Consider the following 57,671-nt stretch of genomic DNA (forward strand, 5'->3'; position numbering starts at 1 on the left):
TTTACCGCCGCTAGCGGGAGCCGCTTTTTTGGGCTGCGCCGGTTTTTCTGCTTTTAAGGCAGGCGCAACCGGCTTGCCAGCCTCGCGAATTTGTTCAATGGCAATACGCTTGAGGGCAACTTTTCGCGCAGTTCTTTCAGCGGCACGGGAGGCGTTGCGCTTGCCCGCTTTTGCCTGGGCTGCCGGCTTAACCGCCGCTGCTTTTCCGCCCGCCGTTTTGGCGGTCGACTTGTCAGGTTTTGCAGCGCCCTTGTTACGGCGATTACCCAATACCGATTCCAGTTCAAAATCGATTTTGCGGTTTTCCAGATCAACGCGAACCACTTTCACCACCAGCCCGTCACCCAGCCCGAAGACTTTGCGCGTGCGCTCGCCAACCAGACGATGCTGCGCCGGTTCAAAGCGGTAGTAGTCATGAGGCAGCGCAGAAATATGCACCAGGCCATCCACGTACAAGTCTTTCAGCTCTACAAACAAACCGAAGCCGGTTACCGCACTGATAACACCTTCGAATACTTCGCCCACCTGATCACGCAAGTATTCGCATTTCAGCCAGCTCACCACATCGCGGGTGGCTTCGTCGGCACGGCGTTCAGTGAGGGAGCATTGCTCACCGAGCACCAGAATATCGTTAATTGAATAGGGGTAAATCTGACGGGTTGGCAGCGCCTTGGCTCCCTCTACCCGGCGAACATGGGACGAGGCAACATTACTGCGAATCACCGAACGAATGGCGCGGTGCACCAGCAAGTCCGGGTAGCGGCGAATCGGTGACGTGAAATGGGCATAGGCATCGTAACCCAGACCAAAGTGACCCTGGTTATCCGGTTGGTACATCGCCTGGCGCAAGCTGCGCAACATAACCGTTTGAATCATGTTGGCATCGGCACGCCCCTGAATGGCCTGCATCAATTGCTGGTAATCACCGGAGTCTGGGGTGGCGCCACCGGACAAGCCCAGCCCCAACTCACCGAGGAATTCGCGCAGATTGGTCAGCTTTTGTTCGGTAGGGCCTTCGTGAACGCGATAGAGAGAAGGAATGCCATGCTTTTCGAGGAAGCGAGCGGCCGATACGTTGGCGCACAACATACATTCTTCAATCAGCTTGTGCGCGTCATTCCGTTTGACCGGAACAATGCGTTCAATTTTTCGATCTTCGTTAAACAGAATACGGGTTTCTACCGTATCAAAATCAATTGCGCCGCGCTCATCACGCGCGGCACGCAAGCAACTGTACAAGCGGTGCAATAACTCTACCTGCGGCAGCACATGCGCGTAGGTTTCGCGCAGCTCCGCGTCCGGCGCATCGGCGTCGAGCATCGCGGCAACTTTGGTATAGGTGAGTCGCGCATGGGAATGCATGACCGCTTCATAAAATTGATAGCCGGTAATGCGCCCGGCATCGCTGACGGTCATTTCGCACACGAGGCAAAGACGATCTACCGCAGGGTTCAATGAACAAAGGCCGTTGGAAAGCGCCTCAGGCAACATCGGCACCACAAAATCGGGAAAGTACACCGAGTTACCGCGCAACCGCGCTTCACGATCCAGCTCACTGTTAACCGCCACGTAGTGCGACACGTCGGCAATGGCAACGAACAAACGCCAGCCACCGCGACGGCGCTCACACAGCACCGCGTCATCGAAGTCGCGGGCATCTTCGCCATCAATAGTGACAAAAGGCAGATCGCGCAGATCGACCCGGTTAAGTTTGTCAGCTTCCTGCACGTCTACCGGAATGGCCGCCGCTTCGGTTAACACCACATCGGGCCACACATTGGGAATGCTGTGCGACTGGATCGCCAGCTCGATTTCCATGCCCGGGGCCATGTGATCGCCCAGCACCTGAATAACACGACCCATCGGCGGGCGGTTTTTATCCGGCTGGCGGGTAATTTCAACCACAACAATTTGCCCGGGCACCGCAGCACCGGCATCCTCGTGGGTGAGCATGATGTCCTGGGTTACTTTGGCATTCTCCGGACGAACGAATAACACACCGTCTTCGTTATAGAAGCGGCCTGCCAGCTGGCGGGTATTGCGCACGAGAACTTCGACGATAGCGCCTTCATCCTTGCCGCGGTAGCTTTCCCCGGACAAGCGCACCAGCACTTCATCGCCGTCGAATACTTTGCGCATCTGGCGCCCGTGCAGCCAGATGTCTTCACCACCACCTTCGGTGCGAATCACAAAGCCGTAACCGTCGCGGTGCCCCTGTACACGGCCACGAATCAGGTCAACTTTATTAATAGGTATAAAGGCATCGCGGCGATTACTGATCAGCTGGCCATCTCTGGCCATGGCGATCAGCCGCCGGCGAACGGCTTCGACGCGCTCTTCGTCATCAATGCCCAGCAGTTGGCAGAGTTCAGGATGGCCCACCGGGCGAGCAGCGCGTTCGAGTGTTTCGATAATGAACTCCCGACTGGGAACCGGGTTGTCATATTTTTCTGCTTCGCGATGGGCATAAGGATCGACATTAACAGATTTACGTTTGCTCAAAATATAGCCTCTGGTGGACCAGCTCGTTGATTATCGCCTGTAATTGCAGGCGCCATAGGGGGAAGTATAGGGTAGACACGACAACAAACCCACCGGCAGAAGCCCGCTCCGGTGAAAGTTTTTAAAAATATTTTCATCCAGCTGTTGACATGGGCAGGCCGTAAACTTATAGTGCGCGCCACTCGCAGCAGACATTGCTTGCGACTCTGCCCAGATGGTGAAATTGGTAGACACGCCAGCTTCAGGTGTTGGTGGCCTTACGGCCGTGGAGGTTCAAGTCCTCTTCTGGGCACCATATTTAAAAAGCCCCGATAGCGATATCGGGGCTTTTTTATTGCGCGACTGCTGCGCTCGCCAGCGACACAATTCCTTTCAAATAAAAATTAACTCCACCGCGTTTTCCTTCAACATTCATGTTGCACATTTTATGATGTGTGGCCGTGCTGAATAGTGCATCGCTGATAAAAAATTGGCGCCAATTAAACAGCAATAATTTTTATTTTCTTCATCCGCTTTTTTTGCTGCACCGCCCTTCTATTATTTTTTATTTCAGAAAAAAATTTTGTGCTTTAAAAAACACATTAAAAAGCGTGCGCTATTTTTTTAAAAAAATTAATAACCAAACTGGCAAAAATGTGTCGAGTTATTTTCCACTTTTAAAAAATTTATTCAGCTTTTGTTAAGCAAAGTACTGTTACTTTTTCTGGCGCATTAAACACCAAAACAAACCCGGTTCGCATTAAGCTCAGGCGCACTTCACGTTTTCATAACAGACTTGCGGCTGTCGTTAATATTCTCCACGCTCGAACCGTAACTTCCATGTCAATTGCTAACGGAACAGGTATACTGCGCCACTGATGTCGCACACACAGGCATCATCAAACAGCAAGATCAAGAATTATTGAATTGGGGAATCTCAAGGAGACACTCATGGCTATTTCCAGGAAAGTGCTTTTAATGTCGGCTTTGATTGCCGCGTCTGCAGTTGCCGATGCTCGCGATCATGTTGCCGAAGTGCATGTTGGCGTTGGTCGCACCTTGATGGGTGCAGAATTGGATGATGCTACCAACTACAACCTCGGCATCGGTTATGTGCTGAGCAATCGTTGGACATTGGAATTGATTGCCAGCGAATACGAATCCAACCTGCCAGGATCTTCTGTTGATGTCCGTGGCACCCAGTACCGTCTGGATGCGTTGTACCATTTCGGTGAAGGCAAATGGCGTCCTTACGCTTCCTTCGGTGCTGGCAACCAGCGTCTGAGCCCGGATGGCGGCACCCCGCACCCAAGCCACCAGGATATGGTGAACTTTGGTCTGGGTCTGAAAGGCCGTCTGGCAAAAAGCCTGGAGTGGCGTACCGAAGTTCGCGCTTTCAACAGCGTTGACGAACACTTCACTGACGTAGTGTTTGGTACCGGCGTCAGCTTCCTGTTCGGTCATCAGGAAAGCAAACCGGCAGCGGCTCCAAAACCGGCTCCGGCTCCTGCAGTAGACCCGGATAGCGATGGCGACGGCGTACCGGATTCCCGTGACAAGTGCCCGGACACTCCGCGTCAGTACAAAGTAGACGCTGATGGCTGCCCGATGGAACTGACTCAGGCAGTATCTATTGACCTGGCGGTTACCTTCGATTCTGACAGCGCCGTTGTTAAAGATGCGTTCCTGCCGGAAGTGAAGAAAGTTGCCGAGTTCATGAACCAATACCTGAACACTCAGGTTACTGTTGAAGGTCACACCGACAGCACCGGTTCTGCAGCACACAACAAAGCACTGTCCCAGCGTCGCGCTGACTCGGTACGTGAAACGCTGATCAAGCGTTTCAATATTGCGCCAGAGCGTGTAAAAGCAGTTGGTTACGGTCAGGACAAACCAGTTGCCAGCAATGCAACTGTTGAAGGCCGTGGAAAAAACCGTCGTGTAGTTGCTGAAATCAGCACCGACGTTACTCGTAAAGTGACTCGTTAATAAAATAACGCGTCGTTACGACAATAAAAAAGGGCGCCTCGTGCGCCCTTTTTTATTGCCTGGATTTTTTTTATAAAAACAACTGAAATCCATATTACTGAATAAAAATTTCCCGAATAAAAAGTTGCTGAACAAAACGCTATTTAATAAAAAAAGTTTCTACAGCACCGCGATCCTGCAGGGTGACAAAAACCTGTTTATTATTTTTTCCACCAAACGCCAGGTTGGTCGGTAACTTTCCTTTCAAGGGAATTTCTCTCAACAATTTTCCCGCTGGCGATACCACGGCAATCACACCGGCACCGTAACGGGCGATGTATAAATTGCCGGCATCATCGCAACGCATTCCGTCCATGCCGTGATCAGAAAATTGAATGAGCAAACGTTTGTTACTGATGCTGCCATCGGCACTCAGGTCGTATACCCAGACATTACGCTGAACACTTTCGTTAACGTACAAACGTTTTTGATTAGGGCTGACGGCCACACCATTGGTAGTACCCATACCGCTTTCCAGCAATACCGTTTTGCCGTCGGTGTCGATGCGCCACAATTGGCCGGCTTCATTTTTCCAATCCGGGTCACTGGCAAATAAAATACCGCTTTGGGTAATCGCAATGTCGTTGGGCTGATGCATCGCCGGGTTATGCGCCCACACGCTGATTTGACGCGCGGGCGGTGAAATTTTCAAAATATTGTGGCCGGTATAATCCGCGACGTACATATCACCGGCAGTATCAAAGCGGATGCCGTTGCCCGTGCTGCCTTCCGGCAAGTTCACAAACAATTCCGCCTTGCCGTCAGCGCTAACGCGCCCGATGGTGCCTTCCTTTTGAAAGTTCACTACATATAAATAGCCATCCGGCCCCACCGCCGGGCCTTCTATCCCGGCGGTAAACACACCGTCTGCCACCAGATCGCGTGCAGCGTAAACCTCCTGCGGTGGCACCGCCTGACAGGCGACCAATCCCGTCAGCATGATTATCAGAATCCCGTTCTTCATACGCCTGACTGCCCTTGTTATGCGAAAGCGATGATTATGAGCACAATTGGCCGCAAAAGACAACGTTGTCCAATATGCACTGACTTCTTAATTTATGTGGAATTGATTATCATCCGCTTTTGTCATGCCACCTCGTATGGATTGCCCTTCTATCGTTAAGGATTTGCGAATGAATCTGCGCCACCGGAAGTTACTGCTCCTGCCCCTGTTACTCAGTGCCGGGCTGGTGATGCTCTTTATCAGTGCTGAAGAACCTGTAGCACCCACCGTTGCGCCGGGCAGTGTGGAAGCGTCAGCTGGCCACCCCACAGAGACGCTGAAAGCAAAACCGGCCATTACCGCGATGCCCGTAGCGACAAGCCCCGAAATACCCGCCGACACGCCGGATCACCGGCATGCGCTCGACCAGCTTTACGACACCGCATTTAACAATATCCGGCTGGAAGTCTCGGTGCCGCCGCCCGGCACCGGGAATATTCACCCGCTGAAACCGGAAGACTTGTATCTGGCGAATATCGAAAGAGCCCGCGAGGGTGACGTGGAGAGCCAATATCAGGTATCACGAGCGTTGAATGAATGCCGACGGGCACCACCACCGGAGGCGATGTCGCAAATTCGTGATCGGGTAGGTGCCGCGCTGGCAACCCAGGTGGAAACCGTGATTGAGTTCTGCAAACCGCTATGGGAATTGGTGCCGCACGCCCGCATCCGCGATGAGTATCAAAACTGGTTTGACCAGGCGCTGCTACAGGAGCACCCGGTGGCCCAATCGCTCTACTGGCGTCAGCATCCAGATGCATTTGACCAGGCTCAGGTAAAAGGTTTTCTTGAGCGCGCCCTGATGCACAATGATCCGGAAATTTATTTGCTGGTGGGAGGTTACTATTCGCAGTTCGAGCAGGATCGTCATCAAGCGATCAGTTGGCATTATGTGAACTGCATTCTGGGCGACTTTTGTAACCGGGACATTTTTACCGAGAATCTGGAATCTTTTCTTTCTGCAAGGGACATTGAAGACGCGCTACGCGAGGGCCAAACGCTGATTGAAAAAATCAAAAACAAACAAGCTATCGAACTGTCCGGCAGCAATTTGTAAATTTTCATTGCGCCTGTTTTATGAACGTCATCACTCCCTTTAAAAATAATCCCTTTATTTTTAAGCAATATTTCTGATAACGCCGCCGGCTCGTGACCTGTCACGCCACCACTGAGCCGGCACCCGGCGCTACCCATGCCCGGTAAAAATCCCCTCATTATTCTGATCTATACTCAAAAGACCGTGTTTGGTTATGCAGCCTCGCGCTGTGCCATAAGAAATCAGATCAGAGGCCCCCATGACAACGTCGTTACAATCGGTTGAAACCCTGACAGTTGCCGGAAAATCCTGGCGCATTTATCCATTCAACAAGGTGGCAGAAAGTTTCGATCTTGATCGCCTGCCCTATTCCCTGAAAATTCTGCTGGAAAATTTGCTGCGCCACGCGCAATCCAACTTTGTTTCCGATGAAGACATTCGCGCACTCGCCGGCTGGAATCCGCAGGCAGAACCGGATCGCGAAATTGCGTTTGTACCGGCGCGGGTGGTACTGCAGGATTTTACCGGTGTGCCCGCGATTGTTGACCTCGCCGCCATGCGCGATGCGGTGGTGGCGCTGGGCGGCAATGCAGAGCGCATCAATCCGCTATCGCCGGTGGAGCTGGTGATTGACCACTCGGTCATGGTGGACTTTTTTGGCGATGACAGCGCCTTGCAAAAAAATACAGCCATTGAAATTGAGCGCAACCGCGAGCGCTATCAATTTTTACGCTGGGGGCAAAAAGCCTTTTCCAATTTCAAAGTGGTGCCGCCCGGCACCGGTATCGTCCACCAGGTTAACCTGGAATATCTCGCCCGAGGCGTATTTACGCGCGAAGAAAACGACCTGCGGGAAATCTACCCGGACACGCTGGTAGGCACCGATTCGCACACCACCATGATCAACGGCCTCGGTGTGCTCGGCTGGGGCGTGGGCGGCATTGAAGCCGAAGCCGCCATGCTCGGCCAGCCAATATCCATGCTGATCCCTCAAGTAGTTGGGTTTCGCCTCACCGGCAAGTTACCCGAAGGCACCACCGCCACTGATCTGGTATTAACCGTGACGCAAATGCTGCGCTCCCTGGGAGTGGTCGGCAAGTTCGTTGAATTTTTCGGCCCCGGTTTGAAAAATCTGACGCTGGCCGACCGCGCCACCATCGGCAATATGGCACCGGAATACGGCGCTACCTGCGGAATATTTCCGGTTGATCAGCAAACCCTGGATTACCTGCGCTTTACCGGCCGCAGCGAAGCCCAGCTGGAGCTGACGGAAACCTATATGAAAGCCATGGGGCTGTGGCACGATGACAACACACCCGAAGCGAACTACAGCCATACGCTGACGCTGGATTTACGCGATGTGGTGCCATCCATTGCCGGGCCGCGTCGCCCGCAGGATAAAATTCCGCTCACCGACGCCAAAGCACGTTTTGAACGGTCGCTGTCGGATTATCAGGCAAGCCGTCGCAATGTCATCCACTCCACGGCTGAAGGCAATTTCGCCAGTGAGGGCGGCGGTACTGCAACCGGGCAGCAACAATCCCGGGAAGGCGAAGTCGCGGTGGACTATCGCGATAAACACTTTTCACTCAAGCACGGCGCCGTGGTAATCGCCGCTATCACCAGCTGCACCAACACCTCCAACCCGGCAGTACTGATTGCCGCCGGCCTGGTGGCCAGAAAAGCGAGAAGCCTGGGGCTTAACAGCAAACCCTGGGTAAAAACCAGCCTGGCACCCGGCTCGCAAGTGGTGACCGAATACTTGCAAAAAGCCGGGCTGATGGAAGACCTGGAAGCGCTGGGTTTTTATCTGGTCGGTTACGGCTGTACAACCTGCATCGGCAACTCCGGGCCGCTGCCCGCCGAAATTTCCGATGCCATTCGTCAAGGCGATTTGCTGGCGAGTGCGGTGCTATCCGGCAACCGCAACTTTGAAGGCAGAATCCACGCCGAAGTGCGCAACAATTACCTCGCATCACCACCGCTGGTGGTCGCTTACGCCATTGCCGGTACGCTGCAAATCGACCTGACCACTGACCCCATTGGCTACCGTGATGATGCCAGCCCGGTTTACCTGAAAGACATCTGGCCCAGCAATGAAGAAATCCAGCAGACCATTCAAACCGCGCTGGAACCGGACATGTTCACCCGCACTTACGCCGACGTTTACCGGGGCGATGAGCACTGGAACGCGCTACCTGTCACCGAAAGCCAGCGTTACGCCTGGCCGGAATCCGACTACGTGCGCAAGCCGCCCTTCTTTGATGACATGCCCGCTCAGCCACAGCCGCTGCAAGCAGTCGCATCAGCGCGTTGCCTGGTGATGGTGGGTGACAGCATCACTACTGACCACATTTCCCCGGCGGGCAGCATCATGCCCAACAGCCCGGCCGGTTTGTATTTGCAGCAGCGCGGCGTAACCCCGGCAGACTTCAACTCTTACGGTTCGCGCCGCGGCAACCACGAAGTGATGATGCGCGGCACCTTCGCCAACGTGCGCCTGAAAAACCGCATGGCACCGGATACCGAAGGCAGCTGGACGACCTGGCTACCCGGCAATGAAGTGATGAGCATTTACGATGCGTCAGAGCGCTACCGCGCCGATGGCACACCGCTGATTGTATTGGCGGGCAAGGAATACGGTTCCGGCTCGTCGCGCGACTGGGCAGCCAAAGGGCCAGCGTTGCTCGGTGTTAAAGCGGTGATTGCGGAAAGTTACGAACGGATTCACCGTTCGAATCTGGTGGGCATGGGTATTTTGCCGCTGCAGTTTGAAGCCGGTGAATCGGCGGAGTCATTGCATTTAAGCGGGCGGGAAATATTTGATATTCCAGCGATCACCGCCGACACCGACAAGCTCACCATCACCGCCCGCTCACCCGAAGGTAATGGTGCAATTGTGTTTAATGTGAAGGTTCGTATTGATACGGCTAACGAATTTAATTACTTCCTCCATGGCGGTATTTTGCATTACGTACTGCGCAATCTGGCGGAAAATAAAAGCTGATATTTCGCGAATAAATAACTCGAACCGTGTGAAAGTTTCAGCGCAGCACCATGCGAGTTCGTTGTCAGGATCTTTGTTTCAAAACCGTCGAGTCAGGGATGACTCGTCGGAGCTACACGGACGTATTCATGCGTTTTTGAAACAAAGATCCTGACAACGAACGGACAGAGTTGCACTCATCAAAATTTAAAAACCTCTCTCGAAATACCGCCCATAAAAAAGGCCGACCCGATATTCAAGATACCGGACCGGCCCAGGCGATGCTTCGCGAGCGTTACATTAACGGATGTAACGGTTCACGATGTTTTCGTACAGCTCTTGCTGACCACTGGTAGAAGCCGGTTCGCCGTTAGCGTTACCCAAGCCTGCCAGTTGTTCCAGCGTCAATTTACCTTGTTCAAACAGCGCACCATTGCCGCTATCGAAAGTGGCATAACGCTCTTTACGCAGCTTTTCCAGCGGCGACTTCTGAATCAAATCATCAGCAATCAACAGCGCGCGCGCAAACGTATCCATACCGCCAATGTGACCGTGGAACAAATCAGCCAGGTCGGTAGAGTTACGACGGGTTTTCGCGTCGAAGTTTACGCCGCCACCTTGCAGGCCGCCGTTACGCAGCAATACCAGCATGATGTCTACAGTTTCGTTGATGTTGATCGGGAACTGGTCGGTATCCCACTGGTTCTGGTAGTCACCACGGTTGGCGTCGATGCTGCCCAGCATGCCGGCATCAGCAGCAGTTTGCAGTTCGTGATCCATAGTGTGACCAGCCAGGGTGGCATGGTTGGTTTCGATGTTCAGTTTGAAATCTTTTTCCAGACCGTGGGCTTTCAGGAAGCCGATAACGGTGGCGCTGTCGAAATCGTACTGGTGCTTGGTCGGCTCCATTGGCTTCGGCTCAATGAAGAAAGTACCTTTGAAGCCTTGGCCACGAGCGTAGTCACGAGCGATGGTCAGGAAGCGCGCCAGGTGTTCCTGTTCGCGTTTCATTTCGGTGTTGATCAGGCTCATGTAACCTTCACGGCCGCCCCAGAACACATAGTTTTCACCGTTCAGAGCGATAGTCGCGTCGATGGCATCTTTCAATTGCGCACCGGCGTAAGCAACCACGTTGAAATCCGGGTTGGTAGAAGCACCGTTCATGTAACGCGGATGCGAGAACAGGTTGGAAGTACCCCACAGCAGCTTCACACCGGATTCGGTTTGTTTTTGCTTGGCGTAATCAACAATGGCTTGCAGACGCTTGGTAGATTCAGCGCGGTCGCTGGCCAGGTCAACCAGGTCAACGTCGTGGAAACAGTAGTAAGGAGTGCCCAGCTTGGTGATGAATTCAAAAGCGGCATCCATTTTGTCGCGTGCACGACCTACTGCATCGCTGTTGGCATCCCACGGGAAAACTTTGGTGCCCGGACCGAACGGATCAGCACCGGTGCCGCAGAAAGAGTGCCAGTAAGACACAGCAAATTTGAAATGATCTTTCATGGTTTTGCCAGCAACTACGCGATTCTCGTCGTAGTATTTAAAGGACAACGGATTGTCTGAATCCGCACCTTCAAAGGCGATTTTGCCGATACCAGGAAAATATTCCTTGCTGCCCAATACAATTGCCATAACAACCTCGTGAATAAATTGAGTCAATCAACACAGAGACAAACGTCAACCCGCAACGCCTGCATTTATTTAAACCGGTAACAGTGCAACCCACTGTTGATAAGCATCCCGATAACGCGCAACGGCTTCCGCTTCGGGTTCTACTACCGCAACACGCGTCAAACCGCCAAACGCTTCTTTGGCCGATGCGTAATAACCGCTACCCAATGCTGCACCCCGTGCAGCACCTTCAGCGCCGTCGGTTTCAAACATTTCTACCGCCGCTTCGGTGGTATTGGCAAACGCGCGCGCAAACACATCACTCAGGAACATATTGCCTTTGGCAACACGTACCACATCGCAACTGCCGCCCAGAGACTTGAGTACATCAAAGCCCTGGTTCAGGGAGAACACGATACCTTCCTGAGCAGCACGTACCATATGGCCAAGGCCATGACGGTTGAAATCAAGGTTGCGCAGTTGCGCGCCCGGATTGCGATTCTGGAAAATCCGCTCGGCACCGTTGCCAAACGGATGAAAAATCAAACCTTCACTGCCAATGGCCACTTTTTCAGCCAGACCATTCAGCAATGCATAAGACGGTGTTTGGCCGGCAGCGGCCAGTGTCTGGCGCAACCAGCTGTAACAACGCCCGGCACCGTTTACACAAACCAGCACACCATTACGCGGTTGTTCCGGCGTATCGGTAATGTGCAAGAAGGTATTCACACGCGACTGGCGATCTGCCGCCGGCTGATCGGTAACACCGTAAATAACCGCCGAGGTACCGGCAGTCGCCGCCACTTCGCCGTTTTCCAATACATTCAGACTGAACGCGTTATTCGGCTGATCGCCAGCGCGGTAGCTCACCTTGACACCCGGGCGAATGCCCAGTTCCGCCGCTGCCGCTGCACTGACTTCGCCTTGTGCACCGATACCCGGTACCAGCGTGGCAATAAAGCGCTCATCAATGTTCCAGTGTTTTAACAGGTCGCTGGCAACTTGCTGACGCGGGAAATCCCACAGCGTGCCTTCGGACAAACCGGATGCCGTAGTGGTGGTTTCACCGGTCAATTTCAGGGCGATGTAGTCGCCTGGCAGCAAAATTTTGTCGATGCGGGAGAAAAGCTCCGGCTGGTTCTGCTGAACCCAACGCAGCTTGGCGGCGGTAAAGTTGCCCGGCGAGTTCAACAGGTGAGAGAAGCAGTAATCTGCCCCCAAACCATTAAAGGCTTCTTCGCCATAAGGCACCGCACGGCTGTCGCACCAGATAATGGCCGGGCGCAGGACTTGCTGGTCGGCATCGACCAGTACCAGGCCGTGCATTTGATAAGAAATGCCAATCGCTTCGATCTGCTTGGGATCGAAGGCTTTGGTAGCGAACAGGCGCGCACAGGCCTGACGGGTGCAATCCCACCAGGTGTCCGGATGCTGTTCGGCAAAGCCCGGCTCGGGGCTGAGAATTTCCAGCTCCGAGTCCGGGTACTGGGCAGAGCCCAGCGACTTTCCGGTTTGACCGTCAATAACCGACACTTTGGTAGACGAACTGCCAATATCAATACCCAAAAACAGCATCTTTTTATTCTCTACGTAACTGATCAAAGATAAACAGGTAAAACCCGGCAAGCGAAAGACAACCGCTGTTAAAGCACTGCCGGGTGGATGGAGCGCAGTATAATCTTATTGTCGGACTGACCACAAGAAGCCGTTAAGCGGATTTGCATTACTTGATTTTTCCTTTACCGGCATTAGTACACTTGCACACAAGTTTATGCAACCATCAGACAAATGCTCGACCACAAGGGTTACGCCTTATACAATGTGCCGTTATTCGATAATAAAGCCGATATCGTGCAAACAGAGAATGCGGCCAAAGCACCCTTTGCACACTGTTAGCCCTCATGAGGATTGATCACTTGTCGAAGCAACAACCGGCTCACCCCGGCATCATTCACGTAGAGCCCCTGTTTTTACCTGAGAACGTTATTAAAGCGCTCACTATCGATAACCTGATTTTCGGTCTCGATAACGATGAACTGAAAGTGCTGCTGGTGAAGCGCCATGAACCCGGCCATGACAACCTCTGGGCGCTACCCGGCGGCTGGATTCGTTACGACGAAAACCTGCGCGATGCCGCTGCCCGCCTGCTGGAAGAATGGACCGGGGTGAAAAACCTCTACCTGGAACAGCTGAAAGCCTTCGGTCGCATTGATCGTTTCCCCAATGAGCGGGTAGTAACCATTGCTTACTACGCCCTGGTTAGCGCCGAAAACTATCAGGATGTTATTGCCTTAAGCGCCGGTGATGTGCACTGGGCCAGCGTTAATAACCTGCCCGAATTGATTTACGACCACGCTGAAATTCTCTCTTACGGTATTAAATTCCTGCGCCACCAGGTTTGTCATCAGCCGATCGGCTTTAACCTGTTGCCGGAAAAATTTACCCTGCTGCAACTGCAAGCGCTGTATGAGGCGATCCTTAACACCACTCTCGACAAGCCGAACTTCCGCCGCAAAATCATGAAGATGGACTTGCTGACGCCTTGCAACGAAAAGCAGCAAGGGGTGCCTCACCGCGCCGCCAACCTCTACCGGTTTGATCCGGAAGTGTATAAACAGCTGAGTGAATCCGGCTTTTCTTTCGAAATTTAAGCGGTTTTTTCCTCACCAACGGGATTTCTCATGGCTAAAGTTTTTTAGCATGACCGGAATCCCGATTTTCATATAGTCACTAAAACCATATTCAGCTAAGATGCTGGTCACCTGAAAACAACCGGCTTACCTCCCGGCAAGTCGGCTGGCAGATGTCTGATAACAGACGCACCAACCTTGTCAGAGAAAATCCCGTTACCGGCAAGCCGGTGGTCGGCACACTGCTCTGGCACTGAATAATTTCAATAAGCAGGTACCCGAATGAATCAACTATCCAAACCCGATCAGGGCAATACATCCTTTATTATTCTTATCAGCTGTATCGCCACTATCGGCGGTTTTTTGTTTGGCTTTGACAGCGGTGTAATTAACGGCACGGTCGACGGTTTGAAAATCGCGTTTCAATCCGACACGGCAGGCACCGGCTTTAACGTTGCCTCCATGCTACTGGGCTGTGCCATCGGTGCATTCTTCGCCGGGCGCATGGCTGACATTTATGGCCGCCGCACCATTTTGCTGCTGTCTGCCATCATTTACCTGATCACTTCATGGGGGGCCGGTATCGCCGATTCCTCATTTGAATTTGTGGCCTATCGCCTGGTTGGCGGTCTTGCTGTGGGCGCGGCCAGCGTTATGGCCCCGGCGTATATCAGTGAAGTGGCGCCCGCTCATTACCGTGGTCGCCTTGCCACCATTCAGCAAATCGCCATTATCACCGGTCTGTTCGTTGCCTTCCTGAGTAACTATTTGCTGGCCCAGGCTGCCGGCTCTGCCTCGGCAGAATTCTGGCTGGGCTTTGAAGCCTGGCGGTGGATGTTCTGGGTAGAGATTGTGCCTTCCGCCATTTTCTTTTTGTCCTTGCTGTTGATTCCGGAAAGCCCGCGCTACCTGGTAGCCCAGGGCAGAAAGGACGATGCGCTGGACGTGTTGACCCGTTTGTACGGTACTGAACAAGGCAACCGGAAATACCATGAAATCAAAGACTCTCTGTCCGAGAACCGCCCTCGCCTTTCCGACCTGTTCGACAAGGTTGCGCAGCGTATTCGCCCGATTGTCTGGGTAGGCATTGGCCTGGCCGTATTTCAACAGTTGGTGGGCATCAACGTGGTGTTTTATTACGGCGCCGTGTTGTGGCAGGCGGTTGGTTTCTCTGAAGGCGATGCGCTACTGATTAACGTGATCTCCGGTGGGCTGAGTATTGGTGCCTGTATTATCTCTTTGTTGCTGGTTGATAAAATTGGCCGCCGCCCGCTGCTGTGGGTTGGCTCGGTTGGTATGGCAGTTACCCTCGCGCTGCTGGTTGGTGCTTTCTCCTCTGCCACCCAGGATGCCACCGGTCAGTTGCGTCTTTCCGACAACATGGGCGTGCTGGCGCTGGTTGCCGCCAACCTTTACGTCGTATTTTTTAACGCGTCCTGGGGCCCGGTGATGTGGGTAATGCTCGGCGAAATGTTCCCCAACCAGATTCGCGGTTCCGGCCTGGCGGTGGCAGGGCTGGCGCAATGGGGCTCCAATTTTATTGTTATCCTCACCTTCCCGCTGCTACTGGCATCCATCGGGCTGGCCGGTGCTTACGGTATTTATACCTTCTGTGCGCTGGTGTCGGTGTTCTTTGTTATCAAGTATGTGAAGGAAACCAAACAGAAAGAACTGGAGCAAATGGAGGGGTAACCCGCCAGGTTGTTGCCGCTAAAAAACCACCTTCGGGTGGTTTTTTTATGCCTGTGAACCGACAATAAGAAAACCATTTTTAAGAGAGGAGTTTCCATGAGCGAGGCGTTTAGCGAATTACGCATTGAAGATCTGCAACCGGGCACCGGCAAAGCTGCAGTAAAAGGCGCACTGATTACCGCCCATTACACCGGTTGGCTGGAAGATGGCACCGAGTTTGACTCGTCACACAAGCGCGGCCAGCCTTTTCAATGCGTTATCGGCACCGGTCGCGTTATTAAGGGATGGGACCAGGGCATGATCGGCATGCAAACCGGTGGCAAACGTAAACTCTATGTACCGGCGCAACTGGCCTATGGCGAGCGGCAAATGGGTGCGCTGATCAAGCCCAACTCCAACCTGATTTTTGAAATTGAATTGCTGGAAGTGCTCACCCGCGACGAGTAAAAGCCACCTGCCACCCTCATGCCCGGTAGCAACATTCGCCGGGCGCGATTACGCCCCGTTAGCCGCCTCAACTGGTATACAAGCACCAAGTCATATGGTTTAATTGACCACAAGATTAACCGAGCTGCACTCTTCCAATAACAACCGGCTCGGGCGGGAAGGACTTTTCCGAAAGCGGTCAGCAGGGTAAGACTAAAGGAACTGCGAATCTCATCCTTCACAAACGATTTTCAAACAGCACAACCCTGATCAAAAACGCCATCTTCTGATTAACACAGTTTTACAAAAACTTATTTCTCCTGGCTGTCACATTCATTTCCAACCCGGTAAAACGAGCAGACATATTCAAGAAGGAAGCACCAATGCGTTTTAAAAAATGGCAACGCTACGCCCCGCTTTACGCCGCCCTGCTCGGCACACTCGCCGGTTGCAGCGATAGGGTGGAAGAAGCAACGGTATCTTCCGCCGCCAGCAAAGATGCCGTCGCACATTTTTCGTGGTTTGAATATCAGGGCCGCGACCCGGTGTTTGATGCGCCGCTGTCTGACGATGAATTTCAAAATCCGATTCTGGCCGGGTTTTACCCCGACCCCAGCATTACCCGCGCCGGTGATTATTACTACCTCGCCAATTCCTCTTTTGCGTTCTCTCCCGGCGTGCCGATTTTTCGCAGCACCGACATGGTGAATTGGGAATCGCTCGGCCATGCGCTGACCAGCCCGGCACAACTGCCCCTGGCAGAGCAGCAAACCTCACGTGGTATTTATGCACCCACCATTCGCCACCACGACGGCGTGTTCTATTTGATTACTACTCTGGTGGATATTCGCGGCAATTTCATCGTGACCGCCACCGACCCGGCTGGCCCCTGGTCAGAACCGGTTCTGCTGCCGGAAATTGGCGGCATTGACCCTGACATCTTTTTTGACGATGACGGCCGCGTTTACATTACGCACCACCACGACCCGGCAGGCGGTTCGCAATACGAGGGCCATAAGGCTATCTGGTTATGGGAATACGATCTGGCTAATAACAAGGTGATTGCCGATTCCGGCCGCATGGTGGTGGACGGCGGCGCTGATCCGTCAAGCAAACCCGTCTGGATTGAAGCACCGCATATTTTCAAAAAAGATGGCTGGTATTATCTGACCTGCGCCGAAGGTGGCACCGAATACAATCACTCGCAAGTTATTTTCCGCACCCGCAATTTGGCCGAACCTTTTGTGCCATTTGCAGGCAACCCCATTCTCACCCAGCGCGACCTGAACAGAGAAAGGCCCAACCCGATTACCAACACAGGCCATGCCGATTTTATCGAAACACCCAATGGCGAATGGTGGGCGGTGTTTCTCGCATCACGCTCGTATAACGGCAGCCTGTTTAACACTGGCCGCGAAACTTTTTTGCTGCCGGTACGCTGGGAAGATGGCTGGCCGATAATTCTTGACCCGCAAACCGAAGTCGCCTGGCGGCCGAAGAAACCGGCCGGCCTGAAACCCATGCCAGCCAGCGAACCTTTTACCGGCAACTTCACCTGGCGCGATGCGTTTAGCGGCGATGCGCTGCAACACCACTGGAACCAGCTGCGTCAGCCGGATCACAGCTGGTACACCCTTGGCGGAGAAAAAGGCGGCATCACCCTCAACGTTCGCCCCGCGTCTCTCGCAGAGTTAACCCAGGTGTCGTTTATTGGCCGCCGTCAGCAGCACATGCATTTCAGCAGCAGCACTGAAGTTACCGCACCGGAAAACCACGCGGTTATTGCCGGCCTCACGGTATTCCAAAATGAGAAACACCATTTCTTTGCCGGCGTCAGCCAGGCGTCTGGCAAATACGAGCTGGTACTGGAGCAGGCCAACAACAGTGAGCCACAGGTGATACAACGCTTGCCGCTGGAAAAACTCACCGCCGGCCAACCGCTAATTATTGGTAGCGAAGGCAATGCCGGGTTGATCAGCTTTTATTATCAGCTGCCCGGCGAAGCCAAAGTTATGATTGCCGAGGGGCTGGACGCCAGTATGCTAAGCAGTGAAATTGCCGGTGGTTTTATCGGCACACACATAGGTTTACATGCGAGAATTAACCGTCACTGATGCCACTAAAAAGCGGCAGCGGGACTGCCACTTTTTGCCCATTAAACCCGACCCTTGTTATCTGCCAGGATTGTTTGCCATGAATTGCTTGCACAGAAATACAACGGGAGCTTTATGCCTTGCGCTTGCAACGCTGCTTCTGCTTGTAACTGCCCTGCCCGTTTTCGCGCTGGGAGATCCTTCCTATATCGAAACCCGTTTTAAAAAAGGCAGCCTGCCAATTGTTGGTGACAAATCCAATGCAACGCTCTACGTGGATACGCAGGATTTTTCCGGCGTACAAAAAACCGTAGCGCTGTTACAGGAAGATATTTTCAAGGTGACCGAAACCCGCCTGTCGCTGGTGCACTCGCTTAACAACCTTGGCAAAACCGCGGTGATCATCGGCACCATTGGCCAGAGCGAATTGATTGATGCGCTGATTGAACGAGGCAAGATTGATGTTTCCGCCATCGAAAATGCCTGGGATGGTTACCACATTGAACTGGTCAACAAGCCTTTTCCGGGTATGACCCAGGCACTGGTAATCGCCGGCAGCAACAAACGGGGCACCATGTATGGCACCTTTGACCTGTCAGAAAAAATAGGCGTATCGCCCTGGCATTGGTGGGCGGACGTGCCGGTAAAACGCAAGCAACGGGTATACGCCGTGCGTAACACCCGCGTTCAGGATGCCCCGGTCGTGAAATACCGCGGCATTTTTTTGAATGATGAAGCCCCGGCATTAACCGGTTGGGTAAAAGAAAACTACGGTGATTACAACAGCCAGTTTTACGAAAAAGTGTTTGAATTGTTACTGCGTTTAAAAGCCAACTTTCTCTGGCCGGCGATGTGGAACAATGCCTTCAATGATGACGACCCGAAAAATATGGTGCTCGCCGACGAGATGGGCATTGTGATGAGCACCTCGCACCATGAACCCATGATGCGAGCCGACAAAGAATGGAATCGCTATGGCGAAGGCGATTGGGAATATTCCACCAACGCACAAAACCTCTACAAATTCTGGGAAGACGGCGCAAAGCGCAACAAGCCCTACGAAAGCGTATTCACCCTCGGCATGCGCGGTCAGGAAGACACGCCGATGAGCGAAGGCGAAAACATCGGTTTACTGGAACGCATCGTGCGCGACCAGCGCAAAATTATTGGTAACGTTTTCGGTGAAGACAAGGTTAGCGAAGTACCTCAGGTCTGGGCGCTTTATAAAGAAGTACAAGGTTTTTATGAACGCGGCATGCGCGTACCCGACGATGTCATTTTGCTGTGGTGTGATGACAACTGGGGCAATATCCGCCGCCTGCCAACCCCGGAAGAACGCAAACGCAGTGGCGGTGCCGGTGTTTACTACCACTTTGACTATGTCGGCGGGCCGCGCTCTTACCGCTGGATCAACAGCACACCGCTGGCAAAAATTCAGGAGCAGATGCACCTCGCTTACACCTGGGACGCCAATCAAATCTGGGTGGTCAATGTGGGCGATTTAAAACCGATGGAGATCCCCACCGAGTTTTTCCTGCGCATGGCATGGAACCCGGAACGTTGGGACAAAGACTCGATTGAAGAATTCGGCCGCCTTTGGGCAACCCGCGAATTCGGTGCTGCCCATGCCGAAGAAATTGAAGACCTGATCAGTGGCTACACCCGTCACAATGGTCGCCGCAAACCGGAACTGCAGGAGCCAGGCACTTACAGCCAACTGCATTACCGCGAAGCCGAGCGTATTACCGCCGAGATGAAAGACCTCACCGCACGCGCAGAAGCGCTGTATGAAAAAATCCCCGAGCGCCGTAAAGATGCGTTTTTCCAACTGGTGTTACACCCGGTAAAAGCCAGTACCATCGTTACTGAACTTTATGATGTAGTTGCCAAAAACCGCCTCTACGCCAACCAGGGACGCGCCACCGCCAATCACTATGCCGAGCGCGCCCGTGAGCTGTTTGCTGCCGATGCCGCGCTGGAAAAGCAGTACCACACCGAGCTGAGCAACGGCAAATGGAACCATTTCATGTCGCAAAGCCATATTGGCTACACCCACTGGAACAACCCGCCAACCAACATTATGCCCATGCTCTATGACTACCAGCCGGCAGACGTTGCCGACATGGGCATTGCGGTAGAAGGCACCGCTCAGGCATGGCCGGTCGCAGGCCAATACCGGCTGGATGAGTTCAGCCCTTACGGTCAGGTGAGCCGACGCATCGAAATTTTCAATAAAGGTACACAACCTTTCAATTTTTTAGCCAAAGTGAACCAGCCGTGGATTATAATCTCCAATACTAGTGGACAAGTTAAAGATGTAGAATCGCTGAATGTGTCGATTGACTGGGACAAAGCCCCAACCGGCAAGTCGTCAGGAACGATTCACATTACCGGTGCAAGCTGGGGCGGCGCGAACATTCAGGTGGCTACCTTCAAGCCGGATGACAAGCAAACCCGTCGCATGCGTGGCTTTGTCGAGGCGGATGGTTATGTTGCCATCGAAGCAGAAAACTATACGGATATAAAAGCGGCTCATGGTTTTGAGTGGCAGCGACTGGAACAACATGGCCGCACCCTGTCTTCCATGTCGGTGTTTCCGATAACAGACTACAGCTTCGGTAATCCGGAAAAAGCGCCCTATCTGGAATATGACGTGCACTTTTTTAATACCGGCGAGTTTACCGTTGAAGCCTTGTTTGCACCCGGCTTGCCGGTTATGCCGGAGCGCGGCTTGCGCTACGCCATTGGCTTCGGCAAGGACACGCCACAAGTGGTCGATATTGTTGCCGACATGAGTGATGCCGCCTGGGCCGAAGCGGTTACCAGCGGTGTCCGCACCTCGCGCAGCACTCACCGCATCAATAAAGCGGGGCTGCAAAAGCTGCGCATTTATATGGTGGACCCGGGTGTGACGCTGCAAAAACTGGTGATCAATACCGGTGGTTTAAAGCCTTCCTATCTGGGGCCGCAGCAAAGTTTGAAAATAGAGTAACGTCAGCGCAAACGGGCTTTGCCGCTGGCTGGTTATAGCACGGCGGCAAAGCCCGTCTTCTGATCAGTGAGTAGTGTGAATGAAAATTATTGATGCGCGTGTCATTGTTTCCTGCCCCGGCAGAAATTTTGTCACCCTGAAAATTGTAACCGACCAGGGCATTTACGGTATTGGTGATGCCACCCTCAACGGTCGTGAAAAAGCGGTTGTTTCTTACCTTGAAGATTATCTGATCCCGGTGCTGATTGGCCGCGACCCGCAACGTATTGAAGACATCTGGCAGTACATCTACCGTGGCGCTTACTGGCGTCGCGGCCCCATCGGCATGACTGCGCTGGCAGCCATTGATGTTGCCCTGTGGGACATCAAAGCCAAAGCCGCCAATATGCCGCTGTATCAATTGCTCGGTGGCCGCAGCCGCGATCGTATTTTGTCCTATACCCACGCCAACGGGCGCGACCTGGATTCCACCCTGGAAGCCGTGCGCAAAGCCAAAGAGCAAGGTTATAAAGCCATTCGTGTGCAATGTGGTATTCCTGGCATTGCCAAAACCTACGGCGTTGCCAAAGGCGATCACAACTACGAACCCGCCGATGCCGACTTGCCGTCTGAAGAAAGCTGGTCAACTGAAAAATACTTGAACTACATTCCGGAAGTGTTTGCTGCAGTGCGTAAAGAGTTCGGCAGTGAATTGCATTTGCTGCACGACGTACACCACCGCCTTACGCCCATTGAAGCCGCGCGGCTGGGTAAAGACCTTGAACCCTTCCGGTTATTCTGGATGGAAGATGCGGTACCGGCGGAAAACCAGGAAGCATTCAAACTCATTCGCCAGCACACCACCACGCCACTGGCGGTGGGTGAAGTGTTCAACAGCATTCACGATTGCCGCGAACTGATTCAGAACCAGTGGATTGACTACATTCGCTCCACCATTGTTCACGCCGGTGGCATTACCCATGTACGCCGCATTGCCGATTTTGCCGCGCTCTACCATGTGCGCACCGGCTTCCACGGCGCTACTGATTTGTCACCAGTGTGCATGGGCGCAGCACTGCATTTTGATTACTGGGTGCCCAACTTCGGTATTCAGGAACACATGCCGCACAGCCCGCAAATGGAAGAAATTTTTACTCGCGCCTACCGCTTTGAAGATGGTCATTTCACCCCGGGCGAAACACCCGGCCATGGTGTGGATATCAATGAAGAGCTGGCCAAAAAATACCCCTACAAGCGCGCCAGCTTGCCGGTTAACCGCCTCGAAGATGGCACACTTTGGCATTGGTAATCTAACGCCAAAGGCATAACGCACAGGCAACAGAAAATTCTTCCCGGAATAGTCTGTTGCCTGTTTTATTTTCGGGCTTTTAATAATAAATAACAGGAGCTAACCATGCACCGCCCTCTTTCTTTATTACTAGGTTTTACCGCATCGGCTTTATTGTTGAGTGGTTGTGACAACACCGACAAAGCGCAACAAACATCGATTGCGCCCACTCACAGCAGCCAATCTTCCAGCGAACCACAATACGCGCATGAACCGCTGGTCACACACATTTACACCGCCGACCCTTCTGCGCACGTTTTTAATGGCCGAATTTATATTTACCCGTCGCACGATATAGAAAGTGATATTGCCCCCAACGCCGAGGGTGATCATTTTGCCATGCGCGATTACCGGGTATTGTCTATGGATAAGCCGGGCGGTGAAGTGACCGAGTACGGTGTAGCGCTGGATCTTGATGATGTACCCTGGGCAAGCCGACAAATGTGGGCACCGGATGCAGCCGAAAAAGACGGCCGTTTTTATCTTTATTTCCCGGTAAAAGACCAGCAGGGAATTTTTCGCATTGGTGTCGCCGCTGCTGAAAAACCCGAGGGCCCGTTTACCAATCCACTGCTGATTGAAGGCTCCTACTCCATGGACCCGGCGGTCTATAAAGACGACGACAATCAATATTATTTATACGTTGGCGGTATTTCCGGCGGACAATTACAGCGTTGGACACAAGGCAATTTCTCGGACACAGATCAATACCCGGCTGACCATGAACCGGCGTTGATGCCGAAAATTGCGCGGCTGAATGACGATATGGTGTCTATCGCCGAGCCGTTAATGGATGTTCAATTACTGGACGAAAATGGCAAGCCTTTATTGGCTGGCGATAATGACCGTCGTTTCTTTGAGGCGGTTTGGGTTCACAAACATAACGGCACTTATTATTTTTCCTGGTCCACCGGCGACACGCATAAAATTGTTTATGCCACCGGCGACAATCCTTATGGGCCGTTTACTTATCAGGGCGTAGTACTGGAGCCGGTAACCGGCTGGACCAATCACCATTCCATTACCCGCTTCGAGGACAAGTGGTATTTGTTTTACCACGATAGCTCGTTGTCCGGCGGGCAGACCCATTTGCGCAGTGTGAAAATGACCGAACTGATTCACCGCGAAGATGGTTCTATTGAAACGATTAGTGCTTTTAAATAGCTGCTGAAAAAGCAAAAAAATCCTGCCATCCCTACCCTCTCGGAGGAGAGGAGAAATGAAAATTTATTTGGATAGGAGCGCAAGTGCCATCTGTCCGTTTGTCGTTAGGGGACTTTGCTCCAAAAACACATGACAAATTGGCAGGATCGCCAATTTGCACAGCGAAGCTGCCCGCAGGGTGAGTCACATGGATGTGACGAATGCATCCATCCATGGAGCTCCGACGGGTCATCCCTGACCCGACGGTTTTGGAACAAAGTCCCCTAACGACAAACTCACATCCTGCCGAACCTGGGCAATCCAAAGACCGGGACTCACAGGTCGCTATTTCTGTGTAAAGCTGTAGCTCCCAGTTGCCATTCATCTTGCCAAACGATATCGTTGAAAGTCTCTGTATAACAATAATGCTCGGAGATTTTTATGCGTAAATCTGTGTTTTCCAAATGGTATTCCCTGGTATTTTTCGGGCTGGCAATGGCTTCGCAAGCCAGCGCCAATGATCAGGTTAACCCTGCTCACGTTTATCTATTAAATGGCAAACCGGTCAGCGGTTGGTCATTAACCCTCGGCGATGCGGCCAACTGGTCGGTGCCGGTGAACAATCAGCAAGGCCAGTCCGAAGGCAAGAAAGTGCTGGCCACCCAGGTCGACTTTAATGAACAGCACAAAGCACTGTCGCTAAGCTGGGATGGTCGCAAGAAGGAATACGGCAGTGTTGGTATTTTCGGTGCGCCGATTGATCTCGCCGCTTACAAAGACGCCGCATCACTGGTGCTGGATATTCGTGTTGACAGAAAGCCGGACAAAGCCGTTTCCATCGGAATGGATTGCGGTTACCCCTGTCAGGGAAAATTGAACATTCAGCGCATGTTGCAAAAAGCCCCGGCCAAACAGTGGTTCAGTTTACCGATTCCTCTTAACTGTATTAAGGGCGATAACTTTGATTTATCAAAAATCAATGCGCCTCTTACCTTGGGAACCGATGGCCGCCTGGAAATATCCATCCTGAATGTTCGGCTTGAAAAATTGCAGGAAGGTGAAGAAAGCTGTAAGGAATAAGAAATACGGTGGGAGGCGGGTTTGGCATCAGAACTTTTGTTGCAAAACCGTCGAGTCAGGGACGACCGCCATGGAGGGCGGAAGTTAGAGCAACGCAGTTGGCGCAACACAGGAGCAGTTGCCGTTGACTCGCCGGAGCCATATGGGTGGAGTGCGCAATAAGCAAAACATGTTTTGCGCGCGCGGAACGCCAATCCTTTATGAGGATTGGCTGGCTCCGTTTGCGGATGCTCATGCGTTTTTGGAACAAAAGTTCTGATGACAAGCGGACTGGGCGTACCAACCGCTGAGCCCGAAATAGCACGCTATTTTTTAATTAACTGACGACGCTGCCATCAATTCAACGCCAGCGCCCCACCTTCAATACTCCATCCCAGCGATTTATATAAATCCACCACATTAAGATAAGAACCCGTTTCAGCACTCGCAACCTGCTGCCGCACCGCGAACAAAGCGCGTTGGTTTTCCAGTACAGCCAGATAGCTGCCACCGCCCGCTTCATAGCGCCGGGTCGCCAGGGCTAATGCCCGCTCGGCATGGGACGCCGCTTGCGTAAGCGAAAACAATTGTTGCTGCTCTTCTCGCAACACCGTCAACGCGTTTTCGACTTCCTCAAACGCCAGCAACACGGCCTGTTGATAGTGGGCAGAGGCGCCCAGCAAACGCGCTTCGCTCGCGCGTAATTGTGCGCGGGCATTGCCCGGGTTCAAACCATCCCATTGCAATAGCGAATTCCATTCGTAAGCGCGTGCTGCTGCATCCAACGCGCTGGAACCGCGCAGCGCAAAGAAGCCGACGAAACCGTTGATGCTCAGATTTGGATAAAGCGCCGCTTTAGAGGCTCCGATATCAGCGGTACTGGCTGCCAGCAAACGTTCGGCTTGCACAACATCCGGCCGGGCAAGCACCCGCTCGCGAACATCACCCACCGGCAATTCACGAAGCAGCAAGGGCGTTAATGAAATATCACCATCAATTTCCCGCTGCCCCGGTTGCACACCGGTCAGAACATCCAACCGGTAACGCGCCGCTTGCTGCGCGGCGCGTAATGCTGGCAGTGCTGCGTCGCTACGGTGCAATTGTGCCTGCACATTTTCCAGGTTTTCCGGCAGTTCGCGCCCCAGCGAAACGCCGCTTTGCACCAGCGCCAATGTGTCTCGCCAGCTTTTTTGCTCGGCCAGTGCCCATTCAATTTGCTGTTGTAAGCCGCGGTATTCAAACCAGCTGGTGGCCACCGCAGCAACAATAGACATCCTGACTTGCGAGAGATCGGCATCGGCCGCTTCACTTCGCGCTACCGCCGCTTCATGCAGCCGGCGCAAGCGGCCAAATAAATCCACCTCCCACTGCACCGATGCACCGGTGCGCGATGCCGTTGATTGAGGGCGGGTTATTTGCCCGTCCGCGCCTGGCTGTTGCATTCGGCTGCGTGAATAACCGGCCTCGGGAGAAAGTGTTGGCAAGCGCTGCCAATAACTTTCATCCACGCCAGCCATCGCCGCGCCAAGCCTGGCGGTCGCCTGCTGGATATCCTGATTATTTTGCAAGGCCGTTTCAATCCATTGATCAAGCTGTGCATCATCCAGCAATAACCACCAGGCATTCGTGTGAAGAGCACGGTTGTGTCCGGCATCGGAAAATACCGGCGCAACCACATTTTCACTGGCAGCCCAAGTTTGTTGCGGCTTTTGATAATCCGGCCCGACGGTACAGGCAGACACTATAAAAACCGAAGCCGCAGAGAAAAACAGGTGAGTGAGTTTTTTCACAGTGTTTCTCCTTTGGGCAAAGCCAGCACGCGATCAGCTTCTGCCAGTTGCAATTGTCTGGGTGTATTCAACATAGCGTTGTGATTTCTGGCAAGGAATGAATACACCGTGGGCAACACAAATAGCGTAAACAAGGTGCCAATAATCATGCCCGATACGATGACAGTTCCCAGGCCAAAACGGCTGTTGGCGCCGGCACCGCTGGCAAACAATAAGGGAATCAATCCGAATACCATTGCCGCAGTTGTCATCAATACCGGGCGCAGACGAATTTGTGCCGCCCGAAAAATCGCTTGCTGCCGGTTTATTTTTTCATGCACTTGTAATTCATTGGCAAACTCAACCATTAAAATACCGTGCTTGCTGATTAAACCGATCAATGTCACCAAACCAATCTGGGTGTAGATATTGAGCGTGGTCCAACCGAATGCCAACGGCAGTAATGCACCGCAAATGGATAAAGGCACGGTAATTAAAATAATCAGCGGGTCAACCAGGCTTTCATATTGCGCGGCAAGCACCAGGTAAATAATGATCAGCGCACCGATAAAGGCAAATATTAATGCGTTACCTTCCTGCGAATACTGGCGGGAATCGGATAGCCAATCATGGGTAACTCCGGCAGGCAATTCACCGGCAACCGAAGAGAGAAACTCCACCGCCTCCCCCATCGAAACACCCGGTGCAGGAATCGCTTGCAGCGTTACTGCATTTTGCTGGTTGAACTGGGTTAATTGATTAGGCTCTGTAACCACTGACACACTCACCACCGCCGATAAAGGAATGAGATTACCCTCACCGCTTCGAACATATTGCTGAGTGAGCGCTTGCGGTGTCAGGCGCTGACTGGCCAGACTTTGCGGAATAACATCGTAGGCGCGGCCATCCATTGCAAAACGGTTGATGTAATTTTCACCCACCAACGTTGCCAGCGAATCGCCAATATCCTGCATGCGAATGCCCAGGCTGTTGGCTTTGGCACGATCAATTTGCAACATCACAACCGGGTTGTTGTAATCGAGATCACTGTCTACCACCATAAATAATCCGCTTTGCCAGGCGCGGGCTTTTATCTCTTCCATGGTTTGGTAAAGCTCGGGATAATCCATGGCAGCACGCACCACCATTTGTACCGGCAGCCCCCCGGTTGAGCCGGGCAGCGCCGGCATTTGAAAGGCGAAAATATTGGAGCCTGCTACATCACCGCTGGCAACTTGCAACGCGGCCTGCACTTCACCCGCCGAACGTTCGCGCTCGCCCCAGGGCGATAAATTGGTGCCGCCAAAACTTGAGGCGATGCCATCGCTACCATTAATAATCCAGGTGCTTTCAGTTTCAGGCATTTGCCGATAAACGTCATCCAGCTGGCGATTGAAATGCTCAACGTAATTCAAGTTAGCGTGCTGCGGCGATTTGATGGCAGTTAACACACCGGCCTGATCTTCTACCGGTGCCAGCTCCCGTTGCGGCATGCTGTAGAGCAAAGGCAAACTCACCACCACTACCCCGGCAACCGCCAGCGCAATCCAGCGATGCGTTAACGAATACGCCAACACCCGGGCATAACCGCTGGTGAGTTTTTCAAAAAAATGTTCCGCCATGCGTGCCATTTTTCCTTCCTGTTGTTTGGCTGGCAACAACAGCGAACTCATGACTGGCGAGAGTGTTAATGCCACTACGCCGGAAACAATAACCGCGCCCGCCAGAGTGAGCGCGAATTCGCGAAAAAGCGAACCGGTAAGGCCTCCCATCAAACCGATCGGCGCATAGACCGCAGCCAAAGTCAGGGTCATGGCAATCACCGGCCCGGCAACTTCACGCGCACCGATCAAGGCCGCCGCCACTGGCGATTTTCCATTTTCAATATGGCGATGCACATTTTCTACCACCACAATCGCATCATCCACCACCAGACCGATGGCCAACACCATCGCCAGCAGTGTTAACAGGTTGATACTGAAACCGAACATCAACATCAGCCCGGCAGCACCCAGCATGGAAAGTGGAATGGTAGCGACCGGAATCAGCACCGTGCGCAGCGACCCCAAGCAGAGATAAATAACCAGCACCACAATAATCAGCGCTTCTATCAAGGTGCGAATGACTTCATCAATGGATGCCTGAATAAATCGCGCCGTTTCAAAAGCCAGCGCAACCTCAACACCGGGCGGCAAGGTTTTTTCAATGTCCGGCAATAGCGATTTGATGCCGTCAACAATCACCAGCGGATTACCCGAGGGCACCGGAAATAAACCGACATGCACCGCTTGCTTGCCGTCCATAAAGGCACTGGTTTCATTCGCGGCTGCGCCCAGCTCTACTGTCGCTACATCTTTCAATCGCACCAGCGAATTACCTTCTCCGGCAATCACCATATTGCGGAATTCATCCACGCTGGTCAGGTCAGAGTTCACGCGAATATTCGCCAGCACGTAAAGCCCGTCTATTTTTCCCGGCGCTGCTTGCCAGTTGTTACGACGCACCGCGTCGGCCACATCGCTGGCAGTTAATCCCCGCCCGGCCAGTTTTTCCGCGTCCAGCCACAAACGCATCGACAGCGTTTGCCCGCCAAAGGTTTGCACACTGGCAACACCTTCAATGGTGGACAACATGGGAGTTACCACGCGGGATAAATAATCGGTCAACTCCGCTACAGAGATATCGCCCGCCGTAAACCCGATATAGGCTACCGCGGTTGACTCACCGGCAGAGCGTTCAATAACCGGGTCGTAAGCCTGCTCGGGCAATTTGTAACGCACCTGATTAACGCTCGCCATCACCTCCGCCAATGCCTGGGTAGAGTCGCGATTCAATTGCATGCGCGCCGTGACCTGGCTACGCCCCTGCACCGAGGTTGACGATAAATAATCAATACCCTCTACCGAGGCCATCGCTTGGGCAATCGGCTGCGTCACAAAGCCCTGCATTAAATGTGACGATGCACCCGGGTAGTTGGTGGTTACGGTAATAGTGGAGGTTTCCAGCAAAGGATATTGCCGGATGGGCAATTGCCCGAGAGAAAATAAACCGGCCAGAAAAATCAGCGTACTGACTACCAGCGCCAATACCGGGCGCCGAACAAACGTATCGGTAAATCGCATTGCGGGCTCCTTTATGGTGTGCCGGTGGCAGCTGACAGTGCCGCCGCCAGGCTGTCGACAATGGAAGGATCAACCACCATGCCATCACTCAAGCGCAGCTGTCCGGATGTAACTACCCGGTCCCCCGCTTGCAGTCCGCTACTAATTTCTACAAACCCTTCGGCACGTTCACCGGTTGCAACCGCAACGCGTTTTACCTGCGAAGCACCATTGTTTTCTGTCACCACAAAAACAGTTTCACCGTACGCAGTAAAGGTTATTGCCGTTTCCGGAATCATCAAGGGCGAGTTTCCGGCTTCACGAATTACATTAATGTGCGCGAACATACCGGCGCGCAACCTGCCTTGCGGGTTATCAACACGAGCTTGAACCTGCACCATGCGCGAGCGATTAATTAAAGGATCAATCGCGGTAATAACCGCTGGAAAAATATCTTCCGGCCAAACGTCTATCCGCAATTCCACGTTCATCCCCGCCGCCAATGTGGCGATGCTCTGTTCATCGAGTGAAAAATTAACGTTCAATGAACTGTCATCGACCAGGCTGACAATCGCCTCGCCGGGGTTGATATATTGCCCTTCATGCATCTGACGAATGCCTGTAACACCTTTGAAAGGTGCACGAATACTTTTACGGTCAAGCAGCGCGCGTGCTTGCGCAACTGCCGCCACCGCCATATCGCGCTCCGCAGCGGTTTGCTCCAGCTGCTCGCGGGTTGCAACCCGGGTTTTATGCAATGACGCTGTGCGTTGGTACAAAGACTCGGCATTACTGGCATGCGCCTGCAAGCGTAGTAAATCCGCCTGCTCGACCGCATCATTCAACCGCACCAGTAACTGCCCCGCCTCTACGGCAGCGCCGGATGAAAACTCAATAGCACTCACCTGGCCGGAAGCCTCCGCAGAAATATTTACCTGACGCACCGCCTCCAATTCCCCCACACCGGAAAAATAGCGGGTCAACTCACGCGGCTCGACCACAGCCGTGGCCACCTTGACGGCAGGCCAGGCAAACCCGGCATCATCGGCTGTGGTTTTTTGATTCCACAAAACCGCAACCATAACCGCCAGAACAACAATGCCGATTGGCAAAAGACGCTTTACTGAAATACTGTTTTTCATAAAACATCGCTTCTGCTGGATGACATAAAAAAAGTAACCAGCAATATTCTCGCCACCCACCACAAACCATTGCTGGCCGTAACCTCGTCAACCAAGCGCAACATAGGCATCCACTCTCCACACAGAAATTGACTAACAGAAGGGAAATCGACCAGGCAAAAAACTCGGGCTCTCTTGCCAAACCGAAGGGGATGCACTATAAAACCTCAACATTACTTGAGGTCAATAGCCATGACGAAAGAAAAAATAGCGCCCGCCCTGCGGGAGCTGACCGTGGGAGAAGTGTCCAAGCGAAGCGGAGTGGCGGTGTCAACCATCCACTTTTACGAAGCCAAAGGGCTGATAGAGAGCACACGTAACGCCGGCAACCAACGACGCTTTCCGCCGGTGGTGTTACGCTACATATCTATTATCAAGGTTGCGCAGAGAACCGGCATTCCGCTGGAAGAAATTGGCAAAACATTAAAGCGCTTTCCGAACAAGAACAAATTAACCGCCGCCCAGTGGAAAACACTGTCATCGCAATGGCGTAAGGACTTGAACGATCGCATTGAAAAGCTGACCCGGCTCAGAGATGAACTGGACAGTTGTATTGGCTGCGGGTGCCTCTCACTGAAAGATTGTCCACTGAGAAACCCGGATGATATTTTGGGGAAGAATGGCAGTGGCCCTCAAATACTGGAACGTACCGAGGGCCGTAAATCGCGGCAGAATTAAATTTTGTAAGCCTGTCTGGCCAGCAGTTTCCATTCACCGTCTACCTGCTGCCAAACCAGCAACACGCCGATTTTTACATTGCCCGGCTTGCCGCTATCGTTGGTTTCAGCAATCAGGTTATGACGAACAACGGCCACATCATCAGAAACCGTGATTTTTTGTTCCTGCAAATCGATTTTTACAAAGTCGGATGCGCCGCTGGTCAAACCTTCAATAAACTCCTGCTGCGTTTCCACCCGCCCACTGGAATGGCCGTAATCGAGCTGGCTGTGGGTAACGCTTTTCAGGGTTGCGGCATCGGCCTGCACCATGGCTTCTGTCAAGCGCTCTACCTGCTTTCCTACCGCCGCCGGCGACGCCCAAACGATGTTGGCCGACAAACATAAAGCAGCAAACCAGTAACCTTTTTTCATTATCTTATCTCTCCAATTACAGTTCTTTTGGTTGATGTACCGCGCGCAACATTCAGCTTCGGTTCATGGATGATGCCACAGACTGAGCCTGCCAGTCATTGATGGAGAGCGCTCATGAAAACATTTGCTGTCGGTTTTATCACCATCTGCTGCGTCATGGTTACCGCCTGTGGCGGCGGAAGCGACCACCACGACGCGCCGCCGATAAATTACACGCCGGAATTACGAGCCTTCGATATGCTCGACAGCTATGACGTGGACACCGCCTTCTCCTCCGCGCCGCTGGCACTCAACCCTTACCTTTATCATGGCTTGTTCGAAGTCTACTGGGAGGTGCGCAGCCGCGAAGATTATCGCGCCAGTGTACGCATTAACGACGTGCCGGATATCATTGGCAGCCAACTGGTTCACTCGGAAATTTGCGGCCCCGGCTTGTGGTGCGACCAGGCAGGCAGCCTGATGTGCGACTACGGCGCTGACCTGACCATGAGTTGTTCCACCTCGGGTGGCCGCACCTCAATTGATTATCTCTTCCGTACCATCCCGGATCAGCTCTATATGATTCTGCAAATTTGCGACCTGAACTCGCCCTACTGTGAATATTCCTATTACCCGGTATGGATGGAGTAATCGCCCCCGGCCTGCTGCGCGATGCCCCACCTTGTCAGCAATCATCGCTGGCAAGGCACAAGAGCATTGATTTACGCGGCAGGTAATGCGATTATTCGCAAATAATTCCCATTAGCATTAATGAGCAATTATTCACCAGAACCCAAGCCCCAGAGGAAGAAAAGATGAAAGTATTGAAAATCGCTGCTGCCCTGATCATGAGTTTCAGCCTGGCATCTGTTGCCCTTGCAGAAGAGCGCGTAGGCCACTTCAAAGGCAAGGAATCCAATACCCTTGCAGAAGCGGTAGCCAACTTCAATGAAACCAACAAGCAACTCGAAGCTCTGCTGGCCGGTGAAGTAAACAACAACGACATCGCCGCCGTACACCAGGCCACCTACACCTTGGAAAAAGCGCTGGAAAAAATCCACAGCGAACTGGGCACGCTGGCCGAAACCCTGGAAGAAGTTCACTTGGCTTCTGAAAAATTCAACCGTGACGGCGTAAAAACCAATGGCGACAAATACATTGCGGTTGTAAAAGAATTGAACAAACTGGGCGACAGCAAGTAATTCACTGCGCCGGGTAATACCGAAGAGGGCATAAAAAGTCGCAAAACAGGGTTGACAATAACCCCGTACCGCGACAAAATACGCGCCCTCGACTATGGCTAGATAGCTCAGCTGGTTAGAGCACAGCACTCATAATGCTGGGGTCGGCGGTTCAAGTCCGCCTCTAGCTACCATATTCAGAAAGGGTTTGCAGGTTAGCGCTTGCAAACCTTTTTTTATTTTAGTCACACAAAAGTCACACACCTGCTTTACTCCAAATCCCTCCTTCCTATATCGGTACCAACTCCCTGACCTGCGCCATGTAATCCGGTGCAAGGTGTGCATAGCCCATTGTAATTTTCAGATCAGAATGCCTTATTATCCGCCGCAGCCCAACCACATAACCAACGCCCATAAAGAGGTGACTGGCGCATAAAATCAGAATGAAATACACTCGACTGCGATACACACTAGGTTGCAACAGAAATCAAAGCAGACAACTTGGTTCAGATAGCAACGGTATTCCCAGAATACGAAGCATGGCTTTTTACCGGTAAGGAATTCCCGAGCGAAGGCCAAATAAGTCCTATGACAAAAATCGCTCAGAGTGAATTAGGAACACAAGGAAAGGGCTGATAGTTAGCGGCCAAGGCAGCTAACAGATGGCAGCTGGAGAAATAGATAGATCTAGGATTGTAAGGACTCATTACATGGCAAAGTTTTTAAATACCAGCGCAACAAATTATTTCCTTGAAGAACTAATAAAAAATGCAAGAGATCGCTTAATACTGATCAGTCCATTCTTAAAATTAAGTGACCGCATTAAAGAACTTCTGGAAGACAAAAACCGTTTAAAAATAGATGTTCGTATTGTTTATGGAAAAAGCGAGCTGCTGCCCGAAGAAATCAATTGGTTAAACAACCTCAGTTACATCCGCACAAGCTTCTGCAAAAATCTTCATGCAAAGTGCTATTTAAATGAAGAACTTTGCATAGTCACAAGTCTAAACCTCTACGAATTCAGCCAGATAAATAATAACGAAATGGGCGTATTAATGACCCGCACCGAAGACAATGAAATTTTCATGGAAGCCTACGAAGAGGCACAAAGAATAATAAGAATTAGCGAAGAAGTAAGAGTAAGTCTGGAAAGGGTCGATCAAAAAAACGAGCCAGAAGAAAATACGAAAGGCAAATTAACCACATCGAAGTTAGCAAAAAAGCTCGGAAAAAGTACGGACGAGCTATTAGAAGCACTCGTTCAAAAAGGCCATTTAAAAAGATACGGAGATAAAGTTGAGCTAACTGATTCAGGCAAAGCCCTAGGAGCCAGCCACATCAAAAAAAGTAGGTTTGGATCTTATTTTATTTGGCCTGAAGATTGTCACTTAGATTAGAAAAGGAATTAGAAATTGAAAAATAATATTTCAGAAAAAATAAAATCCGAAGTAAAAGATCTTCATCCACTTTTAGAAAAAATTTTCAAAAAAATGGAAGGCGTGAAAAATGTAGAGTACACACATGGCACTCTAGAATTTGGCGCGGATTTCATATTATCAAAAAAAGATGAACTTCTAGATGATATAGATTACATAGGCGTTATAGTAAAAAAAAATAAAATCAGCCAAAGTTCGCATGACGTAAGCAGACAGATAGATGAATGCCTCAACGTTGATAGAGTAATAAGAGGCAATAAAACTATAAATTTAAATGAAATATGGGTCATAACAGCAGAAGGCATCAGCGCCAACGCTAAAGTCACTTTCGCGAAAAAATACGCCACTGCGAAACTGAAATTTATAGATGGAAGCAAACTTGCAGACTTGATAGAAAAGTATACACCCAACTACTGGGAAAATTTACCTCTTCATGTTTCCGAGTATCTAGCATCACTAAAAGAAAAAATAAAAATAATAGAGGCAAACTCAAGTTTTAATTTAGCAAACATGGAGGGTTACGAGATACAACAAACTTTGATAAAAAAAGAAAATTCAGCCTACAAAAAAAGTAGCAACGTTGTTATAGCCAGAAAATCAAGAACCGGCATACACGACATAATAGAGAAACAAGGCACATGCATGATCGAAGGATCGATGGGGTCAGGAAAGTCTAATTTATTAAGAAAAACAGCACTAAGCTTTTGTGACAACAACAAATATATCAAAGAAAATACATTACCTATTCTAACCACATTTAAAGAACTTGAAGAAAATAATGAAGGCTCTTTAAAAAACCTTCTTTCAGAAACAAAAGAAAAAAACAACCTATCAGAAATAGAATGCAAATATCTGATAATGATAGATGGCCTAGACGAAGCCAATCTTACATCTCAACAAAGATTAGAAAGAATTAATGAAATCACGAAAGAAGCAAATGCACTAAACAACATAAAAGTAATTTTAGCAGGAAGAAAAATAGACGAAAAAATTGACTCTGAAAAATGGAATTCTTGCCTGCGAACTTATGAAATGGCGCCTCTATCTATAAAGAGCATTTTAACCCTTATACAGAATGCCTGCAAAGGAGTAAATCTAGCTTCAAGAGTTGCAAGTGACCTAAATAACTCCAATATATTCAGAATGCTCCCCAGAACACCAATAGCAGCCATTTTACTTACCAAGTTAATTCAAGAGAACCAACAAGACATCCCATCAAACCTAACTGAACTTTATTCAAAATATACAGAGTTGTCTTTAGGGCGATGGGATTTAAATCACAAAGATCGATCAGCGAATCCCAAAGAATACCAACCGACAAACACTATAATTAAAATAATAGCGAAATTCTTTGTAGAAAATCAACTCACATGCATAAGCATTGATGAAGCAAAAGGTTTTTTTAAAGAATATGTAGAAGAAAGAAATCTAGGAGTTTCCTCTGAGACATTATTTAATAGACTAATTGAGCGTTGCGATCTTGTAACAATTAACGATCAAAAATCTACATTTAGTTTTCGTCACAGAACATTTATGGAATACTTTTATGCCCAATCAATGTCTAAAGAAAAAATGCCTTTAACAGAAAACTCTTTCGACCTGTATTGGTCAACAATAATATATTTTTGGATTGGACTTGCAAGAGACTGCCCCGAAACAATCAGAGAAATTACAGAGATAAAGCCAATCTCAAGCCCTCTAAAATTTCTGAAATTTATTAATTTCGGAAACATTCTAATGGCGGCAAACCAAACGAAATACTCTGAAATTACAAATAGCATACGATCTGTATTTCTAGAGGCAGCAAAGAGCTTCACCGAGGGAAGAAAAGGCGATACCGTCGAGACGCTATCAAGGCTCTCGGAGATGCAACTGCTTTGCTTTTATAGGCACATAATGTGTGATAGTTATGGCTACGATTTTTTTAAAACTGCAATTGAAGCTTCCATGATAGAAATAGAAGATGACACATCAATATCACTAGAGGAAAGATGCGGAGCTTTATTCTTGCTAAATACCGTTTACTTGACAATAGGCGGCGAAGATATATTTGATAACATGATAGAAAAATTTGGCGCTAACATTCCATTGAGCATACAGCTAGCAATTCAACATGAGTGTTCAATGGCGAGAATTTCTGGGGGAGAACTAAGTAAGCTTCACAGAAATATTAAGAAGATGTTCTCCAAACTAGGAGCGAAGCAGATGCTATCCGATCTGTACGAAAAACCTATTCGAATCATTAAGCAAAAAGCGATAAACAAGTCGCAACAGGGTCATTAATCCAGCTCTCATAATGCTGGTATCGGCGGTTCAAGTTCGTCTCTAGTCACCATATTCAGAAAGGGTTTGCAGATGACTTTTTTGCAAGCCTTTTTTATTTTGTGACTCAAAAGCCACTTAGAATTTCTCCTAAGACTCTCCCACCTGCATGCCCCCTCAACCCCATCAAAAAGCAGATGCATTGTTTCCTTTCCTTATTCAAACAAAAACATTAACTGAATATTTCCAGATTAATTTTGAATAAAAACACTTGTCGCTTATTTCCTTATTTTTGTCTGTTTTTCGATCATGAAATATGACGAATTTGTTACGGATCGCAGCGAAAATGTCGCCTATTCGCTCCCGCTATATGTGGAAAGGGGCGGCAGGTTAGTAGCTGCCAACTTGATTTTCATTTTCAGTCAATTTCAATCAAGCCACTTTCTATTTTCTACAAAATATTCAATCTGCAAGAACCTTTTGTCTCCTGAATTCGTGTTATGGCGTGTAATATTTCTTTAAGCGGGGTGTTTTTTTGATCTAAATACAGGCAGAATGCTCACGCTTTCGTCTAAAACCACATTTATTGATGCTTTAGACGACACACTTGAGGGTGCGAAGCGCCGTAGAGAATTTTCGTAGTCCTATGCTGCCCTGCATTATCCGCCCCGAAAAACATGGTTATTCGTTCGTTGTTTTCTGAAGACCTTTGTAAGCCCGCCCCCTTTGCTCTACGAGCAGGCGCGCCGAACATTGTTTTGCCCACACCACATTAGCCAGATTTTTAAATGGAATCCTGGCGACATCTCCCTGGAAGGATTGCCCGGTTAAGGCGTCTGGAACAACACTAAAAGTGCGATAGTTTTCGCCCAACCCTTGATGGCTGTGCAGGCTTTGCTGTGCGCCGGAATCGTGTTATTGAACGAAGGTTTTCATGCTCAAACTTTTTTTACCGATTTTTTTATCGGCATTGCTTGTTGCCTGTGGTGGTGGCGGTGGTGGAAGCAGTAAAGGTACGTCTCCTGCGCTTACACCGGTCAGCTCAGCCAGTCATTCATCGGTCAGTTCCCTTAATTCATCATCAGCAAGCTCTGTCAGCCTGTCATCAAGCAGTTCGTCTGCGCCGGCGAAACCGGCAGAAACTAATGTGCAAATTCCCCAGGGCGTTTACGCCGTTCGTGGCAACAACGCGGCAACCTTGTATTGGGAAAAACCCGCAGGCTCGCTTGGCTACAATATTTATGTGGCCTCCGAAGCCGATATTGCGCCTGACAATATTGATAAATTTATTAACGGGCGAGCCATCAAAAATGTGCAGCCACCTTACACAGTTACCGACCTCGCCAACGGCAAACAATGGTATCTGGTAGTGACTTCTGTAAACCTTTTTGGTGAGAGTTTACCGGGACAGGAAATTCGGGCTGTGCCCTCTGACCTTGACCCGGCACTGGAGCCAACGCCGCAGGAAGTTTTGGTGGTAGAGTTGATTAACCGTGCGCGCGCCAACCCCAAAGCCGAGGCGGAGTTTTATAGCATTGGCCTTAACGACGACATTGACGATGCAAGCATCAACGAAGACAGCAAACAGCCATTGGCATTGAACACCATGCTGCAAAGCGCCGCACGGGAACATTCCCGGTGGATGCTGGCCAACAATATTTTCTCTCACACCGGCATTGGCGGAAGCACGCCATCAGAGCGCAGCAAGATTGCCGGTTATGTTTTGAGAACACCCTGGCGCACCGGAGAAAATATTTCAGTGATTGGCCCGGCCAATGAGGATCATTCCGGTTTGACTGCCGTGGCGGTGAGACATCATCAAAATTTATTCAAATCAGCTGGGCATCGCAAAAATATTCTTAATGGCGATTTCCGCAATATTGGTGTTGGCCAACGTGTAGGAAATTATACGTTCAGCAGCGGCACTACCTATTACTCATCCATGTTGACTGAGTCTTATGCGAAAAGTGGTAGCGAATATTTTCTTACCGGCGTCGCTTACGAGGATATTAACAACAACGATTTTTACGATGTTGGCGAAGCGATGAGCGATATCACGCTGGAAATTGATGGGCAGTTTTATCAGGTTTTCTCCAGTGGCGCTTACAGCATACCTCTGGCTGGCGGTAGTTACACCATCACCATTCATGGTGATGCGCCCGGCTTGCCAGTGCAACATGCCGTGATTATTGGCGAACAAAACGTGAAGCTGGATGTGGTAAAAACCCAACAAGGTATTGTTATTCGCTAATCACCCGCTTCACCACCTCCAACACCAATGAAGAAGGCTCGGGGTTATAAATCCCGGGCCTTTTTTATTTGGAAACACATCAGCGCCTTCTCTTAAGCGCCCCCAAACTGCTAAAGCGATATTCGCTTTCTATTGCCGCACCGCCCGCGCCAATAGCCGCCCTGACGCACCGCCTGCCATTTTTACTCGCACGACTTGTATACAAGAACCTTTTTAAAGACCTATAATGACTTAAAATGATCGAATATGGTCGTTTTGCACTAAATAGATCAATTTTTACCTGAGAGCCAAAGGCACTTCTGTTGCTGGCTTGCCGTATTTGACGCCAAAGTTAACAAAAAAGATAAAACCAACCCAAAGGAATACGTCATGTGTACGCTGATAAAACATCTAACCCTGTACCTCCTTTTATGCTGCACCGCTGCAATAGCGGTGGCTGATGAACCTGACGAGATGCGACCGGAGTTTGTGCTCACCCATGTGGCTTCGCGGGATACTATTGATCTTTCCGGTGAGTGGGTTTATTCAAAAGATTTATACCGGACCGGTTTGACCGATATCAATGGCTGGGTGGCCAAGTCGCGGATGCAGCGCTACCGCGATATCAATGTGGAAGCAGAAGAAAAGAAAGACCCCAACTCCTTTTATGAATTTGATATGCAACGCGGCCCCACCATGGAAATTCCCAATGCCTGGAATTCGGTGTTGCCGGAGCTGCGATATTATGTGGGCGTTATCTGGTTTCAAAAGGAATTTGATATCAAGCCGCAAAAAGACCGCAGAGCATTTATCCATTTTGAAGCGGCCAATTACAGAGCTCACGTTTTCGTAAACGGTCAAAAGGCCGGTGAACACAGTGGCGGATTTACTCCGTTTGCTTTTGAAATTACCGACATTATCCGCAAAGGCAAGAATCAGATCACTGTCGCCGTAGACAGCTTCCATGATGCGGAAAGTATTCCCGGTTCGATTACCGACTGGGATTTGTACGGCGGCATTACCCGCACCCCTCGCATTGTATTTACGCCCTCTACATTTATTGATGATGCCTATTTACAGCTGGATCAAAACGGCAAAATGATTGGCGAAGTTCGTCTTAACGGCGATAAAAAATCCAATCAACGTATTGAGGTAGAAATTGCCGGCACCAACAAGAAAATATCCGTCACCACGGATGCGCACGGCAAAGCGAGCATAGCAACCGATGCGCCTGATAACCTGAAACGCTGGTCACCCGAAGACCCGCATCTTTACAAAGTAAGATTCAAATCACGCACCGATAACCTGGATGAAAAAATCGGCTTTAGGACGATTAAAACCCGCGGTCATGAAATATTGCTGAATGACAAACCGGTTTTTCTGGCAGGTATTTCCATGCACGAAGAAGAAATTGGTGAAAACCCGTCGCGCAATATGACCGAAGCTGCCATTCGAAAACTTTTTAGCGAGGTCAAGCAAGGCTTGAATGGCAATTATATTCGCCTCTCTCACTATCCGCATTCCGAACTGGCGTCACGCATTGCCGATGAGATGGGTATTCTGCTATGGAGTGAGATTCCTGTTTACTGGTCAATCGACTTTCTTAACGAGCGGGTGCTCAATAATGCCAAGCGTATGATGGGCGAGAATATTTATCGCGACCGGAATCGTGCTTCTATTATTATCTGGAGTATCGCCAACGAAACACCGGTAGCCGATGACAGAAATCTATTTTTACAAAACCTCGCTCGCAGTGTTCGCAATATGGACCCATCCCGATTGATCAGTGCAGCTTTGCTGGTTGAGCGCAAGGATACCGAAAAGGGCATTGAGATCAGTATTAATGACCCGCTGACAAATAGCCTGGATATTCTGGCGGTTAATACCTACAACGGCTGGTACGGTGACGACAAGCTGGATGATCTGGCCGGAATTATCTGGCATACACCGGACAACAGACCGGTGATTCTTTCCGAGTTTGGTGCAGATGCCATGGCGGGTGTTCACGCGGAAGGCGCACCCTTTAAATTTTCAGAAGAGTATCAGGCAGAGTATTATCGCCAGACATTGCGCATGGCAGATAACATTGCCAACCTGTCTGGCATGTCGCCGTGGATTTTGAAAGATTTTCGCTCGCCACGCCGGGAACACCCTGTTTATCAGAATGGCTGGAACCGCAAAGGTTTGATATCGGAGACCGGCGTTCGCAAGCAGTCATTTGATGTGATGGCGGAGTACTACAAAAAGCGGCAATCAACGCAGCATTGATTTTCAACTCCCTCAAAAAGTGAAGCCCACCCCTGGTGAGCTTCACTTTTTTATCTTCCCCATTCAGCCGTAGATAACCGACCGGCTTCGTATTTTGGCGGCGGCGATTTTCAGACATACCAACGCCAGCAACATGTCCACCAGCCAGACCTGCACCAGCGACGTCCAGGGTACGGAGTTGCCGAGCAAGGTATCGCGCACAATAACGTGTTGCCCGATGACCGGCACCCAGTAAAACCACTCGGCAAATGCCGACGGTTTGAAAAGCAGGTAAAAAGTAGCTGCCATGGGGAGAAAAATCATCAGACTGGTGTAGGTTTGTGCATCCTTGAACGAGCGGGCAAATAGCGATATTAAAATTTGCATGGCGGTCGCCAGCGCCATCAGGGGAATAAATGCGCAGAGGATAATCAGCCACCCTGAAATACGCGAATCAACCCGCACACCGAGATCGCTGAATGGCAAAACCCGTAAGGTTATGGCGAGCAAAATAATGATCACGCTGGTAATCATAAAGGTAATCAGAAATGAGGTTAGCCATTTACCCGGAATCAATGCACCGGAGCGAACCGGCGTAATGAGCAAAGCTTCCAGTGATCGCCGCTCGCGCTCTCCCGCCGTCATATCCGCAGAAAAACCAATGCCGGCAATAAAAACCGCGAGCACCAGCATCATTGGAATAGAGCCAAGAATATAGATACTCATTTGTTGTTCGGAGGCGATGTTGTGTTCGGTCAATTGCACCGGCGTTGCTACCCCGACACTGACCCCGCGCGCCAATAAATGCACAGCGGATTCCCGTGCATTAAAGCTGTATACCATGTTGCGCACCTGGTTCAGTTTTTGGTGCACGTCCTGTTTGGAGGCGTCATAGACCAGCATTAGCTGCGCGGGTTTTGCCTGTGTTATTGCTTCGTCAACATCATCAGGAACAATCAATACATAGTCATGCTCACTGGCCGCAAGATGATTGATGGTTTCTTTTTCAACGGAGGTAATGTTTGCGCCCTGCTCCACCAGCCATTGCTTGAGCGCCGGGTAAGCTTCGGCGTTATAAACCGGCACAGGAAAAGTGGCGATACCGGCCACCTTGTCATTTTTTTGCAGATTGAGAATAAAGAAGAAGCTGAGCAAAAACATACCGACAAAATAAATGGCGGGCATCCAGGCCAGTTTCATCGCCCGCTTGTCGCGCCAGGCGTCGGTCCATTCTTTACGGAAAACAGTCCACAACATGGTTCGATTGTGCTTATTAAACATGCGCATGGCCCTCGCGTTGAGAGAGCGAAATAAAAGCATCTTCCAGGTTATTGAAACCGGTGTTCTCCAGAATCTGTTGCACACTGCCCTGCGCTACCAGATGACCGTTGGCAATCACCACCAGGTTGTCACAGAGTTTTTCTACTTCATGCATCAGGTGGCTGGAAAAAACCACACAGCGGCCTTCGTCCCGTAAATCCAGCAACAGTTTTCGCACCGCCCGGGTGGTAATAACGTCCAACCCGTTGGTCGGTTCATCCAGCAGGATATGTTGCGGCTGATGCACAATCGCACGCGCCAGCGCGGTTTTCATACGCTCGCCCAACGAGAAGCCATCGGCCCGACGGTGGGCAATTTCCTGCATGCCCAATACATTGATTAAACGATCAGCCTGGTGTTGGCATTCTGTTTCAGGCAAACCTTGCAGACGGGCAAAGTAGAGAATATTTTCGCGGGCAGTCAGGCGCTTGTACAAACCTGTGTCATCCGGCAACACACCGGTGACTTTTCTGGCTTCGGTTGGTTGGCTGGAAATATCGTAATCGTTCAGGGTAATGCGCCCGTCATCAACCGGTAGCAAGCCGTAAATGCAGCGCATCAGCGTGGTTTTACCCGCGCCATTCAAACCCAGCAAACCGGTGATTTCACCATCACGAAACCTACAGGACACCTGATTCAGTGCAGCAACCTTGCCGAACGTTTTGCTGACGTTATCAATGTTTATCATGTGAGGCCTCCATTGCCGCAGGCATAATGACCGGCTCGTTTGCCGCCGGCGCTATGCTCAGGTAAGGCTGAAACGGCGCAATATTATTGACGCAGGTGGTGTCCATATCCTGCACCGAAGCTGATTGAATAAACAACGTCATTAATTGACGAACACAGCCCTCGCCACTGACAAAATGATGACCACCGGGCACGACAATGTGCCGACTTTGCGATAAATTTTCTTTTACACTTTCACCCCAGCGCGGCGGTGTTACCGGGTCGCGGTCACCGGAAAGAATCAACACCGGCACATCACTCACAACCGGTTGATAATAGCTGTCAGGCAATTCGGCTTTCGGCCAGAACGCACACGCCTGCCCCATAAAACGGATGGAGGAATTAACCTCCTGCCCTGCCTCCGGCGCCTGGTAATCTTCATTACACAGCACCGTGTAGTGCATACCGTAACTGATGCCGGTGAAGTCCTGATCGTTCATCACCAGCAGCGCGCCAGCCAGCGGTTGATAACGTTGTTCAATCGCTTCGTGAATGAAAAATGGTAACAACCGGGCGAGATCACGCGAGTACATGGACATACGCACCAGCCCTTCCAGCTTCACCGGATCAATCTGCAAACTGGTGCTATGAGCGGTACGCGGGTGATTAACGTCTACGGTTACTGCGCTACCCGCCAAACGCTCGAGCAGTGCTTGATAGTGGTTTTGAATATCGCCGTAGCGTTGCTGACAGGCTTCATGGCCGTGGCATTGTTCAGCGATGAGAGCAAGTGCGCGCTGATTATCGACTAGCCAGGATTTGGACAAGTCCATGCCGGCCGGTGCCACGCCGTCGAGAATAACGGAACGCACCTGTTGCGGGTAAGCGCGCAGATAACTGAGCGCAACTCGCGTGCCGTAGGACACGCCCCATAAATTCAGCTTTTCGTAACCCAGCGTTTGGCGAACCACTTCCATATCGTCAATAGCAAATGCCGTTACATAATAAGGCGCTACCGCCGCATGGCTTTCGGCACATTGCTGCAACTGATCGAGAAATTGTTGGTGTTGCTGTTCGCTGGAAAGATGATTGTCCGGTGTTTCCCCCAATTCACATTCCAGCGGTGATGATTTTCCGGTGCCGCGCTGATCAACAAAAATAAGATCGCGCTGTTTGCGCACATCCGCAAACAGCCAGGGGAAATCTTTCGCCAGTTTGATAGCCGATTGGCCGGGGCCGCCGGAGATAATCATTAACGGGTCTGCCGCCGCCCGCAAGGTGACAGCAGGCAGCCGCAATACATGCAGATCAATCATCCGGCTATTGTTGTCGGCAGGGTTTTCCCGCACCGCAATCACGCCACACTGCTGCCCTTTAACAATAGGAAAATACCAATCGTCATCCGCTGCGCGGCAGTTGTCTTCATGAAGGGGCGTTTGAAGGGTTGCGGTAGTGCTACTTTGCTTTTCGCAACCGGCAATCAATAGCATTGAACACAGGCTGACAAGCAGTCTGACTTTTCCATGAGGCATAGAGCGCGTCCTTTGTGCGGTGTCGTTATCGTTATAACCAGCCAAAATAAATAATCGTAACGCCGGAGATCACGTTGTTCAGAGCGTGCAGAATAATCGGCACCCATAGTGATCCGGTTCTTTCACGGGCGAGGCCAAGAATAATCGAAAATATAAATAAAATTATCAGCAACAAAACCCCGTACTGGCCAATATGCAGCGCGGTAAAAATGGACGAGGTTAAAACCAGCGTGCCGGAAAGCCCCAGCCGGGTCTGACGCCAGGCCGCAAATAAATAGCCCCGGAATACCAGCTCTTCCAATACCGGCGCGAATATGGCGATGGCAATAAACGCAAGAAAGCTTTTGCTGCTGGCCAGTTGCTGTAAAAACTCGCTGACTTCCACCGTAAAAATAAACTGCAATACATGCTGAACCACCATGTAAATCGCCAGCACTATGCCCCAGTAATAAAGCCAGTTGCGGTGAAAGGGACGCAGCGCCAGGGTTTGTTGCCAGGGTTGATGTTTAAAGTTGGAGGCCATTAATACAAAGGGAATTATCACTAACGCCTGCAAAATATAAGACGCGCCCATACCTTGCGGGGATGACAAATGGGCGCTGATCATTGCTTCCATTGCTGCGCCTTCCGGTGCTGCCAAACCCTCGGCAGCCGCTTGCACACCCAGGTAAATGCCGAACCCCATTAAATAAAGAAAAATAGCCACCACCGACAACAGCAAAAATGCACACAGCCAGATAATGGAAGCGCCCACGGTGGGCACTGGCGGGTGTGCATCCTCTGGTGGTGATGACGGTGTTGACTGTTCACGGGGTGGCGGTAAATCGGTGGGGCTCATGCTGGCTTTCCTTATGGAATACGTATTTTGATTCTATCAAAAATACCTGTAACGCATTGCGTTTCAACAGGCATAAAAAAACCCGCGACCAGCGCGGGTTTTTTCAAAAACGAAACACTTATTCCGGTGCAACGTCCTGAGCAGGAGCAGCAGCGTTGCCGCTTTCTTCTGCAACCGCTTCCTTGATAGAAAGCTTGATACGGCCGCGCTGGTCTACGTCGAGACACTTGACGCGTACCACTTGGCCTTCTTTCAGGTAATCACCAACACTGTTGACGCGCTCTTCAGCGATTTGTGAAATATGTACCAGACCATCTTTACCTGGCAGGAAGTTCACAAACGCACCGAAGTCTACGATACGTACTACAGTACCTTCGTAGATTGCACCGATTTCCGCTTCAGCAACAATGCCTTCAACGCGCAGGATAGCGGCTTTCAGGTTTTCAGAGTTGTCAGCGTAAATTTTAACCGTACCGCTGTCATCGATATCGATAGAAGAATTGGTTTCTTCAGTGATAGCGCGGATGGTAGCGCCGCCTTTACCGATGATGTCGCGGATCTTGTCCGGATGAACTTTGATGATTTCAAAACGCGGTGCGTTATCGCTGATAGTTGCGCGCGCTTTGGAAATCAATTTGTTCATTTCAGAGAGAATGTGCAGACGGGCATGCAGTGCTTGCTCCAGTGCAATTTCCATAATCTCTTCGGTGATGCCTTCGATCTTGATATCCATTTGCAGTGCAGTTACACCGCTGGCGGTACCGGCCACTTTAAAGTCCATATCACCCAGGTGATCTTCGTCGCCCAGGATGTCGGTCAGTACAGCAAAGCCGTTAGCTTCTTTTACCAGACCCATTGCAATACCGGCTACCGGTGCTTTCAGCGGAACGCCCGCATCCATCAACGCCAGGCTGGCACCACACACGGAAGCCATGGAGCTGGAACCGTTGGATTCAGTAATTTCGCTCACGACACGCATGGTGTACGGAAAGGTGTCATCGCCTGGCAACATGGCGGCAATACCACGACGCGCCAAACGGCCGTGACCGATTTCGCGGCGACCGGTAGCGCCCATACGACCACACTCACCTACCGAGTAAGGAGGGAAGTTGTAGTGCAGCATAAAGCCGTCTTTACGCTCACCTTCCAGTGAGTCGATGATTTGTGCATCACGGGCGTTGCCCAGTGTTGCTACAACCAGCGCCTGGGTTTCACCACGAGTGAACAGGGCAGAACCGTGTGCTTTTGGCAGAACGCCAACTTCCACTTCGATCGGGCGAACAGTTTTGGTGTCACGACCATCGATACGCGGCTCACCGGCAACAATGCGTGAACGCACGATGGAGGATTCCAGGCCGCTGAAAATTTCTTTTACTGCATCGGCACTGTAACCGCTGGTTTCAGTAACCAGCTCGGCAATAACTTCAGCACGCAGCGCAGACAAACGACCGTAACGCTCTGCTTTGTCGGTAATACGGTAGGCTTCGCCAATACCATTGCCAAAACGGCTTTGAACCAGGTTTTTCAGTTCGGTATTTTCTGCCGGAGCCTGCCAGTTCCAGGTTGGCTTGCCAGCGTCACGCGCCAGTTCCTGACACGCTTGAACAACGATTTGCATTTCCTGGTGAGCGAACAATACCGCACCCAGCATGATATCTTCCGGCAGTTCTTTAGCTTCGGATTCAACCATCAGCACCGCATCTTTGGTACCGGCAACAACCATGTCCAGCTCTGACGTTTCCAGCGCTTTAAAGGTCGGGTTCAAGATGTAACCGGCGTCTTCGGTGTAAGCTACACGCGCTGCACCGATAGGGCCGTTGAACGGAATACCGGAGATAGCCAAAGCTGCAGAGGTACCGATCATCGCAGCGATGTCCGGATCGTTCACCTTGTCAGTAGACATAACGGTACAAACTACCTGAACTTCGTTCAGGAAACCTTCCGGAAACAGCGGACGGATTGGACGGTCAATCAAACGTGAGGTCAGTGTTTCTTTCTCGGAAGGACGGCCTTCGCGCTTGAAGAAACCACCTGGAATTTTACCAGCGGCATAGGCCTTTTCCTGGTAGTGTACAGACAGCGGGAAAAAGCCCTGGCCTGGCGTCGCTTCTTTAGCACCAACCACGGTACACAGCACCGCGATTTCGCCCATTGTAACCAGTACAGCACCGGTAGCCTGACGAGCAATACGTCCGGTTTCCAGGGTTACTGTCTGATCGCCATATTGAAATTTCTTAATAATCGGATTCACTCTTCTATCCTTTATTTGCGTTAATTTTTACGCGCCGTTAACAACAATTTTTACTGTAATTTCCAAATAAAAATAATTTTTTTGTTTTGTCTTTAACAATAATCCCGGGGAGATTATTGAACGTGCCTCTCCGTTACCATTGATACACGTGTGAGAAATCATGAGCTTGCGGTGGTGATATTTTTCACCAATTCAAACGCCCGGCTTTAATACTGCAAAAGCCTGATAATTCGCGGGATGAATACATTATCAAAAATAAAAGTGCCCGCAGAGCGGGCACCGGGAAAGCAACGATTAACGACGCAGACCCAATTTTTGAATCAGTGCAGTGTAACGCTCAACGCTTTTGCCTTTCAGGTAGTCCAGCAGCTTGCGACGCTGGTTAACCATACGAATCAGACCACGACGTGAGTGGTGATCGTGCTTGTGATCAGCAAAGTGTTCTTGCAGTTTGTTGATGTTGATAGTCAACAAAGCAACCTGAACTTCCGGAGAGCCGGTATCGCCTTCAGCTTGTTGATACTCTTTTACTACAGCAGCTTTTTCAGCAGCACTCAGTGCCATGATATTTTCCTCATCCAATATGCTTGAAAGTTACGGCCATCCCCGTGCATATTTACAGGTTGGCTATGGCGACAACCCCGAAAGGTAGCCTGCCGTTTTTTACCGAAAGAACGAATTCGTCCAGTAAATAGTTGCCAGTCAATGAACCTCAGGTTCCCTGATTGGCGATTATGCGTTTTGGCGCGACACGCCCGTCTTCTGTGATTTCGCCCAGTCCGAGAAAGCGTTGTTCGCTGTCCTCATCGGCCTCGCAAAAGACCCGTACAATATCACCTTGGTCACCTACGCGATAGACCTGCGGATCCATTACCGGGTTCCCCTGGCGGAAGTACCAGGCGCTTTGCGTGGGCAAAATTACTGCTGGCAGCGAGGCGACCGGGGCATCGGCCGGCAGTAACAACGCGTCCATGGCGGCGTAATCTTCCTGCTCGGCCAGCACTTCCAGTTCTGCAATATCAACCGTTTCCTGCTCTGCAAAAGCGCCGGAAGCCGAACGGTGCAAGTGCTTCACGTGTGCACCGCAACCCAGCGCAAAACCGAGGTCTTCGGCGATAGAGCGAATGTAGGTGCCTTTGCTGCAATGCACTTCTACATCCACTTCTGCGGCGGGGCCGTCACGAAAATCAAGAATTTCCAGACTGTAAATGGTAACCGGGCGCGGCTTGCGCTCGATTTCCACGCCTTGCCTGGCCATTTTATACAGCGGCTGTCCCTGGTGCTTGAGCGCCGAAAACATGGAAGGCACTTGCAGGATGTCGCCTTTAAACGCTTCCAGCTCGCGTTCTACCATGGCGCGGGTAATGCCATCGGTAGCCACTTCACTGATAACAGCGCCATCCGCATCGCTGCTGTCGGTTCTTACACCGAGACGGAAAGTACTGCGGTAACGCTTGTCGGCATCCAGCAAAAATTGCGAAAACTTGGTAGCTTCGCCAAAACACAGCGGTAATACACCGGTTGCCAGCGGGTCAAGGCTGCCGGTGTGGCCGGCCTTTTCCGCAAAAAACAGTCGCTTGGCAATTTGCAATGCCCGGTTGGATGTCATGCCGGTGGGTTTGTGCAATAACAGCACACCATCAATCGGACGACCTCTTCTTTTTCGTGCCATCAATTGCGCTCTTCGTTACTGTCGTCAGTGGCATCCTGCGGGTGCTGCTGGTCTTCAGCAATCGCCCGGTCAATCAGGAAGGATATTTCCTGGCCACGAATCGCGGTTTTGTCGTAGATAAATTGCAAACGCGGTACGGTGCGCATGCTCAACTCTTTAGCCAGAAACGAACGCAGGAAACCCGATGCCTTGTTCAATACGGCAGCGGCTTCCAGACTTTCGGCTTCGCTTTCAGAACCCACAAAGGTGACGTACACCCGGGCGTAAGCCATATCGCGGGTTACTGTCACATCATTGATGTTGACCATGCCGATGCGTGGATCGCGAATTTCCTGGGGAATCAGTTGTGCCAGCAAGCGCTGAATGGCATCCGACACGCGGTCGGAGCGGGTAAATTCTCTTGGCATACTCTGCAAACCTCTTTAATTTTTTGCCATTTTTTCAACCGGCAAAAATAACAACGCCCCGGATGCTGCAAAGCAGCCCGGGGCGATCAGTGACACGGGTCAGATTACAACTGACGCGCCACTTCCTTCACTTCGTAAACTTCGATCTGATCACCGACTTTAACGTCGTAGTTTTTCACACCGATACCACATTCCGTACCGTTACGAACTTCGTTAACGTCATCTTTAAAGCGACGCAGCGATTCCAGTTCGCCTTCAAAGATCACCACGTTGTCACGCAGTACGCGGATCGGTTTGCTGCGGTATACGGTACCTTCAACCACCATACAACCGGCAACCTGACCAAACTTCGGTGAGCTGAACACTTCACGCACGTTGGCAATACCAACGATGGTTTCAACGCGCTCCGGATCCAGCATACCGCTGAGTGCCGCTTTGATTTCGTCCAGCAACTGATAAATGATGCTGTAGTAACGAATATCAACACCTTCGTTTTCTGCCAGGCGACGGGTAGTCGCATCAGCACGTACGTTGAAGCCAACAATGATAGAACCGGTGGTCAACGCCAGGTTCACGTCGTTTTCGGTAATGCCGCCCACACCGGAGGACACCACGTTAACCTGAACTTCTTCGTTACCGATGTCGCCCAGTGAAGCCAGAATCGCTTCCAGACTACCGCGCACATCCGCTTTAACCACTACAGGCAGGGTTTTCTTCTGACCTGCATCCATACCGGCAAACATGTTTTCCAGTTTGGAGGCTTGCTGACGAGCCAGCTTGTCCTGACGCTCTTTCTCGGCACGGAACTGGGTAACTTCACGCGCTTTACGCTCGTCACTCAGTACCACGAAATCATCACCGGCACTTGGCGCTACGTCCAAGCCCAGAATTTCTACCGGAGTAGACGGGCCTGCATCGCGCACTTGCTGACCGCGTTCGTTGCTCATGGCACGTACGCGACCGTAGCTTTGACCAGCCAGTACCAGATCACCGTGCTTCAGGGTGCCGGATTGTACCAGCAGGGTTGCAACCACACCGCGGCCTTTATCAACACGCGATTCGATCACAACACCTTTTGCCGCGGCATCAACCACAGCGGTCAATTCCAGCACTTCTGCTTGCAGCGAAACCGCTTCGAGCAGTTCTTCAATACCTTGACCGGTGTGTGCAGATACTTCGATAAACTGGGTGTCACCACCGTAGTTTTCCGGAATAACGCCTTTCACAACCAGTTCGTTTTTAACGCGATCCGGATCGGCAGACGGCTTGTCACATTTGTTGATAGCAACAACCAACGGCACGTTAGCAGCACGAGCGTGCAGAATCGCTTCTTCGGTTTGCGGCATGACACCGTCGTCCGCAGCAACAACCAGAATAACAACGTCAGTTGCGCGGGCACCACGAGCACGCATGGCGGTAAACGCGGCGTGACCAGGAGTATCCAGGAAGGCAATTTCGCCACGGCTGGTAGAAACGCGGTAGGCACCAATGTGCTGGGTAATACCACCGGCTTCACCGGCCGCTACGCGTGATTCGCGAATGTAGTCGAGCAGCGATGTTTTACCGTGGTCAACGTGACCCATAACAGTAACCACCGGCGCACGGGTAACCGCATCACCTTCTACTTCCAGCGACTGGGCCAGTTCATGCTCAATCGCATCGCTGCTGACCAGCACCGGGTTGTGACCCATTTCTTCAACCAGCAGTTGCGCAGTTTCCTGATCCAGACTCTGATTGATAGTGGCCATAGTGCCCATACGCATCAGCTGCTTGATCAATTCACCGGCTTTGATGGTCATACGCTGCGCCAGATCAGCAACAGTGATGGTTTCCGGAACTTCTACATCGTGCACAATTTTTGCCGTCGGACGTTTGAATGCGTGTTTGTTGGATGCCTTGTGGTGCGCACGCATGGTTTTGCGGCGAGCCAGCACGTCGGTATCTTCACCATCGTCAGTATCAATATCCAACAGTTCCTGCTTGGCCGATTTTTTCGGCGTAGCGGTTTTTCTGGAAGACTTGCCAGCACGCTTGGAGTGCTGCTTTTCTTCTTCATCAAGGTCACCACCTTCGCGGCGAACTTCTTTCTTACGAGCAGGATGCTTGCTGTCATCCTGTGCCGCAGCCGCATTTTGTGCGGGCTTGGGCTTGGCCGGTGCAGCAGCGTTAGCTGCCGGGCGAGCTTTGTTTTCAACCGGAGCAGCGGCTTTGGCGGCGGCTTTTTCCTGTTCTACGCGACGCGCTTCTTCTTTGGCAACCAGGTCAGCTTTACGCTGCGCTTCTTCTGCCATACGACGTTCCTGAGCGGCACGACGTTTCTCTTCAACACCATCGGTGAATGAAGTGCGAATTGGCTGAATCGGTGCAGGTGCTGCGGGCTCTTCTGTCGGAGCAGCAGGTTCGGCTTCAACAACCGGCGCTTCAGCAACTACTTCAGGTTCCGCAACCGGTGCAGGTGCCGCTTCAACTTCCGGCGCGCTTTCGATAGCTTCAACCGGTTCTGGTGCGGCGGCTTCCACGTTTACCGCTTCGTCATTTTCGTATGTCAGTTCTTCATCACCGTCAACAGAGTCGGACAGTTGATCATTTTCATCACGCTTGACGTACGTTTTCTTCTTACGCACTTCAACATTGACCGTCTTGCGAGCAGCACCGGATCCGGTTTTGATCGTGGTGGTGGTTTTACGTTGCAACGTAATTTTCTTTGGCTCGGTAGTAGACTCGCCGTGGCTGGTTTTCAGGTATGCCAGCAGCTTCTGCTTCTCGTCGTCAGAGACGAGTTCAGTTGCTGATTTCTGTTTTAACCCGGCTTCCTGCATTTGCTTCAGCAGGCGCTCAACCGGTGCCCCAACAGAGTTGGCGAGTTCACTAACTGTTACTTCTGCCATTGTTTTTCCTCAGTATTTTTTCATTGCCCTTACAACGGATAATCTGGCAGCAGTTAAGCAAACCAGGGCTCACGGGCTTTCATAATCAGCGCAGCAGCGCGGGTTTGATCGACGCCTTCGATGTCCAGCAAATCATCAATCGCCTGCTCAGCCAGATCTTCCATGGTAATGATGCCCCGTGCCGCCAACGCAATCGCAAGCACCTGATCCATACCTTCCATATTCAGCAGGTCTTCTGCCGGTGCAACACCTTCCAGACGCTCTTCGGAAGCCAGTGCCTGAGTCAGCAGCGCATCTTTGGCACGCGCACGCAATTCTTCAGCGATGTCTTCATCAAAACCGTCAATGGCAAGCATTTCTTCAAGAGGTACATAAGCTACCTCTTCCAGCGTGGTGAAACCTTCTTCCACCAGTACCGCAGCGATATCTTCATCCACGTCCAGGGCGTTAATAAACACCTGAATGTAGCTGCCGGATTCTGCTTGCTGCTTGGCTTGCCAATCAGCAACGCTCATCACGTTGATATCCCACCCCGTCAATTCGCAAGCAAGACGAACGTTTTGGCCACCACGACCAATTGCCATTGCCAGGTTGTCTTCATTCACAGCGACATCCATGGAGCCGGCATCTTCATCAACAACGATGGATTCGATTTCTGCAGGAGACATGGCGTTGATAACAAATTGCGCCGGGTTATCGTCCCACAGCACGATATCAACACGCTCGCCGCCCAGTTCGTTGGAAACTGCCTGTACACGTGAACCACGCATACCCACACAGGCGCCCACCGGATCAATACGACCATCGTTGGTTTTTACTGCAATTTTTGCACGCAGACCAGGGTCGCGCGCCGCGCCTTTGATTTCAATCACTTCTTCAGCGATTTCCGGCACTTCAATTTTGAACAGTTCAATCAGCATTTGCGGACAGGAACGGCTCAGAAATAATTGCGGACCGCGTGATTCGGTGCGTACATCCAGCAGCAGTGCACGAACGCGATCACCCATGCGGAAAATTTCACGGCCAATTAACTGGTCGCGCGGCAACAGACCTTCAGCGTTATTACCCAGATCAACGATGATGCTGTCGCGGGTTACTTTTTTAACCGCACCGCTGATCAACTCGCCCACACGATCGCGGTACTCATCAACCATTTGCGCACGCTCGGCTTCGCGAACTTTTTGCACGATAACCTGTTTGGCAGTTTGTGCAGCGATGCGACCAAATTCGGCGTTTTCAATTTTTTCGCGGTAAGTGTCGCCAACTTTCAGCGCGGTATCTTTTTCGTGAGCTTCTTCAGTTGTGAATTGAGTGCCCAGTTCAGCCAGCACATCATCAGCAACCACATCCCAACTACGAATGGTTTCGTAATCACCGGTGGTGCGATTAATTTTCACTTCAATGGTTGAGTCTTCATCAAAACGCTTTTTGGTTGCGGTCGCCAGAGCAGTCTCGATCGCCAGGAAAATCAGCTCCTTGTCGACGCCCTTTTCATTGGACACCGCATCAGCGACCAGCAAAATTTCTTTGTTCATTTGATTGCCTCTGTTAACTCATCAAGCTGACTCTCTGCAATGACCGAGTCAGAACGTGTCCGGGTTTGTGCCCAACCGCAAAACGGCAGGCACGCTTGATTACTCTGGAAAACTAAAACGGGGAATAATGTTTGCTTTATCAATCGCATCAACAGCAAGAACATACTCTTTGCCATCCACTGCGAGCCGCACATCGTCACCGTCAACAGCCATAATGGTGCCTTTGAATTTGCGACGGCCATCGCGCGCCAGACGCAGACGGACATTAATTTGTTCACCTACATAGCGAGCATATTGATTAGCGTTATACAGCGGGCGATCCATTCCCGGTGAAGAAACTTCCAGGGTGTATTCACCTTCGATAGGATCTTCCACGTCCATGACGCTGCTAACCTGGCGGCTGACTTTTTCGCAATCTTCCAGAGATACACCATCCGGACCATCAATAAATAAACGCAAGGTGGTGTATTTACCTTGCGTCAGGTATTCAAGACCCCACAATTCACACCCGAGCGATTCTGCCACCGGTGCGATGAGAGCCTGTAATTGTTCCTGTTTGGATGCCATAGCATAACCACCCGATCCACGACTATCCGGACGGCAGGCCGGAAAAGATCCACAAATAAAAAATGGGCACCAGGCCCACTAACGATTCTTGCTTGATCCCCGCCAGAGATACCTGGCCGGAAAACAAATACAAAAAAGCCCCTTAAAGGGGCTCTTGGTGCTGTTGAACTTTTCAACAGCAGTATTTGCAGGCTTTAGCCTTTATTGACCCCGAGACTTACACATGTGCACTGTTCAGCGGACATCAACATCAAAACTGGTTGCGGGGGCTGGATTTGAACCAACGACCTTCGGGTTATGAGCCCGACGAGCTACCAAGCTGCTCCACCCCGCGACTGAAACTCATTTGAACATCTGCTCAAGTGAGGACGCGAATTATAGGGACGATGCTTGCACCCGTCAAGAAGAAATTTCAAAAAAATCAAAGATATCGCCAAACCTCACCGTCTGGCTTACTTTCCCGGCAAACCCCATCGCCCAGAGCACAATGTGCTTACCGGAACACTTTTGCCCTGACGCCTTAAAGAAGGCGGGCTTGTTCACGCGCGACGATAAAGAAAGAACAGACTCGGGCCTGAGCGGCGAGGACGATATAAAGAAGTTACAACGTTACACAACACCATGAAACACGGCGATGCCGTAACTGAATACACTTAACAGTGTGAGCACCAACAAAATGACACCCAACAATACCCAGCCACGAAAGGGTTTTCGCTCGACCTGATTAACACCCTGACGAATAACCTTATTAACACGACGCTGGTCTTCCGGCGACAGGCTGGCTGGCATTGTTATTATTCTCCCTTAAAGAAGGCTTAAACCCGACTGTCGAGAAAGCTTCCCGGTGCCGGCTTTGAATTACCCCAGACGCCCATATCGTGAAACCGGCGATTGAGCGCAAGCCATTGTTGATGGGCCGATTCGGCCAGGGCTTTATTGGCCTCTTCATCCTCGGCAGCAGGCGCCGCTGCAATCGTTTCGGATGCTTCGGATTCTTCCACCGTGATTGCCGAGGAGGACGCCGAGCGCTCGGGCTCCGCAACCTTTTCGGTTTCGCGGGTCATGATTTGGGTAAGTGCTTCCATCTCCATGCGCGCAGCGGCTGCGGCTACAAGACGATCCTGCTGTGACATTTCTGCCGGGGCTTGTGCAGCGCGACGCACTTGACGCGCCTTGGCGAGGGTCGCCTCGGGATCACCGGGAATAGCACCGGTGCTGATGGATACTTCGCCGCCCACCGCATAAGCCACACCGTCCGGACCACGTTCATAGGTATAAACCGGGCTGCCTGCATATTGCCCGCCGACCGCTGCATGCGCCTGCTCATGGGCGCGCACTTCCCGGTCCCGGGCGACCAGCACTTCAATAACCAGGCGGTCTTCCTGTTCCTGCTGTTGTTGCACTTCCTTTTTAAGCGCTGCTTCAGCGTCAGCATCCACATCGCCCGCAGATGACCGGGAATGTTTGGGCGAACGCTGTTCATCGGGGTAATCGGGGTGATCTTCAGGAAGACGACGGTTTTGCAGATAACCGCTTTCAGCGGCTTCTTCGAGGGATTTGAAGGTGGAATTTTTAAGGTCGGGGGTTTCCTGCCCTACCGGCTGTCTGCCCGGTAGAGCAAAAGGGGTAATCGCGTTGGCATAGACCGGAGGCAGTTGGCCAATCATGATTCAGCACTCAGGCACGCACATCCAGCAAACTGCCCAGCGCCTGATCCGCGGTTTTGACAACCTTGGCCGAGCTGTCAAACAACGTTGACTGCACAACAAGGTTCACCAACGGTGTAGCAAGATCGGTTGCACCGGCTGCGGCTGGCGCTTCAGCGATTTGCCTGGCAGAGGCAGTCATTTCTGCCTGGCTGCGCTGCATGCCGATAAGCCCCTGATTAACCCATGCACCACTGTTACTGATTTCCATCATTGCATCCTCGCGCCAATTCTGTTTTCAGTCTAAGCCAGTTTTCGGTCAAAAAACAGGCATTGTTGCCGCTTTTTTTATTTTGGCAGATGAATACAGAGAGAAAGAAACCGGCGGCAAGGCGTTTTGCCGGTCAGCGAACCGCCGAGCTATCTGTAGAAATCAATGATGACGCCGGCAGAACACCGGCTGCCTGCTGGATGGCAGAGATTTGTTTGACCTGCTGGTAAACACGGGTAGCGGTAAGGTTCAGTCCACGCACAGGCAAACCGGCCTCGCGCAACGCATTGACACTCCAGGTATTGCAGTTACTGAGCAGGCCATAACGCGGCGCGGCAAGATAAAAAACGTTGTCATTGGCTTTGGTTGGCTCAAGAAAAACTACATTGCCATTTTCATCGCGGGCGATGCTGCGCTCAACAAAAGTGGCCAGGGTTTTCATACCTTCGTCGGTAACCGCCACCAGGGTGTGATTTTCCGCGACCAGCTCTGACCAGGGCTCGTAGTTGTAGGCGAGCACCTGCAAGGCGGAATAACCGGATGCGAAAAGCGCCCGGGTGGCGCCAGTCCAGTGTTTGTTCTTGCCGGTGAAGTAATCGCCATCGCCCCAACCCAGTCGCAAATACTGCTGGTCATGAAAGTCCTGCTGCAAGCGGGGGCTCCAGTGTTGCAAAGCCGCCGCTGGCACAATGAGACTGGTGTGCCAACCGGTTTGCACCACATGAATAATATGCGGCGCATCCTTCACCGGTATCGCACTGACCTGCGGTTGACTTGCACAACCGATTAAAGAGAGCCAGCAGACCATCAACCATCCTCTTATGAATAAGTCGGATATGAATGAGCGGGACAACATAGTGCTTAACCGGGCAGCAAGGCGCTAATTTGCTCACTATCGAGATCCGGCACAAACGCCGCCGGCGATTCCTCCCCCTCACGCCAGGCAAGCCGCCCCAGGCAAGGTGCACCCAGACGCTGTTCCAGCGTAGCAACATTCTCATCCTGACAAGGCATTTCCGGATCGACATGGTTGGCCACCCAACCCGCCAGCGTCAGCCCGTCGCGGCGAATGGCTTCGGCGGTCAACAGCGCAT

General features: G+C 51.2%; 42 protein-coding genes and 3 tRNA genes (2 of these 45 cut by a window edge). 20 read left to right on the forward strand and 25 right to left on the reverse strand.

The genetic code is table 11. From position 1 onward, the window contains the following. Window positions 1–2,502: the 5' portion of a ribonuclease R gene (rnr, locus tag C4F51_RS16310; RefSeq protein WP_193911606.1), read on the reverse strand. Its footprint begins 360 nt before the window's first position; the window shows 2,502 of its 2,862 coding nt (coding positions 1–2,502); the start codon lies at window positions 2,500–2,502; its stop codon lies beyond the left edge, outside the window. 208 nt (window positions 2,503–2,710) lie between these two features. Between rnr and C4F51_RS16315 the strand changes: the two genes are divergently transcribed. Together C4F51_RS16315 and C4F51_RS16320 are read left to right on the forward strand one after the other, a co-directional pair. Beyond that, window positions 2,711–2,797, forward strand: a tRNA-Leu gene (locus C4F51_RS16315). A 635-nt stretch (window positions 2,798–3,432) separates the two neighbouring features. After that, complete coding sequence (locus tag C4F51_RS16320; protein WP_193911608.1) at window positions 3,433–4,470, forward strand: OmpA family protein; 1,038 nt, start codon at window positions 3,433–3,435, stop codon at window positions 4,468–4,470. A 139-nt stretch (window positions 4,471–4,609) separates the two neighbouring features. On the opposite strand, the gene C4F51_RS16325 is transcribed toward C4F51_RS16320, so the two are convergent. Next, window positions 4,610–5,449 carry an SMP-30/gluconolactonase/LRE family protein gene (locus tag C4F51_RS16325; protein ID WP_235992351.1) on the reverse strand — a complete coding sequence of 280 codons (840 nt, stop codon included), beginning with the start codon at window positions 5,447–5,449 and terminating at the stop codon, window positions 4,610–4,612. Between the two features lie 193 nt (window positions 5,450–5,642). On the opposite strand from C4F51_RS16325, the gene C4F51_RS16330 reads away from it, so the two are divergent. Continuing rightward, window positions 5,643–6,569: a hypothetical protein gene (locus tag C4F51_RS16330; protein WP_193911613.1), complete on the forward strand. Its 927-nt coding sequence runs from the start codon at window positions 5,643–5,645 to the stop codon at window positions 6,567–6,569. A 238-nt stretch (window positions 6,570–6,807) separates the two neighbouring features. After that, entirely contained in the window at window positions 6,808–9,555 is a 2,748-nt protein-coding gene (gene acnA / locus C4F51_RS16335; protein WP_193911615.1) for an aconitate hydratase AcnA, read from the forward strand. 279 nt (window positions 9,556–9,834) lie between these two features. On the opposite strand, the gene xylA is transcribed toward acnA, so the two are convergent. Next, window positions 9,835–11,166, reverse strand: coding sequence for a xylose isomerase (gene xylA, locus C4F51_RS16340; RefSeq protein ID WP_193911617.1), 1,332 nt, complete (start codon window positions 11,164–11,166; stop codon window positions 9,835–9,837). A gap of 69 nt (window positions 11,167–11,235) precedes the next feature. Beyond that, complete coding sequence (locus tag C4F51_RS16345) at window positions 11,236–12,720, reverse strand: xylulokinase (protein ID WP_193911619.1); 1,485 nt, start codon at window positions 12,718–12,720, stop codon at window positions 11,236–11,238. Between the two features lie 341 nt (window positions 12,721–13,061). On the opposite strand from C4F51_RS16345, the gene C4F51_RS16350 reads away from it, so the two are divergent. The 8 genes from C4F51_RS16350 (at window position 13,062) to C4F51_RS16385 (ending at window position 24,528) form a co-directional block, all read left to right on the forward strand. Beyond that, on the forward strand, window positions 13,062–13,796 hold the full coding sequence (locus C4F51_RS16350; protein WP_407926924.1) for an NUDIX hydrolase: 735 nt from the start codon (window positions 13,062–13,064) through the stop codon (window positions 13,794–13,796). Between the two features lie 261 nt (window positions 13,797–14,057). Beyond that, complete coding sequence (locus C4F51_RS16355) at window positions 14,058–15,467, forward strand: sugar porter family MFS transporter (RefSeq protein WP_193911623.1); 1,410 nt, start codon at window positions 14,058–14,060, stop codon at window positions 15,465–15,467. Between the two features lie 96 nt (window positions 15,468–15,563). Beyond that, on the forward strand, window positions 15,564–15,914 hold the full coding sequence (locus C4F51_RS16360) for an FKBP-type peptidyl-prolyl cis-trans isomerase (RefSeq protein WP_193911625.1): 351 nt from the start codon (window positions 15,564–15,566) through the stop codon (window positions 15,912–15,914). A 362-nt stretch (window positions 15,915–16,276) separates the two neighbouring features. Continuing rightward, window positions 16,277–18,007 (forward strand): glycoside hydrolase family 43 protein, encoded by a 1,731-nt coding sequence (locus tag C4F51_RS16365; protein WP_193911627.1) that lies wholly within the window; start codon window positions 16,277–16,279, stop codon window positions 18,005–18,007. Between the two features lie 79 nt (window positions 18,008–18,086). Beyond that, window positions 18,087–20,978 carry a glycosyl hydrolase 115 family protein gene (locus C4F51_RS16370; RefSeq protein WP_193911629.1) on the forward strand — a complete coding sequence of 964 codons (2,892 nt, stop codon included), beginning with the start codon at window positions 18,087–18,089 and terminating at the stop codon, window positions 20,976–20,978. A 79-nt stretch (window positions 20,979–21,057) separates the two neighbouring features. Continuing rightward, window positions 21,058–22,266, forward strand: coding sequence for a D-mannonate dehydratase ManD (manD, locus tag C4F51_RS16375; RefSeq protein ID WP_193911631.1), 1,209 nt, complete (start codon window positions 21,058–21,060; stop codon window positions 22,264–22,266). 105 nt (window positions 22,267–22,371) lie between these two features. Next, window positions 22,372–23,469, forward strand: a complete 1,098-nt coding sequence (locus C4F51_RS16380) for a glycoside hydrolase family 43 protein (protein WP_193911633.1) — start codon at window positions 22,372–22,374, stop codon at window positions 23,467–23,469. A gap of 420 nt (window positions 23,470–23,889) precedes the next feature. Then, window positions 23,890–24,528: a putative glycoside hydrolase gene (locus C4F51_RS16385; protein ID WP_235992352.1), complete on the forward strand. Its 639-nt coding sequence runs from the start codon at window positions 23,890–23,892 to the stop codon at window positions 24,526–24,528. 335 nt (window positions 24,529–24,863) lie between these two features. On the opposite strand, the gene C4F51_RS16390 is transcribed toward C4F51_RS16385, so the two are convergent. The 3 genes from C4F51_RS16390 to C4F51_RS16400 are packed head-to-tail and all read right to left on the reverse strand — an operon-like array spanning window position 24,864 to window position 30,519. Next, on the reverse strand, window positions 24,864–26,297 hold the full coding sequence (locus C4F51_RS16390; RefSeq protein ID WP_193911635.1) for an efflux transporter outer membrane subunit: 1,434 nt from the start codon (window positions 26,295–26,297) through the stop codon (window positions 24,864–24,866). Next, complete coding sequence (locus C4F51_RS16395; protein WP_193911637.1) at window positions 26,294–29,398, reverse strand: MexW/MexI family multidrug efflux RND transporter permease subunit; 3,105 nt, start codon at window positions 29,396–29,398, stop codon at window positions 26,294–26,296. The genes C4F51_RS16390 and C4F51_RS16395 overlap by 4 nt, the downstream gene beginning before the upstream one ends. An 11-nt stretch (window positions 29,399–29,409) precedes the next feature. Further along, complete coding sequence (locus C4F51_RS16400; protein WP_193911639.1) at window positions 29,410–30,519, reverse strand: efflux RND transporter periplasmic adaptor subunit; 1,110 nt, start codon at window positions 30,517–30,519, stop codon at window positions 29,410–29,412. Window positions 30,520–30,750: 231 nt separating this feature from the next. Here C4F51_RS16400 and soxR point away from each other — a divergent pair, with 231 nt between their 5' ends. Further along, window positions 30,751–31,236 carry a redox-sensitive transcriptional activator SoxR gene (gene soxR, locus C4F51_RS16405; RefSeq protein ID WP_193911641.1) on the forward strand — a complete coding sequence of 162 codons (486 nt, stop codon included), beginning with the start codon at window positions 30,751–30,753 and terminating at the stop codon, window positions 31,234–31,236. On the opposite strand, the gene C4F51_RS16410 is transcribed toward soxR, so the two are convergent. Continuing rightward, window positions 31,233–31,649, reverse strand: coding sequence for a nuclear transport factor 2 family protein (locus C4F51_RS16410; protein WP_193911644.1), 417 nt, complete (start codon window positions 31,647–31,649; stop codon window positions 31,233–31,235). The genes soxR and C4F51_RS16410 overlap by 4 nt on opposite strands. Window positions 31,650–31,763: 114 nt before the next feature. Here C4F51_RS16410 and C4F51_RS16415 point away from each other — a divergent pair, with 114 nt between their 5' ends. From C4F51_RS16415 to C4F51_RS16445, 7 genes are all read left to right on the forward strand, one after another. Continuing rightward, window positions 31,764–32,279, forward strand: coding sequence for a hypothetical protein (locus C4F51_RS16415; RefSeq protein WP_235992353.1), 516 nt, complete (start codon window positions 31,764–31,766; stop codon window positions 32,277–32,279). 164 nt (window positions 32,280–32,443) lie between these two features. Then, complete coding sequence (locus C4F51_RS16420) at window positions 32,444–32,830, forward strand: DUF6746 family protein (protein ID WP_193911646.1); 387 nt, start codon at window positions 32,444–32,446, stop codon at window positions 32,828–32,830. A 96-nt stretch (window positions 32,831–32,926) separates the two neighbouring features. After that, window positions 32,927–33,003: transfer RNA gene (locus C4F51_RS16425), tRNA-Met, on the forward strand. A 516-nt stretch (window positions 33,004–33,519) separates the two neighbouring features. Continuing rightward, window positions 33,520–34,206 (forward strand): phospholipase D family protein, encoded by a 687-nt coding sequence (locus C4F51_RS16430; protein ID WP_193911648.1) that lies wholly within the window; start codon window positions 33,520–33,522, stop codon window positions 34,204–34,206. A gap of 15 nt (window positions 34,207–34,221) precedes the next feature. After that, window positions 34,222–36,528: a restriction endonuclease gene (locus tag C4F51_RS16435; protein ID WP_193911650.1), complete on the forward strand. Its 2,307-nt coding sequence runs from the start codon at window positions 34,222–34,224 to the stop codon at window positions 36,526–36,528. A gap of 913 nt (window positions 36,529–37,441) precedes the next feature. Beyond that, on the forward strand, window positions 37,442–38,758 hold the full coding sequence (locus C4F51_RS16440) for a CAP domain-containing protein (protein WP_193911652.1): 1,317 nt from the start codon (window positions 37,442–37,444) through the stop codon (window positions 38,756–38,758). A 432-nt stretch (window positions 38,759–39,190) separates the two neighbouring features. Continuing rightward, complete coding sequence (locus C4F51_RS16445; RefSeq protein ID WP_202987711.1) at window positions 39,191–41,005, forward strand: glycoside hydrolase family 2 protein; 1,815 nt, start codon at window positions 39,191–39,193, stop codon at window positions 41,003–41,005. A 63-nt stretch (window positions 41,006–41,068) separates the two neighbouring features. Here the strand turns inward: C4F51_RS16445 and C4F51_RS16450 are convergent, their stop codons facing one another. The 17 genes from C4F51_RS16450 to bioD all read right to left on the reverse strand — a co-directional run. Beyond that, complete coding sequence (locus C4F51_RS16450; protein WP_193911654.1) at window positions 41,069–42,241, reverse strand: ABC transporter permease; 1,173 nt, start codon at window positions 42,239–42,241, stop codon at window positions 41,069–41,071. 16 nt (window positions 42,242–42,257) lie between these two features. Next, the gene (locus C4F51_RS16455) at window positions 42,258–42,992 is read right to left on the reverse strand and encodes an ABC transporter ATP-binding protein (RefSeq protein ID WP_193911656.1); all 735 of its coding nucleotides are present in this window, start codon (window positions 42,990–42,992) and stop codon (window positions 42,258–42,260) included. Beyond that, window positions 42,979–44,502, reverse strand: a complete 1,524-nt coding sequence (locus C4F51_RS16460; RefSeq protein ID WP_193911659.1) for an alpha/beta hydrolase — start codon at window positions 44,500–44,502, stop codon at window positions 42,979–42,981. The genes C4F51_RS16455 and C4F51_RS16460 overlap by 14 nt, the downstream gene beginning before the upstream one ends. A 31-nt stretch (window positions 44,503–44,533) precedes the next feature. Beyond that, window positions 44,534–45,340 carry a CPBP family intramembrane glutamic endopeptidase gene (locus C4F51_RS16465; RefSeq protein WP_193911661.1) on the reverse strand — a complete coding sequence of 269 codons (807 nt, stop codon included), beginning with the start codon at window positions 45,338–45,340 and terminating at the stop codon, window positions 44,534–44,536. Window positions 45,341–45,458: 118 nt separating this feature from the next. After that, entirely contained in the window at window positions 45,459–47,591 is a 2,133-nt protein-coding gene (gene pnp, locus C4F51_RS16470; protein WP_193911663.1) for a polyribonucleotide nucleotidyltransferase, read from the reverse strand. Between the two features lie 294 nt (window positions 47,592–47,885). Then, entirely contained in the window at window positions 47,886–48,155 is a 270-nt protein-coding gene (gene rpsO / locus C4F51_RS16475; protein WP_193911665.1) for a 30S ribosomal protein S15, read from the reverse strand. Window positions 48,156–48,303: 148 nt separating this feature from the next. Then, window positions 48,304–49,263, reverse strand: a complete 960-nt coding sequence (truB, locus tag C4F51_RS16480) for a tRNA pseudouridine(55) synthase TruB (protein WP_193911667.1) — start codon at window positions 49,261–49,263, stop codon at window positions 48,304–48,306. Further along, the gene (gene rbfA / locus C4F51_RS16485; protein ID WP_193911669.1) at window positions 49,263–49,670 is read right to left on the reverse strand and encodes a 30S ribosome-binding factor RbfA; all 408 of its coding nucleotides are present in this window, start codon (window positions 49,668–49,670) and stop codon (window positions 49,263–49,265) included. Before rbfA ends, truB begins: the two co-directional genes overlap by 1 nt. 104 nt (window positions 49,671–49,774) lie before the next feature. Continuing rightward, on the reverse strand, window positions 49,775–52,558 hold the full coding sequence (gene infB, locus C4F51_RS16490; protein WP_193911671.1) for a translation initiation factor IF-2: 2,784 nt from the start codon (window positions 52,556–52,558) through the stop codon (window positions 49,775–49,777). Window positions 52,559–52,611: 53 nt separating this feature from the next. Continuing rightward, window positions 52,612–54,093, reverse strand: a complete 1,482-nt coding sequence (gene nusA / locus C4F51_RS16495; RefSeq protein ID WP_193911673.1) for a transcription termination factor NusA — start codon at window positions 54,091–54,093, stop codon at window positions 52,612–52,614. A 99-nt stretch (window positions 54,094–54,192) separates the two neighbouring features. Then, window positions 54,193–54,660, reverse strand: a complete 468-nt coding sequence (gene rimP / locus C4F51_RS16500; protein ID WP_193911675.1) for a ribosome maturation factor RimP — start codon at window positions 54,658–54,660, stop codon at window positions 54,193–54,195. Between the two features lie 257 nt (window positions 54,661–54,917). Beyond that, window positions 54,918–54,994: transfer RNA gene (locus C4F51_RS16505), tRNA-Met, on the reverse strand. Window positions 54,995–55,269: 275 nt separating this feature from the next. Continuing rightward, on the reverse strand, window positions 55,270–55,449 hold the full coding sequence (locus tag C4F51_RS16510) for a DUF3094 family protein (protein ID WP_193911677.1): 180 nt from the start codon (window positions 55,447–55,449) through the stop codon (window positions 55,270–55,272). A gap of 26 nt (window positions 55,450–55,475) precedes the next feature. Then, on the reverse strand, window positions 55,476–56,327 hold the full coding sequence (locus C4F51_RS16515) for a putative metalloprotease CJM1_0395 family protein (RefSeq protein ID WP_193911679.1): 852 nt from the start codon (window positions 56,325–56,327) through the stop codon (window positions 55,476–55,478). A 10-nt stretch (window positions 56,328–56,337) separates the two neighbouring features. Next, window positions 56,338–56,577: a hypothetical protein gene (locus C4F51_RS16520; RefSeq protein ID WP_193911681.1), complete on the reverse strand. Its 240-nt coding sequence runs from the start codon at window positions 56,575–56,577 to the stop codon at window positions 56,338–56,340. A 133-nt stretch (window positions 56,578–56,710) separates the two neighbouring features. Continuing rightward, window positions 56,711–57,385, reverse strand: a complete 675-nt coding sequence (locus tag C4F51_RS16525) for a DUF2459 domain-containing protein (protein WP_193911683.1) — start codon at window positions 57,383–57,385, stop codon at window positions 56,711–56,713. Between the two features lie 53 nt (window positions 57,386–57,438). Next, on the reverse strand, window positions 57,439–57,671 hold the end of the coding sequence (gene bioD / locus C4F51_RS16530) for a dethiobiotin synthase (RefSeq protein WP_193911685.1). 466 nt of this gene lie beyond the right edge of the window; only the last 233 of its 699 coding nucleotides appear in the window; the start codon falls outside the window, past its right edge; its stop codon occupies window positions 57,439–57,441.

The organism is Cellvibrio polysaccharolyticus (genome assembly GCF_015182315.1).
Lineage (GTDB): Bacteria > Pseudomonadota > Gammaproteobacteria > Pseudomonadales > Cellvibrionaceae > Cellvibrio > Cellvibrio polysaccharolyticus.

Coding starts and splice junctions, on each gene's coding strand:
- C4F51_RS16320 (WP_193911608.1), top strand. CDS start 3,433: ATGGCTATTTCCAGGAAAGTGCTTTTAATGTCGGCTTTGATTGCCGCG.
- C4F51_RS16325 (WP_235992351.1), bottom strand. CDS start 5,449: ATGCTGACGGGATTGGTCGCCTGTCAGGCGGTGCCACCGCAGGAGGTT.
- C4F51_RS16330 (WP_193911613.1), top strand. CDS start 5,643: ATGAATCTGCGCCACCGGAAGTTACTGCTCCTGCCCCTGTTACTCAGT.
- acnA (WP_193911615.1), top strand. CDS start 6,808: ATGACAACGTCGTTACAATCGGTTGAAACCCTGACAGTTGCCGGAAAA.
- xylA (WP_193911617.1), bottom strand. CDS start 11,166: ATGGCAATTGTATTGGGCAGCAAGGAATATTTTCCTGGTATCGGCAAA.
- C4F51_RS16345 (WP_193911619.1), bottom strand. CDS start 12,720: ATGCTGTTTTTGGGTATTGATATTGGCAGTTCGTCTACCAAAGTGTCG.
- C4F51_RS16355 (WP_193911623.1), top strand. CDS start 14,058: ATGAATCAACTATCCAAACCCGATCAGGGCAATACATCCTTTATTATT.
- C4F51_RS16360 (WP_193911625.1), top strand. CDS start 15,564: ATGAGCGAGGCGTTTAGCGAATTACGCATTGAAGATCTGCAACCGGGC.
- C4F51_RS16365 (WP_193911627.1), top strand. CDS start 16,277: ATGCGTTTTAAAAAATGGCAACGCTACGCCCCGCTTTACGCCGCCCTG.
- C4F51_RS16370 (WP_193911629.1), top strand. CDS start 18,087: ATGAATTGCTTGCACAGAAATACAACGGGAGCTTTATGCCTTGCGCTT.
- manD (WP_193911631.1), top strand. CDS start 21,058: ATGAAAATTATTGATGCGCGTGTCATTGTTTCCTGCCCCGGCAGAAAT.
- C4F51_RS16380 (WP_193911633.1), top strand. CDS start 22,372: ATGCACCGCCCTCTTTCTTTATTACTAGGTTTTACCGCATCGGCTTTA.
- C4F51_RS16385 (WP_235992352.1), top strand. CDS start 23,890: ATGCGTAAATCTGTGTTTTCCAAATGGTATTCCCTGGTATTTTTCGGG.
- C4F51_RS16395 (WP_193911637.1), bottom strand. CDS start 29,398: ATGCGATTTACCGATACGTTTGTTCGGCGCCCGGTATTGGCGCTGGTA.
- C4F51_RS16400 (WP_193911639.1), bottom strand. CDS start 30,519: ATGAAAAACAGTATTTCAGTAAAGCGTCTTTTGCCAATCGGCATTGTT.
- soxR (WP_193911641.1), top strand. CDS start 30,751: ATGACGAAAGAAAAAATAGCGCCCGCCCTGCGGGAGCTGACCGTGGGA.
- C4F51_RS16410 (WP_193911644.1), bottom strand. CDS start 31,649: ATGAAAAAAGGTTACTGGTTTGCTGCTTTATGTTTGTCGGCCAACATC.
- C4F51_RS16415 (WP_235992353.1), top strand. CDS start 31,764: ATGAAAACATTTGCTGTCGGTTTTATCACCATCTGCTGCGTCATGGTT.
- C4F51_RS16420 (WP_193911646.1), top strand. CDS start 32,444: ATGAAAGTATTGAAAATCGCTGCTGCCCTGATCATGAGTTTCAGCCTG.
- C4F51_RS16430 (WP_193911648.1), top strand. CDS start 33,520: ATGGCAAAGTTTTTAAATACCAGCGCAACAAATTATTTCCTTGAAGAA.
- C4F51_RS16440 (WP_193911652.1), top strand. CDS start 37,442: ATGCTCAAACTTTTTTTACCGATTTTTTTATCGGCATTGCTTGTTGCC.
- C4F51_RS16450 (WP_193911654.1), bottom strand. CDS start 42,241: ATGTTGTGGACTGTTTTCCGTAAAGAATGGACCGACGCCTGGCGCGAC.
- C4F51_RS16455 (WP_193911656.1), bottom strand. CDS start 42,992: ATGATAAACATTGATAACGTCAGCAAAACGTTCGGCAAGGTTGCTGCA.
- C4F51_RS16460 (WP_193911659.1), bottom strand. CDS start 44,502: ATGCCTCATGGAAAAGTCAGACTGCTTGTCAGCCTGTGTTCAATGCTA.
- C4F51_RS16465 (WP_193911661.1), bottom strand. CDS start 45,340: ATGAGCCCCACCGATTTACCGCCACCCCGTGAACAGTCAACACCGTCA.
- rpsO (WP_193911665.1), bottom strand. CDS start 48,155: ATGGCACTGAGTGCTGCTGAAAAAGCTGCTGTAGTAAAAGAGTATCAA.
- truB (WP_193911667.1), bottom strand. CDS start 49,263: ATGGCACGAAAAAGAAGAGGTCGTCCGATTGATGGTGTGCTGTTATTG.
- rbfA (WP_193911669.1), bottom strand. CDS start 49,670: ATGCCAAGAGAATTTACCCGCTCCGACCGCGTGTCGGATGCCATTCAG.
- infB (WP_193911671.1), bottom strand. CDS start 52,558: ATGGCAGAAGTAACAGTTAGTGAACTCGCCAACTCTGTTGGGGCACCG.
- nusA (WP_193911673.1), bottom strand. CDS start 54,093: ATGAACAAAGAAATTTTGCTGGTCGCTGATGCGGTGTCCAATGAAAAG.
- rimP (WP_193911675.1), bottom strand. CDS start 54,660: ATGGCATCCAAACAGGAACAATTACAGGCTCTCATCGCACCGGTGGCA.
- C4F51_RS16510 (WP_193911677.1), bottom strand. CDS start 55,449: ATGCCAGCCAGCCTGTCGCCGGAAGACCAGCGTCGTGTTAATAAGGTT.
- C4F51_RS16515 (WP_193911679.1), bottom strand. CDS start 56,327: ATGATTGGCCAACTGCCTCCGGTCTATGCCAACGCGATTACCCCTTTT.
- C4F51_RS16520 (WP_193911681.1), bottom strand. CDS start 56,577: ATGGAAATCAGTAACAGTGGTGCATGGGTTAATCAGGGGCTTATCGGC.
- C4F51_RS16525 (WP_193911683.1), bottom strand. CDS start 57,385: ATGGTCTGCTGGCTCTCTTTAATCGGTTGTGCAAGTCAACCGCAGGTC.